Raw genomic sequence first — 56746 nt, 5'->3', positions numbered from 1 at the left:
CACGCCGCTGGTCCGCAAGCTGGCCGCCGAGAAGGGCGTCGACCTGTCGACCCTGACCGGCACCGGCGTCGGCGGCCGCATCCGCAAGCAGGACGTGACCGACGCGGCCGACAAGGCCGCCGCGGCCAAGGCCGCTCCGGCGCCCGCCGCCGCTGCTCCGGCCGCCGCTCCCGCGAAGCCGACGGCCAAGCCCGAGCCGAGCCCGCTGCGCGGCCGCACCGAGAAGCTGACCCGCACCCGCGCGACGATCGCCCGTCGCATGGTCGAGTCGCTGCAGATCTCGGCCCAGCTGACCACGGTCGTCGAGGTCGACGTCACCAAGATCGCCCAGCTGCGGCAGAAGGCCAAGGCCGACTTCCAGGCCCAGCACGGCGTGAAGCTCAGCTTCCTGCCGTTCTTCGCCCTGGCCGCGGTCGAGGCGCTGCGCCAGCACCCGGTGGTCAACTCGTCGATCGACCAGGAGGCCGGCACGGTCACCTATCACGACGCCGAGCACCTGGGCATGGCCGTCGACACCCCGAAGGGCCTGATCGTCCCGGTCATCAAGGACGCCGGCGACCTCAACCTGGCCGGCCTGGCCAAGCGGATCGCCGACGTGGCCGACCGCACCCGCAACAACAAGATCGGCCCGGACGAGATCTCGGGCGGCACGTTCACGCTGACCAACACGGGCAGCCGGGGCGCGCTCTTCGACACGCCGATCATCAACCAGCCGCAGGTCGGCATCCTGGGCACCGGCGCGGTGGTCAAGCGGGCCGTGGTCATCAACGACCCCGAGCTGGGCGAGGTCATCGCGCCCCGCTCGATGGTCTACCTGGCCCTCAGCTACGACCACCGGATCGTGGACGGCGCCGACGCCGCCCGCTTCCTGGTCACGCTGAAGGAGCGCCTGGAGGGTGGCCACTTCGAGGGTGACCTCGGCCTGGCGTAACCAGCCGCAGCAACGACGGAGGGCGTCCGGGATCACCCGGGCGCCCTCCTCGTTTTGAACGGGTTCACTTCGGGGCATGATGGGAACCATGCGGATCCTGATCTCCGGCGGCTCCGGCTTCCTCGGCGTGCCCCTCATCGAGCGGCTCCGGGCGAGCGGCCACGACGTGACCCGGCTGGTGCGCCGGCCCGCCCAGGCGCCCGACGAGGCCACCTGGCAGCCCTCGCAGGGTCAGCTCGACCCGCACGTGGTCGCGGCGGCCGACGTGGTGATCAACCTGTCCGGCGCGAACGTCGGCGGCAAGCGCTGGACGGCCCGCTACAAGAGCGAGCTGCGCTCCAGCCGCGTCGACACCACGGGCACGATCGCCCGGGCCATCAGCAAGCTGCCCGAGGCCGACCGCCCCCGCACACTGCTGCAGGCCTCGGCCGTCGGCTGGTACGGCGACACCGGCGACAACCCGGTCACCGAGGAGGCCCCGGCCGGCAGCACCTTCCTGGCCGATCTGTGCCGCGTCTGGGAGGCCGCCGCCCGGCCCGCCGAGGACGCCGGCGTACGGGTCGTGCTGCTGCGCACCGGCATCGCCGTCGAGACCCTGGTCGAGCGGCTGCTGCTGGTGTTCAAGCTGGGCGGCGGGGCCAAGCTGGGCGGCGGCAAGCAGTGGATGCCGTGGTGCGACGCCCCGAACTGGCTCGCCGCGGCCGAGTTCCTGCTCGACCGCGAGGACGTCACCGGCCCGGTCAACATCGTCGGCCGCGAGCCGGCCACCAACGCCGAGTTCACCAAGGCGTTCGCCGACGCCGTGCACCGTCCGGCGCTGCTCAGCGTCCCGAGCCCGGCGCTGCACCTCGTGCTGGGCGAGCTGGCCGGTGAGTCGTTGCGCAGCAGCCGAGTTGTCCCGGCTGTCCTGGAACGGGCCGGTTTCCAGTGGCCCCACCCGACCATCGACTCGGCCCTCGAGGCGGCCGTGGGCAAGGAAGCGGCGGCATCCCGCTGATCGGCGGCGGCGGCTTGCTAACCTGCGGCTGATGTCCGTCGCCGTTCCCACCACCACGTCCGCCGCAGATGAGCCGGCCCCGCCCGACGCCCCCGCGGCGACCCGGCGGTGGCGATCGCATCTGTTCGTCGCGCTGGCCGCCCTCGTCCTCGCCGGTTACGTCGTCAGCCGGCTCTGGCAGGACCCGTTCGAGCACGCCGTCGCCGAAAATGTGGGCGACCAGGCCTTCTTCGAGTGGGTCCTGTCCTACGGCGTGCACCTGGTGCAGCACGGCGGCGACCCGTTCTTCACCGACCTGCTGAACGTGCCGGACGGCGTCAACCTCGCCGCCAACACATCCATCACGGTCTACGCAATCCTGTTCGTGCCGCTGACCATGCTGGCCGGCCCGCAAATCACGTTCCTGACCATCCTCACGCTCAACCTCGCCGGCTCGGCGTACGCGTGGTATCTGTTCCTCGGCCGCTGGATCACCGCCAGCCGGGCCGCCGCCGCGCTCGCCGGCCTGTTCTGCGGGTTCGCGCCGGGCTTCATCGCGCACGCCAACGGCCACCTCAACTGGACGTCGGGCTGGATCGCGCCGCTGGTGCTGTGGCGGCTGCTCAAGATGCGCGACCCCGGGCGCTGGCTGCGCAACGGCCTGCTGCTGGGCCTGACGCTGGCGCTCGGCTTCTCGATCGCCGCCGAGGGCCTGTTCTTCGCGGCGATGGCGGGCGGGGTCTTCGTGATCGTGTGGGCGCTCTCGCCGGTCAACCGGGCCGAGGCGCGGGCGGCGCTGCCGAAGTTCCTGGCCGGGCTCGGGGTCACCGCGGTGGTGGCCGGCGCCCTGCTGGCATACCCGCTCTACATGCATTTCGCGGGCCCGCAGACCTTCAAGGGCACCGGGTTCAACCAGCGGCACTACTCCGAGGACCTGATCTCGTTCTTCTCGTTCGCCGACCGCTCGCTGGCCAGCTGGGCCGGGCTCGGCAACGACTACGCGGCCAACCGCACCGAGGAGCAGAGCTTCTTCGGCCTGCCGCTGATGGTGCTGATCCTCGTGTCGCTGCTCATGCTCTATCGCAATGGCGACGACCGGCGCCGGGCCACCCTGCGCGCGCTGATGGTCGTGGGCGGCCTGTTCCTGCTGATCTCGCTCGGCCCACGCTTGCGCATCGCCGGGCAAGAGACAGACCTTCCCCTCCTGTACGCCCTGTTGCAGCACGCGCCGCTGTTCGACGCGGCGCTGCCCGCCCGTTACGCCCTGGTGCTGGTGGGCGTGTTCGGGGTGATCCTGGCCATGGCGTGCGAGCAGGCGTTCAGCGCCACCCGGCCGCGGCCCCTGTTCACGATGGGCCTCGTGATCGCCCTCGTGCCGATCTTCCCGATCCCGCTCGAATACCGGCATCGCTCGCCCGAGCCGCGGTTCATCGCCGACGGCACGTGGGAGAAATACGTGCCGGACGGCGGGGTGATGAGCGCGCTGCCGTTCGCGATCAACGTGGCCGCCGACGGGCAGCGCTGGCAGGCGTACACGATGGCCCGCGGCGGCAAGATGTTCCGCATCCCCGACGGCTACTTCCTCGGCCCCGACATCGACGGCCCCGAGGGCAAGGGCCGCATCGGGTCGATCCCGCGGGCCACCGACTGGCTCTTCCTGCGGGCCGCCCTCTACGGCTACATCGCCGAGCTGGACAACGCCGACCGGGCCACGGCCCGCGCCGACTTCCAGCGCTGGGGCGTCGAGGCGCTGTTCCTGCCCGACCAGATCACCGGGCCCGAGGGGCCGCTGTTCCGCTCGGCCGTCGAGCTCACCGCGCGCGACCTGCTGGGCGAGCCGGAGCGGGTCGACGACGTGCTGGTGTGGCGCATCCGTCCCGGAGTGGATCCGGTCGACCGGTGACCAGCGGGCTACGGTGGTGGGCGTGACAACTTCCACGCTCACCGTGCTGCGGCCCGGCCTGATCGACTATCGCGAGGCCTGGGACGAGCAGCGCCGCCTGCACGACGCCGTGGCGGACGGCACTCAGCCCGACACCGTGCTGCTGCTGGAGCACCCCAGCGTGCTCACGGCGGGCAAGCGCACCGAGCCCGCCGACCTGCCGATCGACGGCACCCCCGTCGTCCAGGTCGACCGCGGCGGCAAGATCACCTGGCACGGCCCCGGTCAGCTGGTCGGCTATCCGATCCTCAAGCTGCCCGACCCGATCGACGTGGTCGCCTACGTCCGCCGTACGGAACAGATGTTGATCGACGTGTGCGCCGAGTTCGGGGTCACCGCCGCCCGCTCCGAGATCAAGGGCCGCAGCGGCGCCTGGGTGCTGGCCGACGAGCGCGGCCCCGACCGCAAGATCGCCGCGATCGGCATCCGGGTCGCCCGCGGCGTCACCCAGCACGGCTTCGCCATCAACGCCGACTGCGACCTGGCCAACTTCGACCGGTTCACCCCGTGCGGCATCCGCGACGCCGGCGTGACGTCGCTCAGCGCCGAGCTGGGCCGCGACGTGACCGTGGCCGAGGTGCTGCCGGTCGTCGAGAAGCACCTCACTACCCTGCTCTGATGGCTCTCTATCGGGACCCGCAAGACAAACGCGTCTTCGTCCCCAAACGCGGCGGCGGGGTGTCGCTCAACTTCGGCCACCCCATCGCCTGGGTGATCCTGGTCTGCACCACGATCATCCCGTTCGCGATCGTCATCGGCATGACCATCGCCGTGCTCGCCTAGGCTGTGGTCAGGTCGTGGCGGGCTTTATCCGCCAGATCGTGACCGTCAGGTCGTAGCGCAGGCAGGACAGCAGGTCGCCGGCCGTCTGACAGGCGTCCGGCGTGACCCGCGGGATGACCCCGCGCACCCGGCCGTCGGCCGCCCCGACCAGCGTCGTGCGGTCGCCCTCGGGATAGAACAGCAGGTGGTCGATCGGCCGCCCCCGCCCGAAATCGTGCTCGACGCGCCCGGTGGCGAGGCCGACCCGCGCGGAGCGGCCGCTCTCATCCGTCAGCAGACCGCCGTTGCTCACCAAGCGCCACTGCGGCCCGCTCCACCGCACCCGCCCGGTCGCCGGGTCGAGCACGGTCAGGCCCTCGAAGCCGATCGCGCACAACAACCCGTCGCCGCAGCCCCCCACTCCGAACGGCGAGACGACCGGCGTCTGCCATTCACGCTCCAGCCCGTCGAGCCGGAAGCCCGCGATCCGCTGGGCGTCAAAAACGACCAGCCGCTCCCCCACGATCTGCGCCGCCACCGCGCCGGGTTCACCCCGTACGCCCACATCGCGCCACCCGGTGAGCTCGCGCCCGCTCTCGGCGGCGTAGACGGCCGCGCGCCCCTTCTCCAGCAGCACCACGCGCCGGTCGTCCCCCACGAACGCCTCCGCCGGGCGCTTCCAGAACAGCCGTCCGGTCCGCAACTCCCGCAGCCGGAGCACGCCGTCCTCCGGGCTCCACTCGGCCACCCGCCCGCCGACGAGCTCGACGATCGGGAAGCCGCTCAGGCTCCACAGCACCGCGCCCGTCCGCGCGTCGAGGAACGTGGCCGCGCCGGCGTCGTTCTCGTCGACCACGAGCGTCCCGCCGGCGCCGAGCCGCAGCCGCTGCCCGGTGGTGACCTGGGTGCGCCACTCCGGGCAGCCCGCACAGAGCGGCGTGGCCTCGACCCGGCCGTCGGCCCGCACTATGTAGACCGCCTCGGTGGTCAGCAGGCTGGCCGACAAGCCCATGCCGTCGGCCTTGAGCACCTCGACGACCCCGGCGCCTCGTGGGAGCACGGCCGAGCCCGCGAGCAGCAGCAACGTCACCACCGCCACGGCGACCACCACGTACGCGACCGGCCTCGTCGCCCGGACCCGCTCCCGGTCCACGGGCGTGACGTCGAGGTCGATCAGCACGTGCCGGACTTTACGCCTCGGGCCCGATCAACGGCCGTTGTCCACATTCCGGCCATGGCGGTCGCCGCCTGTGGACAACCACCCTGACCGCCTTGACATCCGCATAACCTGCTTCCTTCTCCCCAGGGGGCGCAGGCCACCGCACGGCGTAGTTCTCCCCGGCCTTGTAGGTAGAGGGCCTGATAGATCGTTTCGTGCGACACGGAAAGCTCGCTTCGCTCAGCGAAGTCATGGCGCAGCCGACGGCTGATCCGCTCGGGGCTGCCGCCATCCCTGCCTGGTCGCCAGCAGATGACGTAACGCCGGGCGGCGGCGATCTTGCCGGTCTTGGGACGGGGCCGGCGCTGCTCGGCCCGTTTCCGGGTCGACCGGTATCGGGCCGGGCGTTACGCCCGATCTCGCGGCTGATCGTGCATCGGGGCCGGCCCAGTTCCGCGGCGATGGCCGTCTGGGTGGCGCCTTCACGAAGCCGGTCAGCGGTCACTATCCGCTCGTTCAGATACCGGGCCGAGATCACCCGCAGCTGCCGGACCGCCTCGGCCCGCTCCCGGCTGCGCCGCACATCCAGCGGTGTCCGGCCGGACCGCCACGCATACCCGGTCTTACGGTCGATGCCCAACTCCAGGCACGCCTGACAGGTCCTTGCACCCTTAGCCGCAGATCCAAACATGCGCGTTTCACTGCGGCGTAGTCCGCCGAACTGCGGGTCCTGATCCCTCGACTCATGGTCACGACACCCCTGATCAACCTAGGTGTTGCAACGACCGCTGGAACCTAAGGCGGGTGAGGTCAGGGATGGCCGTACCGCGCGGGGTTGATCTTGTCGAGCGGGCGGCGGCCGGGGTGGGGCGGACGGAGTTTCGGGCGTGGGCCGGCGTGCGGTGCGTTGGAAGCCGGCGCGAACAAGCTTGGGGTTCTACGTCGTATGCGGGGCGGGCTCGAGCAGCGGGTTCTGGGACGGCACCGGCTGCGGTGGACCTCGGCGGCAACGCCGGGCCACCCTGCGGGAAGCGCTGGAGTCGTCGGGAGTAACGCCTGTCGGCGTGGGCCTGGGCAACACCGATCGGACTTTGGTTTGCGGACACCGGCGAGCAGCGTGGCAACGGCGAGCGGCGTGGGCCTGGGGCAGCGGCGGGCTTTGGGCATTCGGGGCGGTGGGGACTGAGGGCGGCGCCCTGATGGGGAGTGCGGGCGGAACCGGGGCGGAGTGGGTTTGGTGGGTCGTGGGCGGAATGCGGCGGGGGCCCCTCGGGAGTTTGAGGGGCCCCACGACTCGTACGGGATGGGGTTTATGGGGTTGTGCGGTTGAGGTCTCGGGGGAAGGCGGTTACCTCGCGGACGTTCGGGGCTTCGGTCAGGCGGGCTACGAAGCGTTCCAGACCGATCGCCCAGCCGCCGTGGGGTGGCATGCCGTAGCGGAAGCCGTCCAGGTAGCCGGTGTAGGGCTCCAGGGGTTCGCCGGAGCGGGTCAAGGCGTCCACATAGTCCTGGTAGGCGTGCAGGCGTTGGCCTCCGGTGACGATCTCCAGGCCGCGGAAGAGCAGGTCGAAGCCGTTGGAGTAGGTGGGGTCGGCCGGGTCGGGGTGGGTGTAGAAGGGGCGTTTGCGCATGGGGTAGCCGGTGACGTAGACGAACTCGGAACCGTGTTCGCGTAGTGCCCATTCGCCCAGGGCGCGTTCGTGGGCGGGGGCCAGGTCGGGCTCGTCCGAGGGGGCGCCGGCGATGCGTAAGGCCTCGGTGAAATGCACGGCGGGGATCTCGGACGGGACGATCGGCTTCTCGAACAGGCCGGCCGTCATTCCGGCGAGGGTGCGGGTCAGCATGGCCATCACGTCGCGGTGGTCGGCGATGAAGCCCATCTCGGCGTCGAGCGATGTGTATTGCGCGAGGTGCCGTACGGTGTCGCTGGGCTCGGCGCGGAAGACGGGGCCGACCTCGAAGACGCGCTCGAAGACGCCGACCATCAGCTGCTTGTAGAACTGCGGCGACTGCGCGAGATAGGCCGGGCGGCCGAAGTAGTCCAATTCGAACACGTTCGCGCCGGACTCGGTGGCCGAGGCCACGATTTTGGGGGTCTGGATCTCGACGAAGCGCTGCTCGGTCAGGGCGGCCCGGAAGCCGGCCGTGACCCGGGCCGCCAGGCGCAACGCCGATCGGCGCGCGGGATGCCGCAGGGCCAGCGCGGCGTGGTCGAGCTGGGTCGGCAGCGTGGCGCCGAGGGCCGGGCGGTGCAGCTCGAACGGCAGCGGCTCACGCACGGCGGAGAGCACCCGGATCTTGGGCCCGGTGAGCTCGACGCCGCCGGGGGCCTGCTCGTTCGGGCTGACCGTCGCGACCACCTCGACGACGCTTTCCTCGGTGAGCGACTCGAGCTGGGCCCGGGTCTCGGCGTCGGCCACGACGACCTGCGACAGGCCCTCGGCGTCGCGGACGATCAGGAAGGCCACCGACTTGAGCAGGCGGCGGCGGTGGATCCAGCCGGCGATCGTCACGGTCTCGTGAGCGTGCGCCGTGAGCTGGGAAGAGAGGATGCGTTGCATGGCGGGACCTCCTCTGGTTTGCTGCAACGCGGCCCCAGGGAGGCGTGGGCGAGCGGGATCCTCGCGGTGCCACCACACCTTCGCGCCTTGGCAGGCGCCTCTTGTCATGCTGCGGCTCGGGAGTGTCTTCGCGCCCCGGCGTCGGGCCACCTTCACAGCTCGCGGTGGCTCTCTCGGCCGACGGTTCGGGGGTGCTACTCGGTTCCTTCAGCGCCGTCCGGCGACGTTAACAAGGGGCAACGTCAGCGCGAAAGGCATTTAACACGTTTCATGTGGCGGCGGTCACAGAAGCCGCCACGTGAGCCTCGTCGCCCCTGTCTAGGCAGGGGCCTATTCAGGCGTAACCTCGACCCTGTGACTATTGCTCCCGAGGGCCGCCGCATGCTGCGCATCGAGGCGCGCAACGCCGAAACTCCCATCGAGCGGAAGCCTCCGTGGATCAAGGTCAAAGCCAAGATGGGCCCGGAATACACGCAGATGCGCGGGCTCGTGCAGAAGGAAGGCCTGCACACGGTCTGTCAGGAGGCTGGGTGTCCCAACATCTACGAATGCTGGGAAGACCGCGAGGCCACCTTCCTCATTGGCGGCGACCAGTGCACGCGACGCTGTGACTTCTGCCAGATCGACACGGGCAAGCCGGCCGAGTTCGACGCCGACGAGCCGCGCCGGGTGGGCGAGTCCGTCGCCACGATGGGCCTGAAATACGCCACCGTCACCGGCGTCGCCCGCGACGACCTGCCCGACGGCGGCGCGTGGCTCTACGCGGAGACCGTGCGCCAGATCCACAAGCTCCAGCCCGACTGCGGTGTCGAGCTGCTGATCCCCGACTTCAACGCCGACCCCGACCAGCTGGCCGAGGTCTTCGGGGCCACCCCCGAGGTGCTCGCGCACAACGTCGAGACCGTGCCGCGCATCTTCAAGCGCATCCGCCCCGGCTTCCGCTACGAGCGCTCGCTCGACGTGATCACCCAGGCCCGCGCGGCCGACCTAGTCACCAAGAGCAACCTGATCCTGGGCATGGGCGAGGAGCGGGCCGAGATCTCCCAGGCGCTGCGCGACCTGCACAACGCGGGCTGCGAGCTGATCACCATCACGCAGTATCTGCGGCCGACCCCGCGGCACCACCCGGTCGAGCGCTGGGTCAAGCCGGAGGAGTTCGTCGAGCTGCGCGAGGAGGCCGAGCAGATCGGCTTCGCCGGCGTGATGAGCGGGCCGCTGGTGCGGTCGTCCTATCGGGCGGGGCGGCTCTTCAAGCAGGCCCTCGAGGCTCGCGGCTGAGTATTGCCTTGGCGTGGTGCCCCGGTTCTCGTTGAGAGCCGGGGCACAGTCGTGTCTGCCCCTTCCGTGCACCCCCTCCACGCACGCCACCCCGGCTAAGCAAGTCGGATATTTCAGCCGATTAGGCTTTTTGTGAGGGTGCGTCGTTTCACGCTTGTGCTCGCCGCCGCGGCCACGGTGGCGACGGCCTGGGCCGCCCCCATCACTGCTTCCGCCGCCGAGACCTGCACCTCAGCCGCGTCGGCCACCTTCCGCCACACGTTCGCCGGCAATTCGGGCAAGGCGACCATCACCTCCGTACGCCCCCTGTGCGCCGGGCAGACGCAGGCGTTCGGGCTGATCGCGTACACGGCGGGCTCGGGCAACGCCGGCCAGTTCGTCTACTCGACCGATCGCAAGACCATCACCGCGACCAACCGCACCGTGAACCTCGACGTCGTCGTCCCGCCCTGCCACGCCGCGGTCGACGCGATCGTCGGCACCGGCCTGCTCGACGAGGTGACCCACGGCCAGAACCCGTACGACGCGAAGACCCTGGGCGCCTCGGGCAGCCGCTCGTCGGGCCCGTTCGCCCACTACCGCGGCGGCGCCACCGACTGCTCCCCCGCCCCCACGGTCGCGTTCGTCAACGCCTGCGACGGCTCGTTCACGGCCACCCTGGCCAATGCCGCGAGCGCCAACGTCAGCGCCGTGTTCCTCGTCGGCGGCCGCCTGACCCGCCTGGCCCCGGGCCGTTCGACCACGGTCAAGGCCCCCGCGGGCGGTTCGCTGACGATTCGCGACAGCAGCTTCACCTCGTACGTGGGTACGTGGCGCCCGCCGGTGAGCGGCTGCGACTCCGCGGCGCCGCCACCGGCCACCGCCCCCGCCGCGGTCACCACCACCCCGCCCCCGGCCGTCGCGCCGCCGTCCGTCGTCCCCGGTTCCGGCGGACCCACTCGGGTCGCGACCACGGACGCGCCCGCCGCCGTCTACGCGAACCCGACCACCACGGCGGAGTCGCTGGTGACCGTGGCCAAGAAGAGCATGAGCGCGGGCAGCGTCATCGCGATCGCGTTCGGCCTGGTGCTGATCGGCGGCGGCCTCATCCTGCTCGTCCGCGTAATGAAGTCGATCCGCGAACCCTGACCGTCCTACCGTCGCGGGATGAGCCTTCTCGACGAGCAGCGCGCCTACTACGAAGCCCGAGCCGGCGAGTACGACGAGTGGTGGTATCGCCAGGGCCGCTACGCCCTGGCCCCCGACGAGCGGGAACGCTGGCTCACCGCCGTCGCCTTCGCCGAGCGGACCCTGGACGAGTTCCGCCCGTCCGGCGACGTGCTCGAGTTCGCCTGCGGCACCGGCCTGTGGACCCGTCACCTGGCCCGCCACGCCGGCACTGTGCTGGCCGTGGACGCCTCCCCCGCCATGATCGATTGCAACCGCGCCCGACGGCTGGGTGACCATGTCCGCTACCGGCAAGCGGACATCTTCGCCTGGGCTCCCCGGCGGCCGCCTTCGACGTGGTCTTCTTCAGCTACTGGCTGTCGCATGTTCCAGCCGAGCAGTTCGCAGCGTTCTGGGACAAGGTCGCCGCGGCGCTCCGGCCGGGCGGACGAGTCTTCCTGATCGACAGCTACCACCATGAGGAGCTGCCGGGTCACGTCGCGCCGCGAGTCCTCAACGACGGGCGCGAGTTCCGCATCGTCAAACACTTCTGGCAGCCGTCGGACCTGGTGGCGGCGGTGGAGCCACTGGGCTGGCGGCTGAACGCGGACGTCACGCCGGGCGGCCACATCCTGTACGCCACCGCCGAACGGCCCTGACCGCCGAGCCGGGCCGGACCGCCCTGGTCGTGATCCAGCCCCGACGGCGGATCGGCGCGGGCAAGCGAATCAGCGCACCCAAGCGGGACGGCGCGGGCAAGCTGGGCGGCGCGGCCAAGCGGGGCAGCGCGGGCAAGCGGGGCAGCGCGGGCAAGCGGGGCAGCGCGGGCAAGCGCAGGCTGGGTCAGTCGTCGAGCAGGCCCAGGCGGCGGGCTACCGCGGCCGCCTCGCCCCGGTTGGAGACCTCGAGCTTGGCGATGATGCGGGACACGTGCACGCTGGCCGTCTTCGGCGAGATGTAGAGGTCGGCGGCGATGCGGCCGTTGCTGTGCCCCTCCGCGACCAAGCGCAGCACCTCGCGCTCGCGTCCCGTGAGCAAGTCGGCGGGCGAGGCGGGTGACCCGGACGAGGCAGGCGACGCTGACGGCCGGATGCCCAGCCGGCGGGTGAGCGTGTCGGCCGACTCGATCAGCGGCCCCGCGCCCAGGGCGGCCGCGATGGCGACGGACTCGGCGATCGTCGCGGCGGCCGCGGCCCGGTCACCGGCGGCGGCGTGGGCCTCGGCCAGCCGGAGCAGGGCGCAGGCCAGCTCGTAGCGATGCCCGTCGGCCCGCCACGCCTCGACGGCCTCGGCCCAGCGCTCGGCCCCGCCCTCGAGGTGGGCCCGGGTCTGCGCCGCGAAGGCGACCTGGGCCGGATAGCGACAGGGCAGCCCCGCGGCGATCTCGGCCACCCGCGCGGCCAACGCGGTGTCACCGGCGGAGGCGGCAGAGGCGGCAGAGGCGGCGGAAACGGCGGCCTCGGCGGCGTGCGCCAAGATCGCCCAGGCGTAGCGCGGCAGCACCGTGAGCCGGGGCTCGGCCAGGGCGGCCCAGGCCGACTCGACGGCCGTCGCCGAGCCGAGGGCGGCGGTCAGGCACAGGTCGAGCGTGGCCAGCCGGCCCTCGGTGCTCAGGTAGGGCCGGCGCAGGAAGGCGGCCGAGCGGGTCACCAGGGATTCCGCGTCTTCGCGGCCGCGCGCGAGCCGGACCCGGGCCCGCAGGCGCAGCCAGGGCAGCGCCATCGTCTCGGGCGGGTCGAGCCGGGCCGCCTCGGCCAGCCGGGCGTCGGCCTCGTCCCACCGGCCCAGGGCGATCAGCGCCTCGGCGTGGTTGGCCAGCAGATAGACGCCTGTCGTGCGGCCGACGCCGATGCGGTTGGCCTCGGGCATGCCCTCGGCCGCGGCGGCCGCCGACTCCTCGTAGCGGCCGATCTCGTAGAGCCGGTCGGAGATGCTGATCAGCCCGCGGGTGAAGCTCGGGAAGTCGCTCGCGGCCCGCGCCCGCTCGACGGCGTCGCGGATCACCGGGAGGGCCTCCTCGGCGGTCTGCCGGCCCGAGCAGGACGACCCGTACGCCACTTCGGCGGCCACGATCGCGATGAGGTCGCCGGATTCGTTGGCGCCGGCCATGGCGATCTGCGCCACCTCGAAGCCGCGGTCGGCGTCGACGGCCGCGATCAGGTGGGCCAGCTCGGCCAGCAGCCGCACCCGCTCGGGGCTCTGCGGGGCGCTGGTGAGCAGCCGCAGCGCCTCGTCGCATTCGGGCCCGGCGTCGGACTTGCCCGCGCTGCGCAGCAGTTTGGCCCGGCGGACGAGCAGGCGGCCGGCCCGCAGCGGCTCGGCCTCGGCGTCGAGATCACCGAGGGCCGCCTTGGTCAGCATGAGCGCGCGCGAATACTCCCCCGAGTCGAGCGCGGCCAGTGCCGACTCCTCGAGCAGGTCGAGGTGGTCGAGGCCGAGCAGGGCCCGGGCGTCGGGCACCTCCTCCCACAGCTGGAGCACCCGGTCGAGCAGGCGCGCCTGTTCCCCGTACGCGAAGCGGCACTTGGCCTCGTCGGCCGCGATCTTGGCCGTGACCAGGGCGCGCGGACGGTCGTGGGCGGCGTGCCAGTGGTGCGCGATCTCGGCCGGGGCCCGGCCCGCGGCGACCAGGTGGGGCTCGGCCTCGACGGCCTGGGCGTAGCGCGCGTGCAGCCGGGCATGCTCGCCGGGCAGCAGGTCGTCGTGGACGGCCTCGCGCACGAGGGCGTGGTGGAACTCGTAACCCCCGTCGGCGTCGACGACCACGACAAGCTGGGCCGCGACGACCGCGCGTAGGGCCGACTCGAGATCCGACTCCGCCATGCCGGCCACGCGGGCCAGCAGCTCGTGACCGAAGCGGGTGCCGCCGACCGCGGCCACCCGCAGCACGCGCTGGGCCGGCTCGGGCAGCTGGTCGACCCGGGCCAGCAGCAGGTCGCGCAGGGTGGCCGGGAAGTCGCAGGACGGGTCGGCGGCGGCCGCGAACTGCTCGATGAAGAACGGGTTGCCCTGGGCGCGCTCGTTGACCGCGTCGACCGTGCGCGGGTCGGGCTCGGCGCCGAGCAGGTGGGTCAACAGCTCGGAGGTGCCCTCGCGGTCGAGCCGGTCGAGCTCGAGGCGCAAAACACCCCGTACGCGATCGAGCTCGCCCAGGAAAGGCCGGAGCGGATGCCCGCGGTGCAGCTCGTCGGTGCGGTAGGTGGCGATCAGCAGCAGCTGGGGCAGGCGGGCGGCCCGCACCAGGAACGCGATGAGGTCGCGGGTGGAACGGTCGGCCCAGTGCAGATCCTCGATGACCAGGACGAGCGGCCCGCGGCCGAGCACGGCCGTGACCGCCTCGAAGAGCAGGCCGCGGCGGGCCTCACCCTCGGGCGGCGGGCCCAGCTCGGGCAGCAGGCGGGCCAGCTCACGCTCGTGACCGCCGAGCACCTCGGGGCCCTCGGCGCGCAGCAGCTCGCGCAGGGCGCCGGCGAACGGGGCGAACGGCAGCCCCTCCTCACCCAGCTCGAGGCACTGACCGGCCAGCACCCGTACGGAATCGGTGGTCAGGCTGTGGCAGAACTCCTCGACCAGGCGGGTCTTGCCCACGCCGGCCTCGCCGCCGACCAGCACGGTCGACGGCTCGGCGTGCCGGGCCCGCTTGAGCGCGTCGCGCAGCACGGCCAGGTCGGCCTCGCGACCGACGAGCACCTCGCTGTGCGCCTGCGCCGCCATGGAATCGAGCATGGCATGCGGGTACGACAACAAAACAGTCACGCGGCGACGGCGGGGCGCGGGGCCCGGCGGGGCCACCGGCCGAACCGGCGTACTTTGGGCTGCGTGGCCTCGCGCACCTGCCGGGCCCGGGCGGCCTGCTCGGCGAGCCGGTTGGCCCGCTGCAGGTGCAGGTCGAGCAGGGCGTACGGGTCGTTGTACGGAAACATCGTTCACTCCCTTGAAGAGCCGTCCTCTTGCTGACCTCGACTCTTCGCCGGAAGGCACCGGCCAGGCATGGGGAACCTGCCCCATCTTGGGCCCCTCGCCCGCCTTACTCCCCGAAGCGAGACCTCCCGCCCCGCGTAAGGCGGCCGCATCCCACTACACTTTCGAGCTATGGCAAAACCCCAGGAGAAGGTGTCGTTCGGCACGCGCCTGAAGCAGATCGGTCAGGTGTTCTCGTTCACGGCAAAGCAGGACAAATGGTTCGTTCCGCTGCTTCTGGCGGCCGTTCTCATCCCGCTCGCCCTGACGGTCGTCCTGGTGATCCTGTTCGGCTGGATCTATCTGCCGATCGGCATCATGGTCACGCTGCTGGCCGCCGTGATCGTGCTCAACCTGCGCTCGAACGCCGCGATGATGAACGCGGCCGAGGGCCAGCCCGGCGCCGCGGCCTCGCTGATCGAGAACATGCGGGGTGACTGGCGGGTGCGTCCCGCCGCCGCGTCGACCACCCAGTTCGACATGGTGCACGTGGTGATCGGCCGCCCCGGCGTGATCCTGCTCGCCGAGGGCAACCCGCAGCGCGTCCGCGGCCTGCTCGGCCAGGAGAAGAAGCGCCTCTCCAAGGTCATCGGCAACGCGCCGCTCTACGACTACGTGATCGGCAGCGACGAGGGTCAGCTCCCGGTCAAGAAGCTGCGCACCACGATGATGCGCCTGCCGCGAAACCTCACCGGCAAGGACGTCAACTCGCTCGACAAGCGCCTCGGCGCGCTGATGGCCCGCCCGCAGATGCCCAAGGGCGCGATCCCCAAGAACATGCGCCCCAGCAAGGGTGCGTTCCGCCAGCAGCGCCCGCGCTGACTGCCCGCTCGTCGCCAGCAAGATCAACCGCGTTCCCCGTACGCCGTGAGCCCGGCCCACGCGTCGCGCGCCTGACCGCCGTACGGGGCTCTGCCGGCAGGGCCAGAGGCCCGCGGGTTGATCTCAGGGACGCGGCCGCTGCACCATGATCGACTTGGCTGCGCGATCGTGCAGCCCCCGGCCGTCGCCGTCGTTGATCACCGCGGGGATCACGAGGGCCAGCAGCAGCGCCCGCACAGCCGCCCGGGGCAGGCCGATCGCGCCACCGTCCGTAATGGAGACGCAGCGGATGCCGGCCAGCAGCATGCCCAGCGTCTGTCCGAACAGGCCGACGAAGACGGCATGCACCAGCACGAACAGGCCGAGCTGAGGCCACGGGTTGGCCCGCAGGTCGTCGACGAGCACGGCCGCGATCACCGTGGCCAGCGCCCAGTCGATGAAGATCGCCCCCAACCGGCGGCCGAACGACGCCGTGTCGGAGATGCCCGGCTCGATCGCGCCGTCCGCCTTGCCTGCCATGCGACCAGCGTAGCCGGGGCGGTTTCGGCGACCCCGCACGCGGGCCGGGCGGGCGCGATAGCCTCGCCAGGCAGAGGGCTGACCGACGCCGTAACACGACGGAAACAATAGGGATACGCCTGGGCAACTCCGGCCCCATAGCGTCGCGTCCAGCCTAGCCATGCGGCGGAACCACGCCGCCCCGGTATTGAAATCGTGTGCCAGGAGGACGTGTTGTTCGCCAATCCCGAGGAACTCCTGCGATACCTCAAGGACGAGGACGTCAAGTTCGTCGACGTACGGTTCTGTGACCTGCCCGGCGTGATGCAGCACTTCAACATGCCGGTCGAGTCGTTCGACGACAGTGTGGTGACCGACGGCCTCGCCTTCGACGGATCCTCGATCCGCGGGTTCCAGGCCATCCACGAGTCCGACATGATGCTCCTGCCGGACGTCACCACGGCCTTCATCGACCCGTTCCGGATCCAGAAGACGCTGGCCCTGAACTTCTTCATCCACGACCCGTTCACCCGCGAGCCCTACTCGCGCGACCCGCGGAACGTGGCCAAGAAGGCCGAGACCTACCTGGCGTCGAGCGGCATCGCCGACACCGCCTACTTCGGCGCCGAGGCCGAGTTCTACATCTTCGACTCGATCCGCCACTCCACCGCCGCGCACCAGTCGTTCTACTACATCGACTCGATCGAGGGCGCCTGGAACTCCGGCCGCGAGGAGGAGGGCGGCAACCGCGGCTACAAGACCGCGTACAAGGGTGGCTACTTCCCCGTGGCGCCGGTCGACCACTACAGCGACCTGCGCGACGCCATGGTCCGCCGCATGATCGACGTCGGCTTCACCGTCGAGCGCTCGCACCACGAGGTCGGCACCGCCGGCCAGGCCGAGATCAACTATAAGTTCTCGACCCTGCTGCACGCCGGCGACCAGATGCAGATGTTCAAATACATCATCAAGAACACCGCCTGGGAGCACGGCAAGACGGCGACGTTCATGCCGAAGCCCCTGTTCGGCGACAACGGCTCGGGCATGCACACCCACCAGAGCCTGTGGCTGAACGGCGAGCCGCTGTTCTACGACGAGACCGGCTACGCCGGCCTGTCCGACACGGCCCGCTGGTACATCGGCGGCTTGCTGCACCACGCGCCCAGCCTGCTGGCCTTCACCAACCCGACGGTCAACTCGTACCGTCGCCTGGTGCCCGGCTACGAGGCCCCGGTCAACCTGGTCTACTCGCAGCGCAACCGCTCGGCCTGCACCCGCATCCCGGTCACGGGCAGCAACCCCAAGGCCAAGCGCGTCGAGTTCCGGGTGCCCGACCCGTCCTCGAACCCGTACCTGTCGTTCTCGGCCCAGATGATGGCCGGCCTCGACGGCATCAAGAACAAGATCGAGCCCCCGGCCCCGATCGACAAGGACCTGTACGACCTGCCGCCCGAGGAGTGGGGCAGCGTCAAGCAGGTGCCGGGCTCGCTGGACGCGGTCCTCAACAGCCTCGAGAACGACCACGAGTTCCTCACGGCCGGCGGCGTCTTCACCGACGACCTGATCTCCACGTGGATCGACTGGAAGCGCACGAACGAGATCGACCCCGTCCGCCTGCGCCCGACCCCGCACGAGTTCGAGATGTACTACAACGTCTGACCCTCGCTAGGCCCATGACCAGCGGAAACACTCGCTGACTAGATCTTGGGCACAACGCGGGCACAAGTTGAGAAACGGCGGTCATGCTCGGCTCCCAGCCGACGTGGCCGCCGTTTCGCGTGTGCCCAGCGCGCCGTCGACCAGGGACCGGGTCCGATCAAGCGCGTCCGGCCACTCGTGCACGTACTCGTTGAGCGTCACCGTCGGCGTGGAGTGGCCGAGTGCCAGCTGCACCGTCTTGACGCTCGCTCCGGCGTGAATGAGCAAGGTCGCGTAGTAGTGCCGCAGACCGTGGAACCCCCATCGCAGCGGCAGCCCGACCTTGGCCCGCACCGGCGTCCAGGTACGCGAGAAGTAGAGGCGATCACCGGGCGACCGTCGGCCCCGCGGAACACAAGCGCGGCCGGACGGCGTGTCGGCCGTCGCGGGTCAGTGTCGTCGTCCACCTCAATCGGATCCGCCACGTCGGCCAGGTGTTCACGCAGCGCGGCCGCCACGACATCCGGCAGCTCCACGGCTCGAACGCTGGTCTTCGTCTTCGGCTGGCCCAGATAGGGAGGCCGGCCCTTGTGAGACTTGACTTCTCGGCCATGACGGCAGCACGACGCACGTTTCGGAGGGCGACAAGGAGAAGCAGCGCGTCCGGAAGACCCGATCCGTCGCCGAGCAGACGGGCAGCCGGAACCTCGGAAGCCTTTGCCCAAAGCCACGCATGACCAAGTGCGAGGTTGTGGGGCGGTTGCGGCTCGTTGACGGTCATGGCGACAAGGGTCCACGATTCGTGGATCCGCGCGCCACCTCATATGGCTCGGAAGCCACAATTAATCGATCGGCAGAGGCTTGGAGTATCGGTAGTCTGCCGGTGTGAAATCGACCGAGATTCTGGTCGCCTTCTCGCTGCCGGATTCCGGGCCGCTAGGGAACATCTGGCGCATCACGGCGAAGAAGACCGACTTCTACGTCGACCCGCTGGGCCAGGCAAGTGTCTTCCACCTGTCCGCTCACGGGCCGAACGAAACCAACCCTGGACACCGCTTCCATGTCCGCGTCGACAAGAGGGCCGCCTCGGCAGTGCATGCGCGAGGAGATTTGGTCGTCTTCAACTTGCCGCGCAAGGGTCGGTCGTTCGACGGCCAGAAGCTTGCGCCAGGAGTCTTCCGGGTAGCGCGCATCAGATGGACGTGGCATCTGCAGCGGCCCCGCTTCCGTCAAGCAGCTGCGCTGCCCGGCCCCGTGCCCGATATCGTCGAAAACCAGTTCGGCGCCAGGCTCGGGAGCCAGCTCGGCCCCAACGAAGCCCAAGACTTGGACCTCGTTCTCTCCTACGGTGAGCCGTACTGGCCAGCGGGAGAACAGTCGGTCCGCGACAATTCCCGGCTGGGGCCGCTGCGTAACAGCGCCGGCATGTGGTTGACCGCGACCTCCTTCCGCCGGTCGCATATGACAGCCCCCGCCCCGGAAGGACTCGACCCTCCGCTGCCCCAACCGGGCGAGGAGCCGAATCGGATCATGGGCGGTGCGCCAGCCGGTGAGGACGATGGCGAGATGTACTGGTTCGTGGAGACGATCACTTCGCGGCAGATTATTCAGGCATCCCGGGCGGAATAAGTCAGCTGACCCGTTCCGTGTCAAGGAACGATCATGGGGGGTTACCTTCGGGACTCAACATCTTGAGCTGCGACAACTGTCCACGGACGTCCGCAGGCATCCATCCTGGGCCAGCATGGTTGTCACCCATTTAGTCACCCACGCCTCCATCGTCAGGGGTATCCGGTTCTTTAGCACTCCCTCGCAGCGCACTGAGGATCGCGACTAGGTTGCGAGTTCGATCATGATCGATGATTGTCCAGCAGATCAGCGCCAGAACAAGTGCGCCGGTCCCCACGGCAGCCAGTAACGCTGGACGCCCTGCAGCAGCCACAGCGCCAACCGCGCCACTGATCCAACCGAAAGCCTGTGTACCCACCGCAGCATCCCTCCGCTCTGGTCTCACCAGGTTGGCAAAATCGCTGCTGGACCGATAGTTTTCCTTTGATACGCCGCTAATACTCACCAGGTAGCTGCTGGATGGATCATGAAGTCTCGCAAGCGAGTCCGGCCGACGGCCCGCACCGTGCCAGTGCATTTGGTCGTTAACCCAGGTTCGGCCGATCTAGTTCCTGAATGGCCAGAGTTCATGGCCGACTTCGGCGAGTTCGTCGTGAACTTCTCGCTGGCGGAGCGCGACGGGCATCTTCGTCCCGTGAGAGTTGACTTCGCAACCTCTGGAGGGCGTGGTGCGATCACATCCGCCAGGCTTCGACAGGTCGAGCTGGACAAGATGGTTCAAGCTGCCCGCCTAGTGCTCGCGGACGCCGTGAAAGACCTGGCACTTCCGACTGGCGTTGAGCCTCCCCCCGGCTGGTACGCCATGTACGGGGGTCGAGGCGGCCACGTGAAGGCAGAAGACATCGTCCGCGCGCGGCGACTAGCTGAGGTGTCAAGCCGTGGCCGGCTTCGTCGAGGTCGCACTGGGTATCCAGCGGAGCACTACGAACAGGTCGCACGGCTGTATCTTGAGCTCTTGTCTAAAGGACACCAAAAAAGCATTCTAAACCCGTTAGCGCACCAACTGTCTCTGCTTCGAGGCGAAGTTGTGCCCTATGAAACAGTTCGTACCTGGGTAAGAAAGGCGCGCGAGTTGGGCTATTTGACTCGTGGGCGACCTGGAAGCGCGGGAGCGGAGCCCGGTCCGAACCTGACTCCTTGACCCCCAGGCAACTTATGATCTTGAGTGAGCTTGGTCAACATATGACCGACCTGCTGATTCCCGTCCACCGACGTCCAGAGTTGTTCGTCGTGATGGCTGGCGATTGTCACCCGGTTAGTCACTCACCAGCCCTCGCACGGCCCCGTCTTCTATGCATCAACCCGCTTGTCGGACTTGACTGGAGACTTTGCATGCCTTTCACGCAACGGCTTGGCTGACCGACCCCCACCGGGAACTTATTAGCGGATGCCACAAATCTTCAGTACATCTTCGACAAGCTTTGCGGAAACTTCGGAAGTCGAGATCATTTGATTGGTCGTCGAATAGAACAAGTACGTTATAAATAACAGTGCGGCACTTTGAGCCATTCCAAGAAGTAGGGATACGCGTGCCGCTCGCCGCCAACTAGCGACTGGACTTTCCTTTTTCGCAACAATCACTTTAGTATCAATAAGCGCGCTTGATACAGAAAATTGCTCGGGCTTACTCTCGGTGATTGCGCTAAAAGTTAGTGCGTCGCCTCGTTTCAATAGGCTTGGGGTGACTCTAATGAACGTCCCCTCGGTTGAAATACGAGTTGACGCGGAGGAGCCGACTCCCACTAGAGTAACTATTCGACCCAGATCAATCACAAGTGGAGCGTTTTGGTCGAAATCCTCAGACCGGATGTCATAACGCCCTGACGACAGTATCTCTACGGTCGTGATAAATGGGTTGCTTACTACGTGATTATTGACCTCAACTAAGACTGAAAGGCTGACGTCGCCTTCCGGTGGAACTAGTGGTGCGCCTCTGCTGTGCTGTACTTGAAGAACTCTCCTAGCCGGAAAGACTGCTTGACGAGCGTAAATCGCAGCTGCTAGCGCAACGAAAACCCCAATTGCCGCCATGGAGACAGCGAGAGCGTTGTAGGGGGCGCCGCTGAAGAGGTCGATAGCCGCTATCACGAGCACGGATGGTACGTGGTCGATACGCCTGAAGCATAGACGAATTCAACGTCAAGCTCACCTTGACAGGGATCCCAGGGAGGAGTCGGTGAAGGGGTGGCGGCGCGCGCCCTCCTGCGGGCAGGCCACCGGCCTGCCGCTTGACCCCTGGCCCCGTAGGGTCGCGGAGGCTCCGCCGTCCAGGGCGGCCGGTTTATGGCCGTCGCTTGCGACGCGAAGCGCCCTTGACGGTGGAGTGGCGGCCCGGACACCATGCGCGCCGCCACCCCGAAGCCCGACGGGCCGTAGCTCGCCCTGCGGCCCGGCGCGGTCTCCCCGGCCGCGTCGCCTAGGCCACCCCAGTCGGTGGCCGGCTATCCCTCCTCGGCCCAACCTTCCTATGGACCTGGCGCTGCCGCGGCCCGATCCGCTTCTGCACGCCAGCCGACGGGCTGCCTGCGTGGCCGTCGTGTGCGCCAGCTAAGCGACGGACGCGCGCCCAGGCGGCGGCGTGAGCGGCCCGCTTCGGGCCGCTTTAATTCCGTACAGAAAATTTAGACAGGACCCGTCGAGATTCATGTCGAGTCTCAGGACCCGCATGACAGATCGGTATCAGGACGTGCGTGACACTCCGCCGAGTGTTGGTGGAGATCAGCGTGACCGAACAGCGGTATCGGGCAGGTTTGGATGTGCGAGCGGGATCGACGGTGACCGACGTTGCGGCTCGGTTCGGTGTCTCTCGGCCGGCGGTGCATCGGTGGCTCGGCTGGTATGAACAGGAGGGCCTGGCCGGGTTAGCGGATCGCTCGAGCCGGCCTCGGTCGTCACCGGCTCAGACAGCTCCAGAGGTGGAAGCGCTGATCTGCGAACTGCGCCGGACTCATCCGCGGTGGGGTGCCCGTCGGGTGTTGTTCGAGCTCGGCCGTGCCCGTTGTCCCGGCCCACTTCCGTCCCGGATCACGGTGCATCGGGTGCTGGTGCGGCATGGCCTGGTCGATGAACGGCCTCGCCGTCGCCGTCGGGAGGACTATCAGCGGTGGGAACGAGACCGGCCGATGGAGCTGTGGCAGATGGACATCGTGGGTGGTGTCCTGCTGTCTGACGGCAGAGAAGCCAAGGTCGTGACCGGGGTGGATGACCATTCCCGGTTCCGTGTCATCGCCGCGTGCCGAAGGCCACCGGCCGGGCGGTCTGCCTCGCCCTGGCCGCCGCCCTGCGCGAATACGGCATGCCGGACGAGCTGTTGACTGACAACGGCAAGCAATTCACCGCCCGGTTCAACCAGGGCGGTGGCGAGGTGATGTTCGACCGGATCTGCCGGGAGAACGGCATCACCCACCGACTCACCAAACCCCGTTCACCAACCACGACCGGCAAGGTCGAACGGTTCCATCTGAGCCTGCGCCGGGAACTGCTCGACGACCATCCGCCATTCCCCTCAGTCACCGACGCCCAAGCCGCGATCGACACCTTCCGCCACGAATACAACACCAACCGGCCCCACCAGGCGCTGAACATGGCGTTTCCCGCCGACCGGTTCCAACCCGCCGGCGGCGACGGCATCGCGTTGCGGCTGCCCCCGTCCCTGGCCACCGCAACACCGGACACGGCGCCACCCGTGCTTGCGCCGCCTGCGACCCCGGAAGCCCTGGCTGCAGGACGAATGCCGGTGAATACGGCGGTCGAGCTGACCCGAACGATTCCGGCATCGGGGAACCTTGCAGTCAGCGGACAGCAGTTCTGGCTCGGCCCCGCCCTGGCCGGCCGCGAGGTGGTGTTGTGGGCCGACACCAACGTCGTTCACCTGATCCTCGGCGGAGTCCGCCTCAAAACCGTGCCGTCGCGGTTCAGCGTCACTCAGCTGCATCAGCTGCTCGCCGACGGCGGCCGACCAGCTGGGCCGCCGCCGATCAGCGCCGCCCCGCCGAAGCCTGGCGCGGCTATCGAGGTCGAACGGACCATCAACGCCGCCGGGCTACTCGCGCTGGCCGGACGGCAGTTCTCGGTCGGGTTCCACCTCGCCGGACAACGTGTCACCGTCCGCGTCGACCGGGGTGTCCTGCACCTGCTCGGCCCCGATCGCGTCGTGCTGCGATCGCTGCCCAACCCGCTCACCCACGCCGAGATCTCCCGCATCCGCGACGCTCGTCCCGGCGGCCCAGCACCGACACCTATCACGGAGCCGCTAAAAGTCGACCGCAGAGTCAGCAGCCGCGGCAGCATCAGCATCGCCGGGCAGAAGATCCAGGTCGGCATCGGTCACGCCGGCCGGACTGTTGCCGTCGAGCAGGCCGACACCACGTTCCGGGTCTACGACGCCGACCAGCTGCTCGTCGAAGTCATCCGCACCACCCCCAAGCAGATCGCCCGGTTCAAGGCCCGAAAGCCGGAGCCGCCTCGTCAGCGGCACCGACACGCCACCGAGCCGCCCCTGCAGCCCTGAACAACACGCCATGAACGACGATCACCGCATGACCACCAAGCCGTGGACCGGAGACGACGAGCGGCACAACGACGCCTGTCACCACCGATGGCTCAAGGACCGCAACCGCCAGACCAACGAACCGAACTACTCCGAGAACTGGTACGACGAGCAATGCGGAGGATGCACGTTCTGGATCGCCTTGCACGGCCGTCTCGGAGCCGACTACGGCGTCTGCTCAAACCCAGCCTCGGCCTTCGACGCCCGCGTCCGATTCGAACACGACGGATGCGACGCCCACACAGAACGAGACGACGGCTCCTTCGGATAACCTCGCCTTCAAAGATCTAGCCGGACGGGTCACCCACGTCCCGAGACAGATCCGTCACGGACGTCCTGAGACTCGGCACCAGACCACCTGTAGATCGGTGAGAACTTTCTCTACATCTTCAAGGCGCGGTCCGGGATCGACGCCTTACCGCTTCGCTCCCGGCGTCGACCCGGCCGCGCAGACCAGACCCTCAGCCGGACACGACGAAGCCCCGACCTCTTCGTCTGAAAGATGGCCAGGGCTCCGAGCACTCCGAGGCGAACAATGATCGCGACCACGCTTGACGCGTATCCCCACCATCAGGGCTATGCAGACTCCACTTTGGGTGTCCGTGCTGGTGGCTGGCATGGGCGTGCTCGGCACACTGGGCGGCGTGCTGATAACGCAACGTCGAGCCGACAAGCGTGAGAGCGAGTCACGGGGGCGGGAGCGCGAGATAGAACGCGAACGGTGGCGGCGGGAAGACGTCGCCCGAGCATTCGAGCACCGTCGAGAGGCTTGCGTGGAGTTTCACGCATCAGTCCGTTCTGCGCGCGACGAACTCTTTCGAGAGTTTCATCCTGCTCCCACCGATGAGAGTCGTGCGATAGAACTCGGCAGGGAGGCGTTTAAGAGGTACACGACGCTGACCTTGTACAGCTCACTGGAGCTGACTAACTCTGCGACCGAAGTTCTTGCTGCACTGAACGACTTGCATACGGTCACGTTCAACGGCGGGGGGCCAGACCGGTATGAAGCATGGAAGAAACTTCTCAAGGTTGAAGAGCGTCTTTTCCTTCTGATCCGGAAGGAGTTGGGTGTACAAGACGATCCGACTGCCACGGTTGAGCAGCTGTAGGGCAACACCTGCCTCCGGCGGCCGGGGCTCTGCCCCGGGCCCATAAGAGTCTGGTGCCTCCGGCGGGCGCTCGGGAGGAGACTTCCCGAGCCGCGCCAGAGGCAATCAGACCAGCCGCCGGCTGGCAAGCGGTGGAACGTTGCTTGCCAGCCGGCGGCTGGCCAGATTGGGCTACGCCCGCGCCCCGGGAAGCCTCTTGGCCTCTCGCTGGTCAAGATCATTGGGCACATCAGCGGCACAACCCAGCAAGAAAACCACTGTAAAACGACAGCAATCAATGACAGCCGTAGCCGCAGGTCAGCGCGCTGTTCGGAGCCATTCACCATGGTCGCGGCTTTCCGTTGATTGGTTCGAGATGTACTACAACGTCTGACGGATTCAACTAGAAACGGCGGTCACGCCCGGCTCCGGCCGGGGTGGCCGCCGTTTCGGTTAGCTTGAGCGCTATGACGCTGGACGCGTTTCGTCTCGAGGCCGAGAGCCTGAGCCGGGCGGTGGCCGACCTGTCCGAGCCGGAATGGAATCGGCCGACGAGGTGTGAGCCGTGGACGGTCCGGGAGTTGCTGGGCCATCTCCGGGTCGCGGTTGCCTGGCTGCCGGGCATGCTGGCGGCCGAGAAGCCGGACCAGGCTGAGATTTCCGCGGTCGAGTACTACCGGCCCGACGAGCGATTCGCCGCGCAGACCAACTCGGCCCGGATCGACTTGGCGCGGGACCATGCGGCCGGGCTAAGCGACGGCGCCGCGGTCGTCGCGGATTTCACGGCGACATGGCAGCTGGTGGACGACCGGTGCCGCGCCGAGCGGGAGGACCGCGTGGTGCGCACCCGGCACGGGGACGCGATGCTGCTGTCGCAGTTCCTGCTCACCCGGGTGGTCGAGCTCGCCGTCCACGGCCTCGACCTGGCGGACGCCCTGGGCCGCGCTCCCTGGATGACGCCGCGGGCCGGCGATGCCGTGACAGAGCTGATGCTCGGCCGGGATTGGCAGAACACCCTGCGAGAGCTGGGCTGGGATCAACTGGAGTTTCTGCGCAAGGCGACCGGGCGGCAACCACTCGAACCCGCAGACGTCACCCGAGTCGACCAGCTCGGCGTCCGATGGCTCACCCTGGGCTGACTTAAGGACCGCGCGGTGTGTCGTCCCAGCCGTACAGCCATGCGGTGGTGCCGGGCGCGGCTGGTGGCAGCTCGCCCCGGACAAGGCTGACGATGGCATCGGCGAGGTCGGCTACCGGGGCCGAGTCGATCGCTGACGCGCCCCGGAGGAAGACCGGGTGGCCGTCGAACGAACACATAGTCGCGCGCAGCCAGGATCACCGCCACTGTCTTGCTCAAGAGGAGCCCCGATCGCAGAGTGCGGCCAGGATAAACGGATGCGTCGCCAAGCCCTCCGGCCCTAGATTGCCGGGGATGGACCTTTCCCAGCTCGGCACGCCGACCGGCCCGATGACCCGTGTCCACGGCGGTTACGCCAACCGGATGTATCGGCTCGACACCGAGCTGGGCTCGTTCGCGGTCAAGGAGTTGAACGTCCTCGATCGCCGCTACGCCTATCGGGCGCAGGATGTGTTCCGGTTCGAGCGGGCCGCCTTCGCCGCCGGGATTCCGATGCCTGAGCCGATCGCGGCCGACGACCGCACGCTCGTCCACCGGTGGGTCGAGGGTGAGAAGGTGCCCGAGGAACCCGTGGCACCGTCGTACGCGTTCGAGATCGGTGAGATCCTCGCCCGCCTGCACGCGCTCGATGTGACGTGGACGCACGACGCGGGAGAGGAAGCCATCCCGCGGGATTGGTCCGAGCTCGCCCAAAAGGCAGTGGCGACCGGGCAGCCGTGGGCCGGCGAGCTCAGTGCCCAGGTCGAGACGTTCGAGGCGATCGCCGACTTCGTCGACACCTGCGAGCGGCCGGGTCCCGTGGTGCTGACCCACAAGGACATTCAGCCGTGGAACCTGCTGGCCAGGGAGGGGCGGCCGGTGGTGCTCGACTGGGAGCTGTCGGGGCTGCTCGACCTCTCCGGCGAGCTCGGTTCGACCGCGCTGAGCATCTCCCAAGAAGAGCCCGCCGTTTTCCGTGCGGTGCTCGACGGCTACGTCGCGGGAGGCGGGAAACTGCCGCCGCCGGGGCCGAGCTGGTTCGTCTTCATGGTCGGGGGCTGGCTCGGGCACACGCGGTGGAACGTCATGCGCTGCCTGGCCGGGGTCGAGGCCGGCGCCGGACCCGAGCTCGCGCTGTCGCAGGAATCCGCGGGCAACGGCGTACGGGGTCTTCCTGGCCTTTTTCGTCGACTGCCCGAGCTGGAGGCGCTGCTCAGCTGACGGCGTCGAAAGGCCCCGCGTACGCGAACCGGCCGCGCAACGCGGAACTGAACGTGGTCAGCGGGCGGGCCTGGAAGTACTGACCCCACTCCGGAACCGGTGGCGTGATCGCGTACTCCTCGGCGAGCCGGAACCCGAACCGGGAGTAGTAGCGGGGGTCGCCGAGCAACACCACCAGCGGCTCGTCGAGGGCGTCGGCCGCGGCCAGCACGGCGTGCATCAGGGCCGAGCCGACGCCCCGGCGCTGGTGATCGGGGTGGACGCTGAGCGGGCCCAGCCCGAGAGCCGGCGCCGAATCCACGTGGGCGCGGGTGCACAGGACGTGCCCGATGACGTCGTCGCCGTCGAGCGCCACCAGGGAGAGCCGCGGCAGCCACGCGTCGCTGATGCGCAGCTCATCGACCAGGGTGGCCTCGGCCGGGAGCCCGGACGGCCCGGCGAACGCGGCCGCGGTCACCTCGTGGACGGCCTTGGCCCGGGCCGGAGTCTCACGTTCAATGATCATGAGAAGGGGCTGACCGGGCGCTCCACGGGCGAGCCGTCGAGGACGATGTCGACGCGCTCGTTGAAGAAGCAGAGCAGGTCACGAATCTTCGGAATCTCGGGGATCGGGTCGGGATAGTTCCACGCCGCGTCGGGCAGCGCCGGATGCGACCAATAGCGGGCGACCCCTTTGTACGGACAGCGGCTCACCGTCTCGCTCGCGGTCAGCAACTCGCTGCGTACGTCGTCGAACGGCAGGTAGAAACGAGTCGGCAACGATGTCTCGAACAGCAACACCGGACGCGTGCTGTTGGCCACCTCCTGCCCGTCGATGAACACCTGAACCCGCCGCGAGCTGTGCAAGGTGTCGACGCGATGCCGGGGCGAGCGGGCGTGCACGAAGACCTGCTCGTCCTCCTCGTACCAGTCGAGCGCCTCCCACGAGAACGTCACATGCCCCTTGAGCTGCTCGAACCGGTCATCACTCCAGGCCGCGTCCTCGACCCGGCGCCCGCCCGCCACCACCGACCAGCGCCCCGCCGTCGTCTCGGTCAAGACCTTTTCCCGTACGTCGTCAAGGGGAACGAAGTAGGTCGGGAAGCCGTGCGCGGAGATCTCGTCGAGCAACCAGGCCCGGCGGCTGTCGGCGATCACCGTGGGCCCCAGGCGCACCCGCACCCGGCGTGGCGTCGGCTCGACAACGGGCGCGGGCGGCTCGAACTCAGGCATGAGTCCGGCATACACCGATCACCGCGATTTGGAAACCGGAAATCACGTACGCCACGTCGGGTCCCCAAGCGCACCCCCACCGAACGCGAGGCTCACCGCGGCCCGGGCGGCCGGAACGGCCGTAGCGCGCGACCGGGATGTTCCCGGTGGTCCGGCTTCACAAAGGCAAAGGCGGGATCAGCCGCGCGATGGCCGCCTGCCCGGCCTCGTTGGGGTGGTCGCCGTCCGGGGCCAGCAGGGCCGTCGCGCCGGCCGGCCCGTGGAACGGCGGCTCGGTCGAGACATACGTCGCGCCCGTGGTGACCGCGGCCTTTCGCAGGGCGGCGTTGATCAGTCCGGTGGCCCGGGTCGCGTTCCGCACGCCATCCGGGCCGTAGGTGGCCGCGCCCACATCGCCGTCCTGCATGACGTTCCAATAGCCGAGGACGATCACCCGGGCTTTCGATCCGATCGCCTCGATCGTGGCGGTCACGTTGGACTCGACCGCCGCGGCCGTGGTTGCGTAACGCGACGGGTCATCGAACACCACGGCCATATCGTTGGCGCCGATCATGAGAATGACCTCGGACGCCGAGAGCGCGGCGGCGGGGACGGCGGCCCGTACGTCAGCCGAGGTCGAGCCGGGCACGGCCAGGTTGACGTCGGTCGCGTGCTGGGACCGGGAGTAGAGGGCGGGGAACGGCGTACAGCCGCAAGCGGTGCCGGCCGGGACCGAATCGCCCAGGGTGACCACCGACGGGCGGGCGGGTGCGGCGCACGCGGCCAGGCCCAGCAACAAGATCAGAACGGCGAGTCGTCTCACGGCAGCGGCCGGGCCAGGTGGGCCGAGAGCCAGTCGAACGCGGGTGCCTCCAGCTGACGCCACACCGCGCTGCTGTGGCCGCCGCGCGCGATCACCGCCGTGGTCAGGGAGATCGGCGCGCGGGCGAAAGCCGTCAGGCGGTGGGAATCGCCGGCCGACTCCTTGTCGTCGGCGGCCCACCCGAGCCAGAGGGCGACTGGCGGCCGGGGCAGGTGGCGCAGTCGCCAGACCGGATTGTTCGTGGTGTTCTGTGAGCCGTCGCCGATGTCGATGCCCGGCTCGGCGTAGCCGGCCAGGCTCGCGGCCGCGGCGTACCGGGTGGGGTGACGCAGCAGGAGGTTGGTGGCGCAGAACGCGCCGGCCGAGTAGCCGGTCAGGCCCCAGCCGGCCCGGTCGGTGCGGATCCGGTAGTGATCGCGGGCGAACGCGGGGACGTCGACGGTCAGGAACGTCTCGGTCTGGGCGCCGTCGCGCAGGTTGGTGCACTCGGTGTCGAGCAGGGGGCGCGGCGTCTGGGTCGGGAACAGCACAACGGCCGGGGCCATGCGGCCGGCGGCGATCTCACGGTCGAGATAGGACTGCACGTGGAGCTTGCCGAGCCAGGTCTTGGGGGTGCCGGGGTAGCCGTGCAGGGCCTCGATCACGGGGAAGCGGTCGCCGTCGGGATAGGCCGCGGGGAGGTAGACATACATAGGAAGGCTTAGTCCGCTTTGTCCGCCGTGGACGGTGACCGTGAGGAGCTGACTGCCTTCGCCTCCACGGGACGACAGTTCGGGAACGTCGGATTGGGGGAAGGCGCCGCTGACGCGGTTGACCTGAACGTACACGGTGGCGAGGAGGCTGATCACGGCCAGCAGGACAAGTGCCGAGCGGCCGAGCCGGCGAACCCGGTCCCAGCCGGCCGCCAGCAGGACGGCGGCGATGAGCAGGCCGCCCGACGAGAGAAGAGTGCTCACGACGGCATCCCAGCTCGAGCGGTCGGCGGGGTATCGGTGGCGCCGAGGGTGTGGGCCGGAGGCAGGCCGGCGGAGGCGGTGCGAACCGGGGCTGCCGAGGGCAGGGTCAGCGGGGCGGTCAGGGGCGGGGGCAGGTCGGACGGGGAGGCACCCGGAGTGCCCAGCGTGACCAGGGAACCGCTCAGCGGGCCCACGTCCACGGCCCAACCCGCGGCGGTCACTCGCAGGTCGCGGCGCAGGGCAGCGGCGAGGGCCTGAAGATCCTGAGGAGTCGTGCGGCCGGTCGGTTCGACACTGACGGTCACTGCTTCCGGCGTACGGGAAGGAACTGACGAAAGCAGAACCGGGAACGCCACCCCGGGCCGGGAGCGGTAGTCGGCAGGCAGGGCCACCGTCGGCGGGCCCACGAGATGCCACGAGGCCCAGCCTGATGGCCGCCAGGTGAACGTGCCCGCCACCCGATCGTCGAGCCCACCCGCCCGCACCCGCTCCTGGTGGACGGCCGTGCCCGTGTCACCGGCGAGGGCCCGCCACGACGGGTAGAACTCCTCGTGCCGGTTGACGGCCAGACCCGCGGACAGCACCAGGGCGGCCTCCAGCAGCAGCACGGCCGCGATCCGTGGGATCACGCGCAGGCGGGGCCACAGCCGCACGACGGCGCCGCCGAGGATAAGAGTGATCAGCGTGGCCAGCAGCAGCAACGGCACACCGGTGAGGCTCACGACACGAGCACCCGGTCGGCGCCGCGGGTCAGGCGCGGCGGCAGGAAAGCCTCGGCCGTCAGCGCGGCCACGGCGATGCGGGGCAGGTCGCGGGCGGCCGGGAAGCACAGGTAGCGCGGCACCCAGGCCGGCAGATATTTGGCGTTCGCGCGGTACAACGACTCGATCTGCCACAACCGGGAAGCGGCCCGCAGCAACCGGTGCCACAACCGCAGCACCGGCCCGGCGCCCAGCTCGTCGGCCCGCGCGAAAACCGAGCGCAGCACCGCGAAGTTCAGCGACACCCGGCGTACGCGCAGATCTTCTCCGGCCTCCAGAACGGCCACCACCATGAGCTCGGTCAGGCCGTTGTCGGCGGTGCGATCACCGCGCATCAGGTCGAGCGACAGGCCGTCGTCACCCCACGGCACGAACTGCAGCAGGCCGCGCAGCTTGCCGCAGGCGTCGTGACAGAGCACTAGCAGGCAGTCGGCGTCACGCGGATCACCGAGGCGGGACAGCGCCATCGAGAACCCGCGCTCGACCGGCCCGTCGCGGAACAGCTCGGCCGCGTGCACCGCGTCGCGCAGCTCGGTCCCGGTGAGGTCGCGCTGCCGGGCCACCCGGCACACGTAGCCGGACCGCCGCATCCTGTTCACGGCCTGCCGGACGCCGCGCATCGGCCGGCCGTTCAGCGAGAACGCCGCCGTCTCGACGATCGCCTCGTCACCCAGTTCGACAACATCCAGACCCTCTTTCCGGTACGCCCTCCCGGCCGCGTTCCCGCAGCCCAGGACGGCCGGGGTCCACCCGTGACGGCGGGCGTCACCGAGCCAGGCACCGATCGCCTCGGGCCACGCCGACTCGGGACCGATCGGGTCGCCAGCGGCCAGGCTGACCCCGTTGACGACCCGGTAGGCGATCACCGCGGCCCGGTTCGGCGACCACATCAACGACTTGTCGGCGCGCGACGCGAAATAGCCGAGGGAGTCCTGATCCCCGTACCGGGAGAGCAGTTGGCGCAGGTGTTCCTCGCCCTCCCGCTGCGGCCCGCGCGATCCCGGCCGCAGCAGCAGAACCAGGGCGACCCCGGCCGCGAGCAGCCCGCAGGCACCGGTCGTGTACGCCACGAGCTCGGCCGCGAGGTGATGCCGGAACGCGACCGGCCCGTCCATCCCGATCAGGCCCAGCGCCGCCTCCTCAGCCCAGGCGGCGACCCCCGGCGTGCCGGCGAGGTGGTCGGCCCGGATCGCGATCTCGAGGAATCCGAGCCCGAAGCCTGCCAACCCGAAACCGGCCAGGGCCTTGAGCGCCCGCCACCGGTTACGCCGATCGGCCAGGGCGGTGAACCTGTCCCGCGTGACCAGCAACATGACGAGCAGAGCGCCGGCCACGACCGCGGCCGCATAGTCGAGCCCCTTCACCAGATGCAGCACGATCGACGCCCCGGCCAGCACGACCGCCACCTGCCAGGCCCGGTGCTTGCCCCGCCGCAGCCCCGCCCCCAGATAGATCAGCAACAACCCGGCCACGACGGTGCCCGCCCGCGCCGTGAGCACCCCGGCCGCCGGCACGAACTCCATCACCGTCCGCATCCGGCCGTGATGCGGCGGCGCAACCCCGGAAACCACATCGAGGAGACCGGCCACCTGCACGATCCGCGCGACGCCCCGTCTCGCCAGCGGCGCCCGCTCCCACCCGTTCCGCACCATGACGCCATCCTCTGTGCGCCCGCTGTGGAACAGCCTGAAAACCACCTGTGGGAAAGCTCAACGCCTCGCCGCGAATCATGACCGGCCTGTGGGTCTGGGGCGAACGGTGGTTGAGGAGATCTGCGGGCCGCTTGATGTCACTTCACACGGCGGTGCTGGCGGGCCACGAGTTGGTCGTAGTCGTGGTGGTCGTCGAGCCAGGCGCTGAGGAAGGGGCAGATCGGGACGACCAGGCGGCCCTTGGCCTTCGCGTCCTCCATGGCCGCGCGGGCCAGCTCGCCGCCGACGCCCTGGTGTTCGTGGTCGGGCTCGACCTTCGTGTGCGTGTAGGCGATCACGTTGCCGGTCACCTGATACGTGATCACGCCGAGCAGGGTGCCGTCGTCGTCGCGGGCCTCGAAGCGGTCCTTCTCCGGCACGTCCGTAATCTTCACGACCCCCATGAAACCACGCACGGCGGAACAGTAGCGTCGGGGTGGTGCAGACCTTTCTCCCGTACGCGGACTTTGTCGCCTCGGCCCGGGCGCTCGACGCCAAGCGGCTCGGTAAGCAGCGCGTCGAGACCGTGCAAGTGTTGCGGGGGCTGGTCACTCCGGGGTACGGCTGGCGGCATCACCCGGCGGTGAAGATGTGGCACGGCTATGAGGAGGCGCTGGTTCGCTACGGGCTCGACTTCGTCGAAGTCTGGACGGCGACGGGTCGGGCCGACACCACGGCCGCGACCCTGCTGGCGGATCTCAAAGCCGAAGGCGACATCCGTACGCAGGAGGAGCTGGCCAAGGCCGGTGAGGTGCCGCCCTGGCTGGGTGACCCGGCCGTGCACATCAGCCACCAGTCGGCCCTGCTGCGGAAGGACCCGGAGTTCTACCGGCCGTTCTTCGGGTCCGACGTGCCGGACGACCTCCCGTACGTGTGGCCGGCCTCGGACCGTCCGGGACGTATCTCGCCGGTGTGAGCCGCCCCTCCCAGGTGTCATCACTACTGGGAGGTCGTCCATGAGAGTCACCGGACTTGTCATCTGTGCCCTGCTCGCCTTGTTGGACCTGGTGGGTTCGCTGCCCATGGGGGACGTCCAGCCGCCGGTCGGCGTGATCGTCGTCGGGCTGGTGCTGGGGCTGATCACGCTGGCCGCGCTGGTGCCGGCCTGGCGGGGCAACCGCCGGGCGCTGCAAGTCGTCGTCGGCTCGCGAGTGTTGTCGGCCCTGCTGGGCATCGGCGCGTACTTCGACGACGCCGCCCCGACGTGGGCCCGCATCGGCGTCACGGTAGCCATGCTTCTGACCGCGATCGCCGTCGTGCTGGTGCTGCCGGCGCTCCGCCCCAGCCCGCAGCTCGCCGAGTAGGGCGCGGCGGGTCGCCGCCGTGTGCGGCGAGCGGGCAGAATCGTACGAGTGGAAATTGCGGTGCTGGGGCCGTTGGAGCTGCGCGGCCGCGCCGTGCCGGGGGCGCGCCTCGGTGCGCTCGTGGTCCTGCTCGCCCTGGAGGCGGGGCGGGTGGTCTCGGCCGACCGCCTGATCGACGGCGTGTGGGGTGACGAGCCGCCGGCCGCCGCGGGCAATGCCCTGCAGGCGCTCGTCTCGCGGCTGCGCCGGGCCGCGCCCGAGCTGGTGGTCGAGGCCACGCCGCACGGCTATCGGCTGGTCGTCGCGCCCGAGCAGGTGGACGCGCACGTCTTCGTCGGCCTGGTGACCGCGGATCCGGCCGCGGCGCTGCGGTTGTGGCGGGGCGACCTGGAGTTCCCGGAGGCGGCCCAGGCCGAGGCCGTGCATCTCGAGCAGCTGCGGCTGCTCGCCCTCAAGCAGCGGATCGCCGGCGAGCTGGGCTCGCGCGACGTCGTGCCCGAGGTCGAGGGGCTGCTGGCCGCCCGCCCGCTCGACGAATCGCTGGTCGCGCTGCTGATGCGGGCGCTGCGGGCCGTCGGCAACCCGGGCCGGGCGCTCGCGGCGTACGAGTCGTTCCGGGTCCGCCTGGCCGACGAGCTGGGCGCCGACCCCTCCCCCGAGCTGCGCGAACTGCATCTCGACCTGTTGCGGGGCGAGAAGCGGCGGGGCAACCTGCCCGCCGAGGTGAGCAGCTTCGTGGGCCGCGAGTCGGACGTCTCCGCCGTACGGCGTCTGGTCGAGACCCACCGCCTGGTGACGCTGCTCGGGCCGGGCGGCAGCGGCAAGACCCGGCTGTCGGTGGAGGCCGGCGGCAAGATCCCGGGTGAGGTGTGGCGGGTCGAGCTGGCCCCGGTGACCGACCCGGCGGAGATCCCCCAGGCCGTCCTGACCGCCCTCGGCCTGCGCGGGCACGCCGTGCTCGACCGGCCGGGCCAGGCCGCGCGCACCGGGCTGCGGGAGGCGCTGGCCGGCCGCACGATGCTGCTGATCCTCGACAACTGCGAGCATCTGATCGGTCCCGTGGCCGAGGTCGCCGACGAGTTGCTGCGGGCCGCGCCGGGGCTGACCCTGCTGACCACGAGCCGCGAGCCGCTGGGCATCGCGGGCGAGCGGCTGCATCCGGTCGAGCCGTTGGCTCTCCCGCCGGTGGGTGCGGGTGCGTCGACCGCTGCCGGCTTCCCCGCCGTACGGCTTCTGCTCGATCGCGCCGCCAGTTTCGCGCTGACCGAGGAGAACGCCCCGGCCGTCGTACGGGTGTGCCGGGCGCTCGACGGCATGCCGCTGGCCATCGAGCTGGCCGCCGCCCGCCTGCGCACCCTGCCCGTGACCGTGCTGGCCGATCGCCTGACCGACCGGTTCCGCCTGCTCACCGGGGGCAGCCGCACAGCGCTTCCCCGCCATCAGACGCTGCGCGCGGTCGTCGACTGGAGCTGGGATCTGCTGGCCGAGCCGGAGCGGCGGTTGTGGCGGCGGTTCGCGCTGTTCCAGGGCGGCGCCGACCTGGCCGCCACCGAGCTGGTCTGTGACACCGATGTGGACACGCTGGCCGCCCTGGTCGACAAGTCGCTGCTGGTGCTCGGCCCGGACGGCCGTTACCGCATGCTCGAGACCATTCGCGAGTACGGCCTGGAGCGGCTGACCGAGGCCGGCGAGAACGAGTCGCAGCGACTGGCGGTGGCACGCTGGCTGCTCGAGCTGGCGGGCACGGCCGACCCCCATCTGCGCCGCCCCGAGCAGTTGGTGTGGCTGTCCCGGCTGGCCGTCGAGCACGACAACCTGATCGCTGCGGTGCGGGCCGCGATCGAGGCCGGCGACCGGGCCACGGCGGCGGCGCTGGTGGCCCGGCTCGGGTGGTACTGGTGGCTCAGCGGGCACCGGCCGGAGGGGGCGGTGCTGGCGGCGGCCGTGGCCGGGATGCCGGGTGACGCCGACGGCGAGGACATCGCGCTGGCCCACACGTACGCGGCGATCAACGGGCTGGAGGGCGGGCTGCCGGTCGACCGGGTCGAGGCCGATTTCCGGGCCGCCCAGCTGCTCACGGCCGGACGGGAACCGAAGCACCCGGCGCTGCGCCTGATCCCGGCGCTGGCCGCGATCTTCGACGAGGGCGGTCACTCGGAGGGCGGGTTCGCGGTGATCGAGCCGCTGTTCGACGACCCCGACCCGTGGCTGCGCTCGGTGGCCAAGATGTTCGTGTCGCAGCTGCGGCTCAACTTCGGGCACGGCGCCGACGTCGCCGAGGCCGAGATGCGCGAGGCCCTGGCGGGGTTCCGCGGGATCGGCGAGCGCTGGGGCATCGGGTTCGCGCTGAGCTCGCTGGGCGACATGGCCGCGGCCAAGGGCGATTTCGTGCAGGCGGTCAGCTGGCAGCGGGAGGCGATCGCGCTGGTCCGCGAGGTGGGCATCCGCGAGGACCTGCCGCAGATGGAGGTCAAGCTGGGCCACCAGTTGTGGCTGGCGGGCGAGGTCGCCGAGGCGCGGGCCGCGCTCAAGCAGGCACGGCAGGGTGCCGAGGAGGTCGCGCTGCCCGAGGTGACGGCCTCGGTGGCGTACGGGACGGCGACGTTCGCCCGGATGGAGGGCGACCTCTCCGAGGCCCGCCGCTGCATGGACATGGCCGTCGAGATGATGCGTCACCCGGCGGCCATGCCACAGTTCAAGGCCATGGCGATGCACACCCAGGGGCTGATCGACGCGGCGGCGGGTGACCTGGTCACGGCCCGGCGGAGCCACACCGACGCCGTACGGATGGCGGTCGAGTCGCGGGATTCGCCGGTGATCGCGCTGACCCTGGTCGGGCTGGCCGACCTCGAGCTGCGCGAGGGCAACCCGGAGCGGGCCGCTTTCCTGCTGGGCGCCTCGGACGCCGTACGGGGGTCGCGGGATCTCTCGGTGCCGGACGTCGAGCGCATCACGTTCGAAGCCCGCGCCGCACTGGGCGACGCGGGCTTCGACGAGGCCTATCGGCGGGCGGCCGGAACGACGATGTTCACGGCCGCCGACCTGCTCTGATCAGAGGATCCGGCCCAGCCGGAGGAAGACCGTCTCGCCGGTGGCGTCGTCGATCGCGTCGTTGTCGGTGACGGCGTAGGTCTGCCCGTCACCCGCGATCGCGAGGCCCTCGACCTTGTCCTGCACCCAGCCGTTGTCGGCCTTGAGCAGCGGCAGCAGGTCCTTGACGAGCTTCTTCTGGACGGTCGGGGTGCCGGTCCAGGTGGCCGGGACGTCGAACTTGTAGACCTTCTTGATCGACGCTTGCGGGCCGCGCTGGTTGTCGCGCTCGATGACCGCGAACATGCCGTCGACCGCGACGATCTCGGACAGCCCGGTCCAGCCGATCGGGGCCGTGTCGAGCGGGTAGAGCAGCCACGACCAGGCGCCGGTCTTCAGGTCGAGCTTCCCGATCCGTACGACGTTCTGCGGGTCGGTCTTGAGCGGGCGCTGGACGGCGACCCACACGCTGTTCCCGGTCTCGGTCACGCCCTCGAAGCCGTTCGTGGTGACGGCGGCGGCGATGTCGGCCGGCAGCGGGATCTCCTGCTGGACGGCGCCGCGGGCGTCGAGACGTACGAGAAGGTTGGGGGTGGCCGCGGAACCCTCGCTGGCCAGCCAGTAACCGCCGGCCTTGCGGGCCACGATGCCCTCGGCGTCGTAACCGACCGGCTTGCCGTCCTTCGTGACGGTGAGCTGCTTGGTGATCTGGGCCGGGCGGCGGGCCGTGTCGATCGTCAGGATCCGGGTCGGCGTGTAGGCCGAGTCGGTGACCGAGACGAGCTGCGAGCGCTTGCCGGGCACCGCCGACAGGGCCGACAGCGTGCCGAACGGGATCAGGTCGTCCGAGACGATCGACGGGAACTGGCCGTGGCCCACGCCGAAGACCTGGATCGAGCCGCGGATGTTGGCGTCGGGGTTCTCCTCCTCGCTGGAGACCACGACGAGCCCGCGCGACGGCACCGCGACGACGCCCTCGGGCGCGTTCACGGTCGGCAGGAGCTGCCGGAACTTCGGCTTCCAGGGGTTCGACACGTCGTAGACGGCGGTGAAGTTGCCGCGCTCCGAGTTGACGAAGACGTACGGCGTCCGGCCGATCTTGGCGAACGCGACGTTCTCGACCTCGATGCCCTTGGCGTCCGAGCGCTTGTCCGGGTAGAGGCCGTGCTCGACGGCGATGTGCTCGAGCGAGTTGCCCGCGTCCCAGACGACCTTGCCGTCGCGCGAGAAGATCGTCCAGCCGCGCGTGCCGCCCTGCCAGTCGCCCTCGTTGGCCGCGGCGAACATCGAGTCGTTGATCCAGGTGACGCCGTCGGGCTCGCGCTTGGCGGTGATCGAGCCGTCCAGCGTGATGGTGTCGTCGTCCTTGGTGTCGACCTGGTTCACCGTGACGGTGCCGGCCGAGAAGTGCTTGACGACCTTCTTCGAGGCCAGCGACACGACCGCGATGTGGTTGTTCTCCTGCAGCGTGACGACCGCCTCGTCGCGCGAGTTGACGCTGACGTACTCGGGCTCGGGATCGGTCGGGCCGACCGCGGCGATGCCGGTCAGGTCGACCTTCGAGGCCTTCCACGTCCTGGTGTCGATCACCGACAGGTAACCGGCCGGGAGCTGCGGGATCGCGCCGTCGTTGACGTCCTCGTCGCGCTCGTTCTCGATCGCCACCGCGATGTAGCGGCCGCTCGGCGCCACCGCGACGGAGTCGGGCTGGCCGCCCAGGTCGATCGTGCGCACCACCTTGCGGCTGCGGTCGTCGACCACGACGAGCTTGCCGGACGGGTCGGTGAAGCTCGCGCTGGTGTTGACGCCCGCGAGCAGCAGGCGGCCCAGGTGCGCGACCGAGGTGGGCTCGCCGTCGAGGGCCAGCGTGCCGGCCGGCTTCGGCTTGCCCGGGTCGGTGATGTCGACGAAGCCGAGGCGCTTGCCCGGGCTGTCGGTGTAGACGACCGTGCGGCCGTCCTCGGTGACCGTGGAGATCTCGGCGGCGGCCGTATCGTCGATCGACGAGTTCAGATACGCGGGGAACGTGGAGAGCCGCTTGAATTCCGTTTCCTTCTGATGGGCCGAGGCGGGCGCGGCGACGAAGGTCGCGGCCAGGCCGATCAGGGCGATTGCCGAGCGTTTACGCATGCGCTCTGATTACGTGAGGATCTTGTCCTCCGCATGGACTTCGGCTGAACGAGAAGTGCCGATGGGTGTCCAGATCAGCAGGGCCAGGCTGAACCAGACATAGAGGTTGCCGCCGATCAGCTCGAGCGGGGGACGCGGGCGTTTCTCCCACAGCCAGGTGAGCCGGCTGGTCATCAGCACGTAGGCGCTGATGCCGAGGGCCTTCCGGTTCGCCTCGACGCACCGGACGATCGCCGGCAGCAGCCAGACACAGTGGTGGATCCACGTCACGGGGCTGATCAGGCAGCCGACGATGCCGGTCAGCGCCAGCCCGCCCATGATGTCGTCCGGCGCCTTGGCCACCCGCCAGGCCCAGAACGCCAACGTGAGGAGCACGCAGACGACCCAGATCTTGGATTCGACCTGCGCGATCGGCAGCCGGGCCAGGAAGCCGCGCTCGGACTGGTTGGACAGAAAGGACAGCACCCCCACCCGGTTGGTGTCCCACAGCGCCGACGTCCAGAACTCGCGGGACTCGTCCGGGAAGATCGCCGCGGCGAGCAGGGTGGCCCCGGCCGCCGTGCCACTCGCGGTCGCGGCGGCCCGCCAGCGCCGGGTGACCAGCAGATAGACGATGAAGATGCCGGGTGTCAGCTTGATCGCAGTGGCCAGGCCGATGCCGACACCCGCCCACTTGCGGCCCTTCGACAGGCCGAGCAGCAAATCTCCGGCCACCAGCGTGAGCAGCAGCGTGTTGACCTGGCCGAACGTGATGGTCTCGCGGACCGGCTCGAACGAGATGGCCAGGCACACCGCGATCCCGTACGCGAACCAGACCGTCCACTGCTGACGCCGGATCAGGTCACGCGTGAACCACCACGTCAGCAGCGCGGTGGTCAGCACCGTGGCGATGATCGCGACGACGACCACGACGCCGAACGGGAGGAACGCCATCGGGGCCATGACGAGGCCGGCGAAGGGCGGGTAGGTGAAGCCGTACGGGGTGCCGGGGCGGAGCCAGTCGTAGACCATGCCGCCGTCGCCGCGGAACCAGTACTGGATCGCCCCGTAGTAGACCTTGGAGTCGAAATACCCGTTACGCGTCTGGGCCAGATAGACGACCAGCAGGGTGATCAGCCCGGCGGCGGCCAGCAATCCTGTTTTTCGCTTCATGCACCACTATCCAGACTAGAAAGACAGTCATCGCGACCGCGCCCTGCGTTTTCACGGCCAGGGCCAGGTTGTATCCATCCGGCAGACACAGGGCGCTCGCGACGGCGCACGGGACGACCAGCCAGTTCAAATGCCTATGCAACGTGGCCGCCAGAATCGCGAGCGGCCACAGGGCGTACCAGGGGTGAAAGACCGGCGCGAGCAAGACCGTGGCGGCGAGCGCGTAACCGGCGTACAGGAGCGGGTTTCTGCCGCCGGCCTGCCAGTTTGCGCCGCGAGCCGCGTTCCACCAGAGCCGGATCAGGACGACCGCGAGCGCGACGATGCCCAGGATTCGGGTCACCGGCACGGCATCCGGCCCGACCAGGTCGATGGCCATGCCGACCGCCGTCGGGGGCGACGTCCACTGCACCGACTTGCCGCTGCCGCTGAGCGCCGTGACCCAGCCGAAGCCGCGCCCACTTACCAGACTCGCCGCCGCCAGCCCGACCAGCACACCACCCAAAACCCGAACCGCCTGCCCGACCCACGCCGCCCGCCCGGATCGCCCTTCGTCGCTTGTTTGCCCGGCTTGTGCACCTTCGCGCCCGTGTCCAGCCATCCCTAACCCCCACCACCAAGGGCGTGGGCCGAAATTACGCCGCCGAGCCGACAAGACCCGCGGGTTGTCCACAGGCCCGGTCAAGGCACCCCGGGATTGTGGATAACGTTCGATCATCAGCAGGAGCGCGAAAGGCACCACGACCAGGGCGGTTGCCTTTACGGCGATCGCCAGTCCGAGCAGGAGGCCGGCGCCCCAGCCCGCGAGATTGGCACTTTTGCCTTTCATGCGGACGCCAGTGCCAGCATTCGCGACCCCGGCTTCGGTGTTCGCGGCGTCGGCGGGGGAGTTTGCGGGCGCGGCGGTGGGTTTGGCGGCCACAGCGGGAGAGTTTGCGGGCGCGGCGGCTACGGCGGGGCTATCTGTGACGAAACCGGCGGCGCCCTCTGCCGCGGAGCTAGCGGGCACGGTCGCGGATTTGCCGTCCCCAACGGCGGGGCTCGCGACTGAGGCGGCGGTGGGGTTGGCGGGCGCGGCGGGGTTGGCGGATGTGACGGTCGGGTTGGCGGGCGTGGCTGCGGAACTGGCGGGCGTAGCGGTGGGGTTGGCGCGGATGAAGGTGGGGTTGGCGCGGATGGCCAGGGCCAGGCCGGATGCCATTAGGCCGATCATGAGGGCGTCGTTGTGGGCGCCGGAGATCAGGTGGATGGGGACCAGTGGGCAGGCCAGCACGAGCCAGGCCGCGCGGCCGAGTGGCACGCCCCCGCGGCGGCACAGCACCGGCAGGGCGACGGCGATCAGGGCCACTCCCAGCAGCGCGATCACTCGCAGGCCGGCCAGGGTGAGGGTCAGGCTGCCGGTCTTGGCGGCGATCCCCGCCAGCATCAGGAACAGCGGACCGTACGGCGCCGGGGCGTCGCGCCACGTCGGGGCCACGGCGTCGGCCCAGGGGCAACCCACAAGGTCAACACCGCCCGCGTACGGGTCCAGGCCCGCACTCTGCTGCCAGCCCTGACACGCGTACGAGTAGGCGTCGTAGCTGCCCAGCGGCAGGAACGCGAGCAGCGGCAGCAGCCACAGGGCGGCCGTGACGTAGGCCCAGCGCGCTGTTTTCTCCGTGTGGACTCCGGCCACCCACGCCGCGATCAGCAGGCCCGTGCCGGCCAGCCAGGCGACCGGCAGCAGGACGCCGTTGTCACCGGCGAAGATCGTGCCCGGGGTGATCGTGGGCTGCCACGGGTTGGTCGCGCCGCCGAGCCAGGCCGCGACCGCGAGGGCCAGGCTGCCGGCGAAGCCCCCATAGCGGACGACGGCGGGGCGGGGCATGGCGAGCACACTACCGTGCGTACGGGTAGGGTCTTGGCGCGTGTGGGCTCGGCACCGGCTGGAGTGGGTCACCGCCGTGCTCGCGGCGGTGCTCGGCGTCGTCTACCTGCTGCTTCCGCCGATGGGCTCCGACCTGGCCGCGCAGCAGGCCCGGGCCGGTTTCTTCGAGGCGCACGGCTACACCCCGACAGACCTTCGCTGGTACGCCGGAGTCGACCAGCTGGGCTACAGCCTGACCTCACAGCCCGTGATGGCCCTCCTCGGCGTACGCGTCACCGGCGCCCTGTCCCTGCTGGCCGCCTCGGTGCTGTTCGCCCTCCTGCTGCGCCGCACCGGGGCCCCTCGCCCGCTGCTGGGCGCCGTGGCCGGAACGCTGTGCATCGCGGGCAACCTGGTCAGCGGCCGGGTGACGTACGGGCTGGGGGTCTGCCTGGGGCTGGCCGCCCTGCTGGCCCTGACCTCTGCGCGCCGCCGCTGGCTGCCTCCGCTGCTGGCCCTGCTGGCCGCCGCCACGAGCCCGGTGGCCGCGCTGTTCGTGGGCCTGGCCGGCGTCGCCCTGGCCCTGTCGCCGCGCCGTCCCCCTCGGCTCGCCCCCGATCGGGTGCGGGCCGGGCTGCTGGTCGCCGTGCCCGCGGCGCTTCCCCTGGCCCTCAACGCGCTGCTCTTCGGCGACGGCGGCTGGATGAACATCAGCCGCACCGACACCGTGCGGGCCGTGGTCGCCGCCCTCGTCGTGGCGGCCCTGGTCCCTCGTCGGCCCGTGCGCGTCGGCGGCGTCCTCGCGGCCCTCGGGGTGCTGGCGGCGGCCCTGATCCACACCCCGGTCGGCCTCAACGCCACCCGCCTGGCCGTGATGTTCACGCTCCCGCTCCTGGCCGCCTACGCCACCCTTCCCCGGTTCTCGCGCACGCCCGCGGCGACGTCGGCCGCCCCGACCGCTTCCACGGCCCAGCCACCCGCCCGGCCCAACCCCCAGCCGCCGTCCCGTCAATCCGACGCCCAGCCGCCGTCCCGTGGGTCCGACGCTCAGCCGCCGTCCCGGTCGCGCGCCCGACCCAGCACCTCTCGCCTCAGCTATCGCCCTTTGCCGACCTGGGCCGTAGTCGTGCTGCTGGCCGTCGCCTGCTGGTGGCAGCCTCCCGTGGTCACCGGCGACGTGCGTGACATCGGCAACCCGACCGCCGACGCCGCCTACTTCCGCCCCCTCCTCGACCGCCTGGCGCAGGAACAGCTGACCGGCCGCGTCGAGATCCCCGCCACCCGCGCCTATTGGGAGGCCGCCCACATGGGTGACGTCCCGCTGGCCCGGGGCTGGCTGCGGCAGGCCGACATCGACCGCAACCCGCTGTTCTTCAACGAGATCCCCGGCGCCACCGGAACCGGCGTGCCGCTCTCGGCCGGCACCTACCGGCTCTGGCTCGAGGAGCTGGCCGTCCAGTTCGTGGCCGTCCCCGACGCCGAGCTGACCTGGTCCGGCCGGCCCGAGGCGGCGCTGGTCACCGCGGGTCTGCCCTATCTGACCGAAGTGTGGACGAGCCCCCACTGGCGCCTCTACGCGGTCACCGACCCCCGGCCGATCGTCGCCGCGCCGGGCACGCTGACCAGCCAGGACGCCGCCTCGCTGACGTTCGAGGCGCCGGCCGCGGGCGATATCCCGGTCCGGATCCGCTGGAATCGCTGGCTGACGGTCAGCGCCGGCGCGACGCTCCACCGGGACGGCGACTGGCTGCTCGTCCGAGTCCCGGGCCCGGGCCGCTACACCGTCAGCAGCTGAGGACGGTGTCACGAGCCCGGGCTGTTACACCGTCAGCAGCTGAGGACGGCGTCACGGGCCTGTGCCGCTACAGCGTCGGTGGCTGAGGGCGGACTGCGGCTTTCGTTGCAACACGGCCGGTGGCCGCGCAACGGCCCCGGCCACCCACTCGCTCGCGAGGCGCGCCCGGAACGGTCCCCGGTGCTTTTGTCGGGGGTGACGACTCGTACGGGATCGGCTGTTGTCCCTGACGACGCGATCGGCGCGCGCAGGGACGTCAGGCGAGTTCCTCCAGGATGCGATTTCGGGCGTGCTGGTAGATCACCGAGCTGCGGAAGCCGACGATCTCGCGGCGCTGCGTGAACTTGTCCATGAGGAACGAATGCAGGCCGTCGACGCTCGGGACGGCGACGTGGACCAGCAGGTCGTCGCCGCCGGCCACGACGAAGACCGAGATCACCTCGGGCAGCCCGCCGATGTAGGCCTTGAGGTTCTCGATGACCTCGCGGCTCATCGGGCGCACCTGGACGTGCAGGAACGCCTGCACATGGCGGTTGAGCGCGGCCAGGCTGATCTCGGCGTGATACCCGGTGATCACCCCGCGGTCCCGCAGCAGCCGTACGCGTTCCAGGCAGGTCGACGGGGCGATGCCGACCGCGCGGGCCAGGTCGCGGTTGGTCTGCCGGGCGTTCGCCTGCAATGCGCGCACGATCGCCGAATCAACTTCGTCCACGGGGTCACCTTTCGTGGCCGGCACCGAACGTTGTTCGGCGAGCGACCGAGAACGTTGGGCATGCGCCTACCTTCGGCCCATGTTCTCGCACGAAAGAATCATCATCCGGCGCGGCCCCGAGTCCGGGCTGCCGATCATCGTCGCCGTGCACTCGACGGCCCTGGGGCAGGCGCTCGGCGGGTGCCGGCTGAAGCCGTACGCGGATTGGCGGGACGGCCTGGCCGACGCGCTGCGACTGTCGGCCGCCATGACGGACAAGTGCGCGCTGGCCGGGCTGCCCAACGGCGGCGGCAAGACCGTGATCGTCGGGGAGCACTCGCCAGCGGCCCTTCGCGACGCGGGAGCCGTGATCGAGGAGCTGGGCGGGACCTACGCGACCGGCCCGGACATCGGCACCGGCCCGGACGACATGGTGACGATCGGCGAGCGGACGAGTCACGTCTTCTGCCGTCCGGTGGCCGCGGGTGGCAGCGGCGACTCCTCCCCCGGCACCGCCGTCGGCACGGTCGCGGCGTTGCGGGCAGTCTGTTCCGACCGGTTCGGCTCCTCGTCCTTGGCCGGCCGCTCATTCTCGGTGCTGGGTCTGGGCCGGGTCGGCGGGCGGGTGGCTCGCCTGCTCGCCGAGGCGGGCTCGAAGCTGGTCGTGGCCGACGTCGACCCGGCGAAACGCGCCCTGGCCGACGACCTCGGCGCCGGCTGGGTCACACCCGAGGAGGCCCTGACCGCGGCCGTCGACGTGGTGGTGCCGGCCGCGCTCGGTGGCGTGCTGACCCCGTCCTCGGTGGCCGCGTTGCGGTGTGCGGCGGTGGCCGGGCCGGCCAACAACCAGCTGGACGCCCGGGCCACGGCCGGTCTGCTGCACGAGCGCGGCATCCTGTGGGCGCCGGACTACGTGGTCAGCGCGGGCGGTGTCATCGCCGCGACCGCGGTCGAGCTGCGGCACGAGAGCCCGGCGCAGGTCACGGCCCGCCTCGACGGCATCGCCGACACGCTGGCCGGGGTGTTCGCGGCGGCCCGGCGCGACGGCGTGACCCCGAGCGCCGCGGCCGCCGCCGAGGCGCGGCGCCGGGTGGCTAGTCCACGGGGCTGACCGGCTCGGCCCGGTCGTACGGCTGATTCAGCGGCGCATCGCCCGGTATGTCGGCGAAGTGGGCGTTGAGGTGGGCGTACGGGTTGCGCCGGGGGTCGCGCACCTCGCGGGCGATCCGCAATTCCTGCCGGCGCAGCGCCACGGCCAGCCGCAGCGCCGACCACAGGCGTAACCGGCGCGACGAGTCGATGGCCGCCAGGATCCGGGCCAGGGTCTCCCGTTCCCGCTCGGGCACGCAGGTCAGCACGATGATCAGGGGAAGGACGGCCGACAGGATCTCGCTGAGGACGAACAACAGCACCAGCAGAGCGACGATCCCGGCCAGCACGGAAAAGGTCATCGACTTTCTCTCCTGTCCGAAGCGGGACTTACTGAGCGCTGAACGCGGCCGCGGCCACCAGGACGAGGGCGAACACGACGGCCACCGAGACGACGGCGATGCCGGCGGCCGCCCGCAGCAGCGCGCCGAGCGGCATGAAGGCCTTGCGCAGCGCACGCATGATGCGCAGGGCGACCAGTAGGGACACCGCCGCGAGAGCCAGATACACGATCGGCGGGGCGGAACGGACCGTTTCGAGAAGGTCGGCGTTCCCGAGTGAGGAGGAGAGGGAAGTGATCATGGTCGACCTCCGGTTAAGGCCGCATATCCACTGTCGAGGGCCTGACCCCGTCGTCGGACGTCGGGACGAACACTGACGGACGCCGAACCGGCCTCCGGTGTTATATCTCCGTGACCCCTAACATTGAATATCCATGGCTATGCAGCGATCCGCAAGCGCGATACTCATGCGTGAATAAGTTTCTCCCCGCCTTCACGCCGGGCTACCGAGCGGGAAACCTTTGTGATTGCATAAGTTATGCGCCGGTACCGTATGATCATCGGCCCTGCTGTATCGTTCCCCTGTGACAAATCAACCCTTAACGGTCGTTCAGCCTGCAGCGCCGCAGCTGACCCTCGTCACCACCCTGTGTGGCGGCGGAACCTGCCCGACCGTCTACCGCACCGATCGAGACACATTCGTGGTGCAGGGATATACCGTGACCGCCGAAGCCGCCGGGCTGGACCTGCCGGCGGGCGAGCAACTGGTCGAGATTCCGGCCGAGCTCCTCGCCGAGGCGGTGAAGAAGAGCAGCTGACCATCACAACTCGCACGGGAGGAGGGCGGGCCCCATGACAGACTCGCCCCACTTCCCGGAGGGCACCGACGAGCCGGTCGGCGCGGTGCTGGCCCGGCGGCGCAAGAGCCTGAAGATCCCGGGCCAGGTGCTCGGCGAGCGGGTCGGCATGAGCCAGGCCAAGATCTCGCGCCTGGAGACCGGCAAGTCCGCCCCCGACCCGTCCGACGTCCGCCTCATCGCCGAAGCGCTCGCGCTGCCCGACGTCGAGGTGGATCGCCTGGCCGCCCTGGCCGAACAGTCGAGCAACCAGCTCGTCGACTGGCATTCGACCGAGGCCGGCCTGCAGACCCGGCAGAATCGCGTCCGCCACCTCGAGACCGCCGTCCGGGAGATCCGCATCTTCCAGCCCGCGGTGTTCATCGGCCTGGTGCAGACCAGCGAATATGCCCGCGCGGTGCTGTCCGGGCTGCGGATCAGCCTCGACGACGACGAGATCGCCGACTCCGCGCTGGCCGTCTCCGAGGCCGTCACGACCCGGCTGGAACGCAGCGAGATGCTCTACGACCCCAGCCGGTCGTTCTCGTTCGTCATGACCGAGGCGGTGCTGCGCAACCAGGTGTGCTCCCCGGCGGCGATGGTGGCCCAGATCGCCCGGTTGCGCGAGGTCGCCCAGCTACCCAACGTTCGGGTCCAAATAATCCCGGAAAACACCGAGCTGGGCCTTGCCCCGTTCCACGGATACGAGCTCATGGGCGACAAATATGTGATGGTCGACCTGTTCAACACGACCATCGGCTCCGACGGCCGCCACACCATCCGCCTCTACCAGCGCGTTTTCGACGCGCTGGAGGCGATGGCGACGTCGGACATCGACACCATTCTGGACGCTCATCAGTATCGCTACATCCGGATGCTGCCCGGCGCCGGCGCCTGACACGTTGTGACTACGGCGTTTCCGTCCGTACCGTGGGGTCATGACGATCCATGAGGACCCCCGCCCTCGCCGCCTGCAGGAATTGACCCACTTGTGCGGCGGCGGCGGTTGCCCGACCGTCTATCGGACCGAACGCGAGACGGTGGTCGTGCAGGGCTACGTAGTGCCGGACGACAGCACCGCGGTCGAGGTGCCGGACGGCGAGCGCCTGGTGGAGATCCCCACCGAGGTGTTGCTCGCCGCCGCCGACAAGATCCGCGAGCAGGCCGTCGGCTAGCTCCGAGAATGCCTGGGACAAGGGCGTCACCAGGCGAAACGACGCCGCTTCTTCTTCTGGCCGCGCAGGCCGCCGAGGAAGTCGGCCCCCTCGCGCAGGGCCCTGCTGCCGCGGCTCGGGCCACGCTTGGCCTCCAGCCGCTCGCTGAGTTTGCGGGCGCCGGCCGCCGCGAGCGGGACGGCGACGGCCATGATCGCGAAGCGCTTCACCATGTTGAACAGCATGGTCTTGTATTACCCACTCAGGATTCGAGCACACGCTCCATCGCCGCCCGGGAGCGCCGGGTCAGCCGCAGATAGCGGTCGACGAACTCGCCCGGGTCGCCCCCGCCCAGCAGCTGCACCGTGCCGGCCAGCTCGACGCCGTGGCGGGGCAGCTGGTCGGTGGGCCGGCCCCGCACCAGGGTCAGCGCGTTGCGCACCTGCGCGGCCAGGGTCCACCCGGCGGTCATCGCAGCCGCGTCGACCTTGTCGACCAGCTTGGCGCCGACGGCCGCGTCGAGGGCCTCGAGCGTGCGGGTCTTGCGCAGCCCGGCCTCCGCGTAGGCGTGGCGCAGCTGCAGCAGTTGGATGGCCCACTCCACGTCGGACAGCCCGCCCCGGCCCAGCTTGGTGTGGGTGTGCGGGTCGGCGTTGCGGGGCAGCCGCTCCACCTCGACGCGGGCCTTGATCCGCCGGATCTCGACGACCTGCTCGCGGGTGAGGCCGCCCTCCGGATAGCGGATCTTGTCGGCCAGCTCCTCGAACTTCCGGCCGAGGGCGGCGTCGCCGCCGACGAACCGGGCCCGCAGCAGCGCCTGAGCCTCCCAGACGCGCGACCAGCGGGCGTAATACTGCTGGTAGGCCGCGAGGCTGCGGACCAGCGGCCCCTGCCGGCCCTCGGGACGCAGGTCGGCGTCGATGCCCAGCTCGGGGTCGGGGGCGGGCGCGGTCAGCGACTTGCGCAGCTGCTCGGCGATGGCCAGCGACGCCGCCGACGACTCGTTCTCGGGGGCGCCGGGCGCGGGCTCGTAGACGAACAGCACGTCGGCGTCGGACGGGTAGCTCATCTCGTAGCCGCCGAGCCGGCCCATGCCGATGATCGCGAACTGGAGGCCCTCGGGGCCGGGATGGGCGCGCCGGGCCACCGTGAGGGCCGCGTTGAGCGTGGCGTCGGTGACGTCGGACAGGGCGATGCCGATCGCGTTGACGTCGAGCGGCTCGGCCGGGGCCAGGTCGCCCGCCTTGCTCAGGATGTCGGCGCAGGCCAGCCGGAACAGCTCGCGGCGGCGGCGGGCCCGGACGGCCGCGATCGCCTTGGCCGGATCCTCCGGGTAGCGCTCGGCGGCGGCCCGGAACCCGTCGAGCAGCGACTCCCGCGAGCGGGGCAGCAGCTCGGCGTCGTCGGCCAGCAGGCGCAGCGCCTCGGGGTCGCGGGTGAGCAGGTCGGTCGCGTATCGCGAGAGGCTGAGCACGCGGGCCAGCCGCCGGGCGACCGGGCCGCCGTCGCGCAGCAGCCGCAAATACCACGGGGTGGAGCCCAGCTTGTCGGAGACGTGGCGATAGTTGAGCAGGCCGCGGTCGGGCTCGGGGGCGTCGGCGAACTCCTGCAGCAGCATCGGCAGCAGCGTGCGCTGAATGGCCGACGTGCGGGTGACGCCGCCGGTGAGCGCCTGCAGGTGGCGCAGCGCGGCCGCCTGGTCGGCGAAGCCGAGCACCTCGAGCCGGCGACCGGCCGACTCGGGGGTCATCCGCAGCGCCTCGGCCGGCACCCGGGCCACGGCCTCGAGCAGCGGCTGATAGAGCAGCTTGATGTGCAGGCGGCGGACCTGGGCGGCGTGACCGACCCAGTCGGAGCGGAACGCCTCGACGGCGTCGCGGCCGGGCAGCGCCGTGTAGCCCAGGGCGGCCGCCAGCCAGCGCAGGCCGTCCGGATCGTCGGGCACCGTGTGCGTGCGGCGGAGTTGTTGCAGTTGCAGCCGGTGCTCGACGCCGCGCAGGAAACGGTAGCCCCGGAGCAGGGTCTCGCCGTCCTCGCGGCCGACGTAACCCCCGGCGACCAGCGCCCGCAGCGCCGGGATCGTGCCCGGCCCGCGCAGCGTCTCGTCGATCCGGCCGTGCACGAGCTGCAGCAGCTGGACGGCGAACTCGATGTCGCGCAGGCCGCCGGGACCCCGCTTGATCTCGCGGTCGACCAGGCCCGGCGGCACATTTTCGATGATCTTGCGGCGCATGTCGCGGACGTCGGGGACCGCCTCGGGCCGCTCGGCCGCGTGCCACACCAGCGGGGCCAGATCCTCGATCCAGCGGCGGCCCAGCGCCAGGTCACCGGCGGCCGGCCGGGCCTTGAGCAGCGCCTGGAACTCCCACGTGCGGGCCCAGCGGCGGTAATAGGCCTCGTGGCTGGCCAGCGTGCGCACCAGCGGGCCGCGGCTGCCCTCGGGGCGCAGCGAGGCGTCGACCGGCCACGCGACCATGCCGCAGATCTCGATGAGACGGGCCGCGACGATCGTGCCCGCGCTCAGATCCTCGTCGGAGTCGGCCACGAAGATCACGTCGACGTCGGAGACGTAGTTGAGCTCGTTGCCGCCGCACTTGCCCATCGCGACCACGGCCAGGCTGGGCTCGGGGGTCGACGCGGGCAGCCCGGCCACGGCGATCGCATAGGCCGCGGCCAGCGTCTCGTCGGCCAGGCGGGACAGCGCGGCCATGGTCGGCTCGAGCCCCCGGCCGCCGGTCAGATCGGCGGCGGCGATGCGCAGCAGCGAGACGCGATAGGCCCGGCGCAACGCGGGCACGCTCGGCTCGTCGCTCTCGACCTCGAGGTGGCCCTCGGCGTTGGGCGGCAGGCCGGTCTTGCCGGTTGCCAGCACCTGCCAGTCGGCCGGGTTGGCGACCAGGTGGTCACCGAGCGCGGACGAGGCGCCCAGCACGGCCACCAGCCGCCGGCGCAGCCCCGGATCCTGCGCGAGCGCGCCGATCAGCGCCTCGGTGGCGTCGTTGGTGACGATCTCGCCGCCGGGACCGGTGACCGGGCCGCCGTTGCCCCGCGCGGCCGCCCGGCCCGCCGCGTCGACCAGCCGGTGCAGCTGACGCAGGGCCAGGTTGGGGTCGGCCGCGCGGGACAGCGAATTGAGCACCTCGGCCGCCTCGGGGCCGACCGGGGCCTGCGCCTCCGGATCCCACAGCCGCAGGCCGGTCGGGCCGAGCAGGTCGGCGACGCGCAGGCCGTTGTCGGCGAAGCCGTACCGGGCGAGCCGGCTGGGCCTGGTCACCTCACTGGCCCAGCAGCGGAAGGGTGCGGCCGGTGCCGGGGGCGGGTATGTCGGCGTCGGGCAGGGTGCCCAGGGCGAGCGAGGCGAAGCGGGCGGCGAACGGCTGCCACACCTCCTCGACGTCGGGCAGCACGTCGGCGGTGGCGAAGACGACCGCCTCGGCGTCGTAACCGAGCTCGTCGATCGTGGCCCGGTCGCTCGCGGCCCACTGCTCGATCATCGCGGCGTCGCACTCGATGTGGAACTGCAGGCCCCAGGCCCGGTCACCCAGACGGAAGGCCTGATGCGGATAGCGGCTGGAGGCGGCCAGCAGCACCGCCTGCAACGGCAGCTCGGTGATCTCGTCGCGGTGCCACTGGACGACGTCGGGCAGCAGCGGCACCCACTTGAACAGCGGGTCGGTGTCGGCCGCGTCGCGCTTGCCGACCAGGCCGGGGCCGATCTCGGGGCCGCTGGTGCTGCGCTCGACCAGGCCGCCGTGGGCGCTCGCCAGCAGCTGACCGCCGAGACAGACGCCGAGCGTGGGCACCCGGTGACGCACCGCCTTGCGCAGCAGCCCCTCGAGCGCCGGGAACCACGGCGCCCCGGGCACGCCCTCGGCGTCGGAATAAGCATTTTGGTCGCCGCCCAGCACGACGAGCGCGAGATAGTCGTCGAGGGTCTCGGGGAGCTCGTCGCCGGCGTGCGGCCGCAGCACGGTCAGCTCCAGCCCCGCCTCGGTCAGCCACTCGCCCAGCCGGCGCAGATCGTCGGTCGGATCGTTCTCGATGACTAGTGCAGTCGCCACAGTCACGAATCTAGCCCCTCAGGAATTCCCGTACGGCGGCGAGCCAGGCCGACGGGTTGTCGAAATGTGCCATGTGGGCGGCCTCGGGGATCAGCTCGAGCCGGCTGCCGGGCACCTCGGCGTGCAGGCGGCGGGCGACCGACGGCGGGAACGTCATCTCGCGCTCGCCGTGCAGGATGAGCACCTCGCCGCCCCAGCGCCGCAGCACCCCGGGCGCGTCGGGCGGGCGGGCCGGTTTCAGCGTGCCCTCCGCATAGGGCTTGTCCCACGCGCGGGAGAACCGGATGCCGGCCAGGATCGCGCGCCACTCGGCGGCCCGGTCGAGCCGCCAGATCGTGACGGGCAGGGCGGCCTCGGCCATGGCCCGCGCGCCGTCGCCCGGCGGCACCTCGCGGCACAGGGCGGCGCGCTCGGGCGGGATCTCGGGCTCGAAGTCGCCATACGCCGTTGTGGCGGCCAGGATCAGCCGGCCCACCACCGACGGGTGCTGCTCGACGAGCCGCATGGCGACCCCGCCCCCGTACGAGAAGCCGAGCACATCGGCCCTGGTCGCGCCGAACCGCCGGATCAGGGCGGCCACGTCGTCGGCGATCAGGTCGGGCTGCAGCGGCACGTCGTGGTCGGAGCGGCCGGCCCCGCGCAGGTCGAAGAACACGACGTGGGCGACGTCGGCCAGCTCGGCCACGGGCAGCAGATAGGAGTGATCCCAGGGCGGTCCACCGTGGATCACCACCAGCATCGGCGAAGTGGGATCACCGAAACGGCGTACGAAGAGGTTGACCCCGTTGATCTGCTCGATACCGTCCACGGCAGGGAAACTAGACCGGGGGTACGACATGAACGCCGCGCCCCTGCTCATGCTCGTCTCGGTCGTCTCGATCCAGTTCGGCTCGGCGGTCGGCCGCACCCTGTTCGACGACCTCGGCGCCACCGGCGTCGTGCTGCTGCGGGTGGGCATCTCGGCATTGGTGCTGGCTCTGCTGGTGCGCCCGCGCCTGCGCTCGTGGCCCCGTGCGGCCTGGCGGGCGGCCTGCCTGCTCGGTGTCTCGGTGGCCGGGCTCAATCTGCTCTCCGCGCTGGCCATGCGCACGGTGCCGCTCGGGGTGGTCGTCACCGTGTCTTTTCTGGGCCCGCTGACGGTCGCGCTGGTGCAGACCCGCCGCCTGCTCGACCTGCTGTGGGCGCTGCTGGCCGGGGCCGGCGTGGCCCTGCTGTGGTGGCATCCCGGCCCGTCGGTGCCGCTGGGCGGTCTCGGGCTGGCCGCGCTGGCCGGCGCGTGCGGCGCGGGCTACATCCTGCTGACCGCGCGCGTGGGCGGCCTGGTGCCCGGCGTCGGCGGCCTGCCGGTCTCGCTCACGGTGGCGACGCTGGTGGCCCTGCCCTTCGGCGCCACCGGGGCGAGCGCCGTCGTCAGCGACCCGGCCCTGCTGCTCGGCGCGGGCTCGGTCGCGCTGCTCCAGACCATCTTCCCGTACGTCCTGGAGCTGCTCGCCCTGCGCCGGATCCCCACCCGCGTCTTCGGCATCCTGGCCAGCCTGAACCCGGCCGCGGCGGCGATCGCCGGCCTGCTCGTCCTCGACCAGCACCTGACCTCGATCTCGCTCGCCGCCCTGACCCTGGTCACCCTGGCCAGCGCCGGGGCCACGGCATCGCACGCGGCAGCCGGATCCGAGCCCGCCGCCCGCCCTCGGCGCTGAGTTCACGGGGTCCAGCGGGCCACCAGCTCCGTGTCCTCGGTCTCGCCCGTCTCGTGGAAGCCCAGCGTCCGATAGAGATGCCTGGCCGCGGTGTTGTCGGCGGCGTAGCTGAGCGCCACGTTGGGTGTGCCCGGCTCGGCGATCAGCCGTTCCCGCAAGGTGCGCACGATGGCGTGGCCGATCCCCTGCCGCTGGTGCTTGGCGTCGACGACGAGCCCACCGATCCAGGCGCTGCGGTCGTCGTCGATCCCCCACATGGCAAACCCGACGATCTCGCCGCCCTTGACCGCCGCCAGCGGATGCCACGTGTCGCCGTAGTTGCACAGGCAGAGGTAGTAGCTGACTTCGTTGACGAAACGCTGCTGCTCGGGGTGCACGCTCAGGCCGGCGCAGTCCCGCCAGTTCTGCGCCGTGACCGGCACCAGCTCTACCCCGTGATCGATGGACATCGCGCCATTGTGCCCCAGCCCGGAAGATCCGCTTCGGTTATCCACAGGCGCGGAGTTATCCACAGGCGCCCGCTCTCACCCCACCCAAGATCGGGCCCGCTCGATAGAATGGCGGCAGGGCGGGGGTCCCCCGGTCGGGTGGGCCTCTGTGGGGTGCTACCTGCGCGAATGGGGCGTCACCACTCACGCACGTCGCCCGGCCGGGCTTCGCGTTCTGGACGCGCCAGCGGCCAGCGAAGCTCGGCCGGGTCCCCGCGGGAGCGACGGTCCGTCACCCACCACCCCGCCGGGACCTCTGGATCTTGAACTTGATCAGGAGATGCAGGCGCACACGATAAGAGCCGCCCCGAAGTGGGAGGCCGAGCTGACCAGGGCGCCGCCGTGGCGTTCCGGGGTGCAGATGACCTCGCCCAGCTTGCCGGGGGTCATCCAGTCGAGCACCAGGAACGCCAGCCCCATGATGCCGATGCCGATGATGCCGAACAGCACGGTCGACGCCAGGCCCTGGCCGAACGAGTCGTACGACGTGAAGATCGCCGTGAACACGATGGCGGCGATGCCGAGCTGGTTGGACGCCAGCAGCAGCGACGCGTTGGGGTTGCGCTCCACGAAGATCAGGTCGCGCAGCTTGCCCGGCGTGAGCAGGTCGACGAGGACGTAGCCCACCGCCATCAGCCCGATGCCGACGATTCCGAAAACGAGGCTGCGGCCAGCGCCCTCGAGCAGATCTTCCAGCACGGTCTCTCCCTTGTCGCGCGACGTCAGAGAGACCGTACAAGACCAGGTCTACGTCTTTACAGCGCGCCCAGGTAACGCTGCCTCTCGTACGGCGTCACCTCGCGCCGGTACTGCTCCCATTCGGCCGTTTTGTTGCGCAGGAAGAAGTCGAAAACGTGCTCACCGAGCACCTCGGCGATCAGCTCCGACTTGCTCATCACGTCGATCGCCTCGGACAAGTTTTCCGGGAGCGCCTCGTAGCCGGCCGCCTTGCGCTCGGCCGGGGAGAGCGACCACACGTCGTCCTCGGCGCCCGGGGGCAGCTCGTAGCCCTCCTCGATGCCCTTGAGGCCCGCGCCCAGCAGCACGGCGAAGGCCAGGTAGGGGTTGGTCGCGGAGTCGATCGAGCGGACCTCGACGCGGGCCGAGCTGGGCTTGCCGAACGCGGGCACGCGCACCAGCGCCGAGCGGTTGAGGTGGCCCCAGCTGACGAACGCGGGCGACTCGGTCACGACGTTGGGCAGCTGCAGCGGGAAGAGCCGCTTGTACGAGTTCACGTACTGGTTCGTGACGGCGGTGTATTCCCGCGCGTGCACGAGCAGGCCGGCGATGAACGAGCGCGCGGTCTTGGACAGCTTCTGCGGGTCGTCGGCGTCGTAGAACGCGTTCCGCTCGCCCTCCATCAGCGAGAGGTGCGTGTGCATGCCGCTGCCGGGCTGGTCGGTGTACGGCTTCGGCATGAACGTGGCCCGCACGTTCTGCGAGAGCGCGACCTCCTTGACCACGTGCCGGAACGTCATGATGTTGTCGGCAGTGGTCAGCGCGTCGGCGTAGCGCAGGTCGATCTCCTGCTGGCCGGGGGCGACCTCGTGGTGGCTGAACTCGACCGAGATGCCGATCCGCTCGAGCGCGAGCACGGCCTGGCGGCGGAAGTCGCGGGCGATCGAGTGGGTGGTGTGGTCGAAGTAGCCGCCGTTGTCGACCGGGACCGGCACCGAGCCGTCGAGCGGGCCGTCCTGCACTAGGAAGAACTCGACCTCGGGGTGGGTGTAGAAGGTGAAGCCCTTCTCGGCCGCCTTGGCCAGCATGCGGCGCAGCACGTGACGCGGGTCGGCCCACGCGGCACTGCCGTCGGGCAGCAGGATGTCGCAGAACATGCGGGCGCTCTCGCCGCTGGCGCCACCCTCGAACGGGAAGACCTGGAACGTCGTCGGGTCGGGCATGGCGACCATGTCCGACTCGTAGACCCGGGCGAAGCCCTCGATCGCCGAGCCGTCGATGCCCATGCCCTCCTCGAAGGCGGACTCGAGCTCGGCCGGGGCCACGGAGACGCTCTTGAGCGTGCCCAGCACATCGGTGAACCAGAGCCGGACAAAACGGATGTCGCGCTCCTCCAGAGTACGAAGCACGAACTCCTGCTGTCGGTCCACGTTCACCCCTAGTAGTGATGACTTGACAAGCCAGTCTTCCCCGGCCCAATTACGCCGAGATTACGCTGGCACCACCCCCCTACGACGGCCTGGGGTGTGAAAACCTCCACTCGCCCCTGACCGCGGCGCCGGCCCGGGTGCGACGATCGAATCCGCACCCGGGGACCGCATCCACGCGGCCTCGAGGGAAGGAGCGCACGATGTCGGAGATCCCCACCCTGTACGGTGGCCCGCCCACCCGCCGGGTACGCACCCGCGACCTCATCGCCGCCAAGAGCCGCGGCGACCGCTGGCCGATGCTGACCTCCTACGACCAGTACACGGC

50 protein-coding genes and 2 pseudogenes (2 of these 52 only partly in view) are annotated in these 56746 nt (G+C 70.3%); 26 read left to right on the top strand and 26 right to left on the bottom strand.

Going from position 1 to position 56746, the window contains the following annotated elements:
- The 5 genes from sucB to JKJ07_RS19260 all read left to right on the top strand — a co-directional run.
- Positions 1-931, top strand: partial view of a 2-oxoglutarate dehydrogenase, E2 component, dihydrolipoamide succinyltransferase gene (sucB, locus tag JKJ07_RS19280; protein ID WP_202992975.1) — the 3' portion only. The gene continues 905 nt to the left of window position 1, outside the view; only the last 931 of its 1836 coding nucleotides appear in the window; the start codon falls outside the window, past its left edge; the stop codon is at positions 929-931.
- An 88-nt stretch (positions 932-1019) separates the two neighbouring features.
- A complete protein-coding gene (locus JKJ07_RS19275; protein ID WP_202992974.1) occupies positions 1020-1928 on the top strand; it encodes a TIGR01777 family oxidoreductase in 909 nt (302 codons plus the stop codon).
- A gap of 31 nt (positions 1929-1959) precedes the next feature.
- Entirely contained in the window at positions 1960-3810 is a 1851-nt protein-coding gene (locus tag JKJ07_RS19270) for a DUF6311 domain-containing protein (RefSeq protein ID WP_202992973.1), read from the top strand.
- A 16-nt stretch (positions 3811-3826) separates the two neighbouring features.
- A complete protein-coding gene (gene lipB, locus JKJ07_RS19265) occupies positions 3827-4468 on the top strand; it encodes a lipoyl(octanoyl) transferase LipB (protein ID WP_202992972.1) in 642 nt (213 codons plus the stop codon).
- Positions 4468-4632 (top strand): DUF5808 domain-containing protein, encoded by a 165-nt coding sequence (locus tag JKJ07_RS19260; RefSeq protein WP_202992971.1) that lies wholly within the window; start codon positions 4468-4470, stop codon positions 4630-4632. The genes lipB and JKJ07_RS19260 overlap by 1 nt, the downstream gene beginning before the upstream one ends.
- Before the next feature lie 7 nt (positions 4633-4639).
- Here JKJ07_RS19260 and JKJ07_RS19255 read toward each other — a convergent pair whose 3' ends face one another.
- A complete protein-coding gene (locus JKJ07_RS19255) occupies positions 4640-5791 on the bottom strand; it encodes a PQQ-binding-like beta-propeller repeat protein (RefSeq protein WP_202992970.1) in 1152 nt (383 codons plus the stop codon).
- A 1289-nt stretch (positions 5792-7080) separates the two neighbouring features.
- On the bottom strand, positions 7081-8331 hold the full coding sequence (aspS, locus tag JKJ07_RS19245; protein ID WP_202992968.1) for an aspartate--tRNA(Asn) ligase: 1251 nt from the start codon (positions 8329-8331) through the stop codon (positions 7081-7083).
- A 381-nt stretch (positions 8332-8712) separates the two neighbouring features.
- On the opposite strand from aspS, the gene lipA reads away from it, so the two are divergent.
- The 3 genes from lipA (at position 8713) to JKJ07_RS19230 (ending at position 11217) form a co-directional block, all read left to right on the top strand.
- The gene (lipA, locus tag JKJ07_RS19240) at positions 8713-9609 is read left to right on the top strand and encodes a lipoyl synthase (protein ID WP_202993311.1); all 897 of its coding nucleotides are present in this window, start codon (positions 8713-8715) and stop codon (positions 9607-9609) included.
- Between the two features lie 138 nt (positions 9610-9747).
- Complete coding sequence (locus tag JKJ07_RS19235) at positions 9748-10737, top strand: hypothetical protein (RefSeq protein ID WP_202992967.1); 990 nt, start codon at positions 9748-9750, stop codon at positions 10735-10737.
- A gap of 18 nt (positions 10738-10755) precedes the next feature.
- The gene (locus JKJ07_RS19230; protein WP_202992966.1) at positions 10756-11217 is read left to right on the top strand and encodes a class I SAM-dependent DNA methyltransferase; all 462 of its coding nucleotides are present in this window, start codon (positions 10756-10758) and stop codon (positions 11215-11217) included.
- 381 nt (positions 11218-11598) lie between these two features.
- Here JKJ07_RS19230 and JKJ07_RS19225 read toward each other — a convergent pair whose 3' ends face one another.
- Both JKJ07_RS19225 and JKJ07_RS19220 read right to left on the bottom strand, forming a co-directional pair.
- The gene (locus tag JKJ07_RS19225; protein ID WP_202992965.1) at positions 11599-14481 is read right to left on the bottom strand and encodes a helix-turn-helix transcriptional regulator; all 2883 of its coding nucleotides are present in this window, start codon (positions 14479-14481) and stop codon (positions 11599-11601) included.
- A gap of 26 nt (positions 14482-14507) precedes the next feature.
- On the bottom strand, positions 14508-14678 hold the full coding sequence (locus tag JKJ07_RS19220; RefSeq protein WP_202992964.1) for a hypothetical protein: 171 nt from the start codon (positions 14676-14678) through the stop codon (positions 14508-14510).
- 169 nt (positions 14679-14847) lie between these two features.
- On the opposite strand from JKJ07_RS19220, the gene JKJ07_RS19215 reads away from it, so the two are divergent.
- Positions 14848-15537 carry a DUF4191 domain-containing protein gene (locus tag JKJ07_RS19215; RefSeq protein ID WP_202992963.1) on the top strand — a complete coding sequence of 230 codons (690 nt, stop codon included), beginning with the start codon at positions 14848-14850 and terminating at the stop codon, positions 15535-15537.
- 123 nt (positions 15538-15660) lie between these two features.
- On the opposite strand, the gene JKJ07_RS19210 is transcribed toward JKJ07_RS19215, so the two are convergent.
- A complete protein-coding gene (locus JKJ07_RS19210) occupies positions 15661-16056 on the bottom strand; it encodes an RDD family protein (protein ID WP_202992962.1) in 396 nt (131 codons plus the stop codon).
- A gap of 213 nt (positions 16057-16269) precedes the next feature.
- Here JKJ07_RS19210 and glnA point away from each other — a divergent pair, with 213 nt between their 5' ends.
- A complete protein-coding gene (gene glnA / locus JKJ07_RS19205) occupies positions 16270-17694 on the top strand; it encodes a type I glutamate--ammonia ligase (RefSeq protein ID WP_202992961.1) in 1425 nt (474 codons plus the stop codon).
- 81 nt (positions 17695-17775) lie between these two features.
- On the opposite strand, the pseudogene JKJ07_RS19200 reads toward glnA, so the two are convergent.
- Positions 17776-18042: pseudogene (locus tag JKJ07_RS19200) on the bottom strand (tyrosine-type recombinase/integrase); the annotation flags it as partial.
- Positions 18043-18558: 516 nt separating this feature from the next.
- Here JKJ07_RS19200 and JKJ07_RS19195 point away from each other — a divergent pair.
- From JKJ07_RS19195 to JKJ07_RS19170, 6 genes and pseudogenes are all read left to right on the top strand, one after another.
- Positions 18559-19302 carry a hypothetical protein gene (locus JKJ07_RS19195; RefSeq protein WP_202992960.1) on the top strand — a complete coding sequence of 248 codons (744 nt, stop codon included), beginning with the start codon at positions 18559-18561 and terminating at the stop codon, positions 19300-19302.
- 2717 nt (positions 19303-22019) lie between these two features.
- Positions 22020-23812: pseudogene (locus tag JKJ07_RS19190) on the top strand (IS481 family transposase).
- A 10-nt stretch (positions 23813-23822) separates the two neighbouring features.
- Positions 23823-24122 (top strand): DUF3027 domain-containing protein, encoded by a 300-nt coding sequence (locus JKJ07_RS19185; RefSeq protein WP_202992959.1) that lies wholly within the window; start codon positions 23823-23825, stop codon positions 24120-24122.
- 307 nt (positions 24123-24429) lie between these two features.
- A complete protein-coding gene (locus JKJ07_RS19180; RefSeq protein WP_202992958.1) occupies positions 24430-24960 on the top strand; it encodes a hypothetical protein in 531 nt (176 codons plus the stop codon).
- 446 nt (positions 24961-25406) lie between these two features.
- On the top strand, positions 25407-26078 hold the full coding sequence (locus JKJ07_RS19175; RefSeq protein WP_202992957.1) for a maleylpyruvate isomerase N-terminal domain-containing protein: 672 nt from the start codon (positions 25407-25409) through the stop codon (positions 26076-26078).
- Between the two features lie 293 nt (positions 26079-26371).
- Complete coding sequence (locus JKJ07_RS19170) at positions 26372-27277, top strand: phosphotransferase family protein (protein WP_202992956.1); 906 nt, start codon at positions 26372-26374, stop codon at positions 27275-27277.
- Here the strand turns inward: JKJ07_RS19170 and JKJ07_RS19165 are convergent.
- The 7 genes from JKJ07_RS19165 to JKJ07_RS19135 all read right to left on the bottom strand — a co-directional run bounded on the left by JKJ07_RS19165 (position 27270) and on the right by JKJ07_RS19135 (position 33103).
- The gene (locus JKJ07_RS19165) at positions 27270-27782 is read right to left on the bottom strand and encodes a GNAT family N-acetyltransferase (protein ID WP_202992955.1); all 513 of its coding nucleotides are present in this window, start codon (positions 27780-27782) and stop codon (positions 27270-27272) included. The genes JKJ07_RS19170 and JKJ07_RS19165 overlap by 8 nt on opposite strands.
- The gene (locus tag JKJ07_RS19160) at positions 27779-28489 is read right to left on the bottom strand and encodes a DUF427 domain-containing protein (protein WP_202992954.1); all 711 of its coding nucleotides are present in this window, start codon (positions 28487-28489) and stop codon (positions 27779-27781) included. The genes JKJ07_RS19165 and JKJ07_RS19160 overlap by 4 nt, the downstream gene beginning before the upstream one ends.
- Before the next feature lie 157 nt (positions 28490-28646).
- Positions 28647-29291: an SGNH/GDSL hydrolase family protein gene (locus JKJ07_RS19155; RefSeq protein ID WP_202992953.1), complete on the bottom strand. Its 645-nt coding sequence runs from the start codon at positions 29289-29291 to the stop codon at positions 28647-28649.
- Entirely contained in the window at positions 29288-30247 is a 960-nt protein-coding gene (locus JKJ07_RS19150; RefSeq protein WP_202992952.1) for an alpha/beta hydrolase, read from the bottom strand. Before JKJ07_RS19150 ends, JKJ07_RS19155 begins: the two co-directional genes overlap by 4 nt.
- Complete coding sequence (locus JKJ07_RS19145) at positions 30244-30969, bottom strand: hypothetical protein (RefSeq protein ID WP_202992951.1); 726 nt, start codon at positions 30967-30969, stop codon at positions 30244-30246. Before JKJ07_RS19145 ends, JKJ07_RS19150 begins: the two co-directional genes overlap by 4 nt.
- Positions 30966-32660, bottom strand: a complete 1695-nt coding sequence (locus JKJ07_RS19140; RefSeq protein WP_202992950.1) for a phosphatidylglycerol lysyltransferase domain-containing protein — start codon at positions 32658-32660, stop codon at positions 30966-30968. Before JKJ07_RS19140 ends, JKJ07_RS19145 begins: the two co-directional genes overlap by 4 nt.
- A 137-nt stretch (positions 32661-32797) precedes the next feature.
- Positions 32798-33103: a GNAT family N-acetyltransferase gene (locus JKJ07_RS19135; protein WP_202993310.1), complete on the bottom strand. Its 306-nt coding sequence runs from the start codon at positions 33101-33103 to the stop codon at positions 32798-32800.
- Positions 33104-33138: 35 nt separating this feature from the next.
- Here JKJ07_RS19135 and JKJ07_RS19130 point away from each other — a divergent pair, with 35 nt between their 5' ends.
- From JKJ07_RS19130 to JKJ07_RS19120, 3 genes are read left to right on the top strand one after another with little or no spacing between them, the layout of a single operon-like run.
- Positions 33139-33615, top strand: a complete 477-nt coding sequence (locus JKJ07_RS19130; RefSeq protein WP_202992949.1) for an MSMEG_6728 family protein — start codon at positions 33139-33141, stop codon at positions 33613-33615.
- Between the two features lie 40 nt (positions 33616-33655).
- The gene (locus JKJ07_RS19125; RefSeq protein WP_202992948.1) at positions 33656-34003 is read left to right on the top strand and encodes a hypothetical protein; all 348 of its coding nucleotides are present in this window, start codon (positions 33656-33658) and stop codon (positions 34001-34003) included.
- A 48-nt stretch (positions 34004-34051) separates the two neighbouring features.
- Positions 34052-37054, top strand: a complete 3003-nt coding sequence (locus JKJ07_RS19120) for an AfsR/SARP family transcriptional regulator (RefSeq protein WP_202992947.1) — start codon at positions 34052-34054, stop codon at positions 37052-37054.
- On the opposite strand, the gene JKJ07_RS19115 is transcribed toward JKJ07_RS19120, so the two are convergent.
- The 3 genes from JKJ07_RS19115 to mptB are packed head-to-tail and all read right to left on the bottom strand — an operon-like array spanning position 37055 to position 42182.
- On the bottom strand, positions 37055-39163 hold the full coding sequence (locus JKJ07_RS19115) for an esterase-like activity of phytase family protein (protein ID WP_202992946.1): 2109 nt from the start codon (positions 39161-39163) through the stop codon (positions 37055-37057).
- A 9-nt stretch (positions 39164-39172) separates the two neighbouring features.
- Positions 39173-40315, bottom strand: a complete 1143-nt coding sequence (locus JKJ07_RS19110; protein ID WP_202992945.1) for a glycosyltransferase 87 family protein — start codon at positions 40313-40315, stop codon at positions 39173-39175.
- Complete coding sequence (mptB, locus tag JKJ07_RS49955) at positions 40239-42182, bottom strand: polyprenol phosphomannose-dependent alpha 1,6 mannosyltransferase MptB (RefSeq protein WP_236029327.1); 1944 nt, start codon at positions 42180-42182, stop codon at positions 40239-40241. Before mptB ends, JKJ07_RS19110 begins: the two co-directional genes overlap by 77 nt.
- 40 nt (positions 42183-42222) lie before the next feature.
- Here mptB and JKJ07_RS19095 point away from each other — a divergent pair, with 40 nt between their 5' ends.
- Positions 42223-43956 (top strand): hypothetical protein, encoded by a 1734-nt coding sequence (locus JKJ07_RS19095; protein WP_202992944.1) that lies wholly within the window; start codon positions 42223-42225, stop codon positions 43954-43956.
- A gap of 256 nt (positions 43957-44212) precedes the next feature.
- Here JKJ07_RS19095 and JKJ07_RS51775 read toward each other — a convergent pair whose 3' ends face one another.
- The gene (locus tag JKJ07_RS51775) at positions 44213-44668 is read right to left on the bottom strand and encodes an Lrp/AsnC family transcriptional regulator (RefSeq protein ID WP_202992943.1); all 456 of its coding nucleotides are present in this window, start codon (positions 44666-44668) and stop codon (positions 44213-44215) included.
- A 79-nt stretch (positions 44669-44747) separates the two neighbouring features.
- Here JKJ07_RS51775 and JKJ07_RS19085 point away from each other — a divergent pair, with 79 nt between their 5' ends.
- On the top strand, positions 44748-45758 hold the full coding sequence (locus JKJ07_RS19085; RefSeq protein WP_202992942.1) for a Glu/Leu/Phe/Val dehydrogenase dimerization domain-containing protein: 1011 nt from the start codon (positions 44748-44750) through the stop codon (positions 45756-45758).
- Here the strand turns inward: JKJ07_RS19085 and JKJ07_RS19080 are convergent.
- Both JKJ07_RS19080 and JKJ07_RS19075 read right to left on the bottom strand, forming a co-directional pair.
- The gene (locus JKJ07_RS19080) at positions 45742-46098 is read right to left on the bottom strand and encodes a hypothetical protein (protein WP_202992941.1); all 357 of its coding nucleotides are present in this window, start codon (positions 46096-46098) and stop codon (positions 45742-45744) included. The genes JKJ07_RS19085 and JKJ07_RS19080 overlap by 17 nt on opposite strands.
- A 28-nt stretch (positions 46099-46126) precedes the next feature.
- Entirely contained in the window at positions 46127-46378 is a 252-nt protein-coding gene (locus JKJ07_RS19075) for a hypothetical protein (protein WP_202992940.1), read from the bottom strand.
- Between the two features lie 283 nt (positions 46379-46661).
- On the opposite strand from JKJ07_RS19075, the gene JKJ07_RS19070 reads away from it, so the two are divergent.
- The 3 genes from JKJ07_RS19070 to JKJ07_RS19060 are packed head-to-tail and all read left to right on the top strand — an operon-like array spanning position 46662 to position 48088.
- Complete coding sequence (locus JKJ07_RS19070; protein ID WP_307834323.1) at positions 46662-46895, top strand: hypothetical protein; 234 nt, start codon at positions 46662-46664, stop codon at positions 46893-46895.
- Positions 46896-46929: 34 nt separating this feature from the next.
- Positions 46930-47811: a helix-turn-helix domain-containing protein gene (locus JKJ07_RS19065; protein WP_202992939.1), complete on the top strand. Its 882-nt coding sequence runs from the start codon at positions 46930-46932 to the stop codon at positions 47809-47811.
- Positions 47812-47851: 40 nt separating this feature from the next.
- Positions 47852-48088 (top strand): hypothetical protein, encoded by a 237-nt coding sequence (locus JKJ07_RS19060; RefSeq protein WP_236029325.1) that lies wholly within the window; start codon positions 47852-47854, stop codon positions 48086-48088.
- A gap of 26 nt (positions 48089-48114) precedes the next feature.
- On the opposite strand, the gene JKJ07_RS19055 is transcribed toward JKJ07_RS19060, so the two are convergent.
- From JKJ07_RS19055 to JKJ07_RS19040, 4 genes are read right to left on the bottom strand one after another with little or no spacing between them, the layout of a single operon-like run.
- Positions 48115-48300, bottom strand: a complete 186-nt coding sequence (locus JKJ07_RS19055) for a hypothetical protein (RefSeq protein ID WP_307834322.1) — start codon at positions 48298-48300, stop codon at positions 48115-48117.
- Between the two features lie 29 nt (positions 48301-48329).
- The gene (locus tag JKJ07_RS19050; RefSeq protein ID WP_202992937.1) at positions 48330-51341 is read right to left on the bottom strand and encodes a bifunctional [glutamine synthetase] adenylyltransferase/[glutamine synthetase]-adenylyl-L-tyrosine phosphorylase; all 3012 of its coding nucleotides are present in this window, start codon (positions 51339-51341) and stop codon (positions 48330-48332) included.
- 1 nt (position 51342) lies between these two features.
- Complete coding sequence (locus JKJ07_RS19045; RefSeq protein ID WP_202992936.1) at positions 51343-52128, bottom strand: type 1 glutamine amidotransferase; 786 nt, start codon at positions 52126-52128, stop codon at positions 51343-51345.
- A gap of 10 nt (positions 52129-52138) precedes the next feature.
- Positions 52139-52936: an alpha/beta fold hydrolase gene (locus JKJ07_RS19040; protein ID WP_202992935.1), complete on the bottom strand. Its 798-nt coding sequence runs from the start codon at positions 52934-52936 to the stop codon at positions 52139-52141.
- A gap of 28 nt (positions 52937-52964) precedes the next feature.
- Here JKJ07_RS19040 and JKJ07_RS19035 point away from each other — a divergent pair, with 28 nt between their 5' ends.
- On the top strand, positions 52965-53825 hold the full coding sequence (locus JKJ07_RS19035) for an EamA family transporter (protein ID WP_236029324.1): 861 nt from the start codon (positions 52965-52967) through the stop codon (positions 53823-53825).
- Between the two features lie 2 nt (positions 53826-53827).
- On the opposite strand, the gene JKJ07_RS19030 is transcribed toward JKJ07_RS19035, so the two are convergent.
- From JKJ07_RS19030 to JKJ07_RS19020, 3 genes are all read right to left on the bottom strand, one after another.
- On the bottom strand, positions 53828-54274 hold the full coding sequence (locus JKJ07_RS19030; RefSeq protein ID WP_202992934.1) for a GNAT family N-acetyltransferase: 447 nt from the start codon (positions 54272-54274) through the stop codon (positions 53828-53830).
- Positions 54275-54586: 312 nt separating this feature from the next.
- On the bottom strand, positions 54587-55012 hold the full coding sequence (locus JKJ07_RS19025; RefSeq protein ID WP_202992933.1) for a DUF350 domain-containing protein: 426 nt from the start codon (positions 55010-55012) through the stop codon (positions 54587-54589).
- A 56-nt stretch (positions 55013-55068) separates the two neighbouring features.
- Complete coding sequence (locus tag JKJ07_RS19020) at positions 55069-56421, bottom strand: glutamine synthetase family protein (protein WP_202992932.1); 1353 nt, start codon at positions 56419-56421, stop codon at positions 55069-55071.
- A gap of 200 nt (positions 56422-56621) precedes the next feature.
- Here JKJ07_RS19020 and panB point away from each other — a divergent pair, with 200 nt between their 5' ends.
- A protein-coding gene (panB, locus tag JKJ07_RS19015) for a 3-methyl-2-oxobutanoate hydroxymethyltransferase (RefSeq protein WP_202992931.1) crosses the window boundary here: on the top strand, positions 56622-56746 show its 5' end (the start). The gene runs 706 nt beyond the window's last position; 125 of the gene's 831 nt are visible here — the first part of the coding sequence; the start codon lies at positions 56622-56624; the stop codon falls past the right edge of the window.

The organism is Paractinoplanes lichenicola (assembly GCF_016785085.1).
In the GTDB taxonomy this organism is placed as follows: domain Bacteria; phylum Actinomycetota; class Actinomycetes; order Mycobacteriales; family Micromonosporaceae; genus Actinoplanes; species Actinoplanes lichenicola.
The sequence above is the reverse complement of the archived record's forward strand: the minus strand, read 5'-3'. Positions and strand labels throughout refer to the sequence as shown.

Excerpts from the sequence above, each read along its gene's own strand:
- JKJ07_RS19275 (WP_202992974.1), top strand. The coding sequence starts at position 1,020 with ATGCGGATCCTGATCTCCGGCGGCTCCGGCTTCCTCGGCGTGCCCCTC.
- JKJ07_RS19270 (WP_202992973.1), top strand. The coding sequence starts at position 1,960 with ATGTCCGTCGCCGTTCCCACCACCACGTCCGCCGCAGATGAGCCGGCC.
- JKJ07_RS19260 (WP_202992971.1), top strand. The coding sequence starts at position 4,468 with ATGGCTCTCTATCGGGACCCGCAAGACAAACGCGTCTTCGTCCCCAAA.
- aspS (WP_202992968.1), bottom strand. The coding sequence starts at position 8,331 with ATGCAACGCATCCTCTCTTCCCAGCTCACGGCGCACGCTCACGAGACC.
- lipA (WP_202993311.1), top strand. The coding sequence starts at position 8,713 with ATGCTGCGCATCGAGGCGCGCAACGCCGAAACTCCCATCGAGCGGAAG.
- JKJ07_RS19230 (WP_202992966.1), top strand. The coding sequence starts at position 10,756 with ATGAGCCTTCTCGACGAGCAGCGCGCCTACTACGAAGCCCGAGCCGGC.
- JKJ07_RS19225 (WP_202992965.1), bottom strand. The coding sequence starts at position 14,481 with ATGCTCGATTCCATGGCGGCGCAGGCGCACAGCGAGGTGCTCGTCGGT.
- JKJ07_RS19220 (WP_202992964.1), bottom strand. The coding sequence starts at position 14,678 with ATGTTTCCGTACAACGACCCGTACGCCCTGCTCGACCTGCACCTGCAG.
- JKJ07_RS19215 (WP_202992963.1), top strand. The coding sequence starts at position 14,848 with ATGGCAAAACCCCAGGAGAAGGTGTCGTTCGGCACGCGCCTGAAGCAG.
- JKJ07_RS19210 (WP_202992962.1), bottom strand. The coding sequence starts at position 16,056 with ATGGCAGGCAAGGCGGACGGCGCGATCGAGCCGGGCATCTCCGACACG.
- JKJ07_RS19185 (WP_202992959.1), top strand. The coding sequence starts at position 23,823 with ATGAACGACGATCACCGCATGACCACCAAGCCGTGGACCGGAGACGAC.
- JKJ07_RS19180 (WP_202992958.1), top strand. The coding sequence starts at position 24,430 with ATGCAGACTCCACTTTGGGTGTCCGTGCTGGTGGCTGGCATGGGCGTG.
- JKJ07_RS19175 (WP_202992957.1), top strand. The coding sequence starts at position 25,407 with ATGACGCTGGACGCGTTTCGTCTCGAGGCCGAGAGCCTGAGCCGGGCG.
- JKJ07_RS19170 (WP_202992956.1), top strand. The coding sequence starts at position 26,372 with ATGGACCTTTCCCAGCTCGGCACGCCGACCGGCCCGATGACCCGTGTC.
- JKJ07_RS19165 (WP_202992955.1), bottom strand. The coding sequence starts at position 27,782 with ATGATCATTGAACGTGAGACTCCGGCCCGGGCCAAGGCCGTCCACGAG.
- JKJ07_RS19160 (WP_202992954.1), bottom strand. The coding sequence starts at position 28,489 with ATGCCTGAGTTCGAGCCGCCCGCGCCCGTTGTCGAGCCGACGCCACGC.
- JKJ07_RS19140 (WP_202992950.1), bottom strand. The coding sequence starts at position 32,660 with ATGGTGCGGAACGGGTGGGAGCGGGCGCCGCTGGCGAGACGGGGCGTC.
- JKJ07_RS19135 (WP_202993310.1), bottom strand. The coding sequence starts at position 33,103 with ATGGGGGTCGTGAAGATTACGGACGTGCCGGAGAAGGACCGCTTCGAG.
- JKJ07_RS19125 (WP_202992948.1), top strand. The coding sequence starts at position 33,656 with ATGAGAGTCACCGGACTTGTCATCTGTGCCCTGCTCGCCTTGTTGGAC.
- JKJ07_RS19115 (WP_202992946.1), bottom strand. The coding sequence starts at position 39,163 with ATGCGTAAACGCTCGGCAATCGCCCTGATCGGCCTGGCCGCGACCTTC.
- JKJ07_RS19110 (WP_202992945.1), bottom strand. The coding sequence starts at position 40,315 with ATGAAGCGAAAAACAGGATTGCTGGCCGCCGCCGGGCTGATCACCCTG.
- mptB (WP_236029327.1), bottom strand. The coding sequence starts at position 42,182 with ATGCCCCGCCCCGCCGTCGTCCGCTATGGGGGCTTCGCCGGCAGCCTG.
- JKJ07_RS19085 (WP_202992942.1), top strand. The coding sequence starts at position 44,748 with ATGTTCTCGCACGAAAGAATCATCATCCGGCGCGGCCCCGAGTCCGGG.
- JKJ07_RS19080 (WP_202992941.1), bottom strand. The coding sequence starts at position 46,098 with ATGACCTTTTCCGTGCTGGCCGGGATCGTCGCTCTGCTGGTGCTGTTG.
- JKJ07_RS19075 (WP_202992940.1), bottom strand. The coding sequence starts at position 46,378 with ATGATCACTTCCCTCTCCTCCTCACTCGGGAACGCCGACCTTCTCGAA.
- JKJ07_RS19065 (WP_202992939.1), top strand. The coding sequence starts at position 46,930 with ATGACAGACTCGCCCCACTTCCCGGAGGGCACCGACGAGCCGGTCGGC.
- JKJ07_RS19060 (WP_236029325.1), top strand. The coding sequence starts at position 47,852 with ATGACGATCCATGAGGACCCCCGCCCTCGCCGCCTGCAGGAATTGACC.
- JKJ07_RS19055 (WP_307834322.1), bottom strand. The coding sequence starts at position 48,300 with ATGGTGAAGCGCTTCGCGATCATGGCCGTCGCCGTCCCGCTCGCGGCG.
- JKJ07_RS19035 (WP_236029324.1), top strand. The coding sequence starts at position 52,965 with ATGAACGCCGCGCCCCTGCTCATGCTCGTCTCGGTCGTCTCGATCCAG.
- JKJ07_RS19030 (WP_202992934.1), bottom strand. The coding sequence starts at position 54,274 with ATGTCCATCGATCACGGGGTAGAGCTGGTGCCGGTCACGGCGCAGAAC.